This is a genomic window from Pseudomonas sp. MF6755 (genome assembly GCF_016405635.1).
Classification (GTDB): Bacteria; Pseudomonadota; Gammaproteobacteria; order Pseudomonadales; family Pseudomonadaceae; genus Aquipseudomonas; species Aquipseudomonas haemolytica.
The window spans coordinates 1-57,294 of record NZ_JAEKDA010000015.1; the positions used below are offsets into that span (position 1 = coordinate 1).

The 57,294-nt window shown below is 59.9% G+C and carries 51 protein-coding genes and 3 pseudogenes (1 of these 54 only partly in view); 37 read left to right on the forward strand and 17 right to left on the reverse strand.

The window, feature by feature from the left end:
* From JFT66_RS29850 to JFT66_RS20040, 15 genes and pseudogenes are all read left to right on the forward strand, one after another.
* Positions 1 to 219: hypothetical protein (locus JFT66_RS29850; protein ID WP_233097153.1), on the forward strand; the 219-nt coding region annotated here is incomplete at its 5' end.
* A 300-nt stretch (positions 220 to 519) separates the two neighbouring features.
* Entirely contained in the window at positions 520 to 933 is a 414-nt protein-coding gene (locus tag JFT66_RS19975; protein WP_003219575.1) for an NADH-quinone oxidoreductase subunit A, read from the forward strand.
* Between the two features lie 10 nt (positions 934 to 943).
* Positions 944 to 1,618, forward strand: coding sequence for a NuoB/complex I 20 kDa subunit family protein (locus JFT66_RS19980; RefSeq protein WP_003174719.1), 675 nt, complete (start codon positions 944 to 946; stop codon positions 1,616 to 1,618).
* Positions 1,619 to 1,690: 72 nt separating this feature from the next.
* Positions 1,691 to 3,475: an NADH-quinone oxidoreductase subunit C/D gene (nuoC, locus tag JFT66_RS19985; protein WP_198859948.1), complete on the forward strand. Its 1,785-nt coding sequence runs from the start codon at positions 1,691 to 1,693 to the stop codon at positions 3,473 to 3,475.
* Between the two features lie 2 nt (positions 3,476 to 3,477).
* Complete coding sequence (gene nuoE, locus JFT66_RS19990) at positions 3,478 to 3,975, forward strand: NADH-quinone oxidoreductase subunit NuoE (RefSeq protein WP_003174721.1); 498 nt, start codon at positions 3,478 to 3,480, stop codon at positions 3,973 to 3,975.
* Complete coding sequence (nuoF, locus tag JFT66_RS19995) at positions 3,972 to 5,327, forward strand: NADH-quinone oxidoreductase subunit NuoF (protein WP_153839299.1); 1,356 nt, start codon at positions 3,972 to 3,974, stop codon at positions 5,325 to 5,327. The genes nuoE and nuoF overlap by 4 nt, the downstream gene beginning before the upstream one ends.
* 135 nt (positions 5,328 to 5,462) lie before the next feature.
* Entirely contained in the window at positions 5,463 to 8,177 is a 2,715-nt protein-coding gene (gene nuoG, locus JFT66_RS20000; RefSeq protein WP_198859949.1) for an NADH-quinone oxidoreductase subunit NuoG, read from the forward strand.
* Positions 8,174 to 9,181 (forward strand): NADH-quinone oxidoreductase subunit NuoH, encoded by a 1,008-nt coding sequence (nuoH, locus tag JFT66_RS20005; protein WP_017737147.1) that lies wholly within the window; start codon positions 8,174 to 8,176, stop codon positions 9,179 to 9,181. The genes nuoG and nuoH overlap by 4 nt, the downstream gene beginning before the upstream one ends.
* Before the next feature lie 11 nt (positions 9,182 to 9,192).
* Positions 9,193 to 9,741: an NADH-quinone oxidoreductase subunit NuoI gene (nuoI, locus tag JFT66_RS20010; RefSeq protein ID WP_003174725.1), complete on the forward strand. Its 549-nt coding sequence runs from the start codon at positions 9,193 to 9,195 to the stop codon at positions 9,739 to 9,741.
* 9 nt (positions 9,742 to 9,750) lie between these two features.
* Positions 9,751 to 10,254 (forward strand): NADH-quinone oxidoreductase subunit J, encoded by a 504-nt coding sequence (gene nuoJ, locus JFT66_RS20015; protein ID WP_003219561.1) that lies wholly within the window; start codon positions 9,751 to 9,753, stop codon positions 10,252 to 10,254.
* A gap of 2 nt (positions 10,255 to 10,256) precedes the next feature.
* On the forward strand, positions 10,257 to 10,565 hold the full coding sequence (gene nuoK / locus JFT66_RS20020; RefSeq protein WP_003174727.1) for an NADH-quinone oxidoreductase subunit NuoK: 309 nt from the start codon (positions 10,257 to 10,259) through the stop codon (positions 10,563 to 10,565).
* Positions 10,562 to 12,415 (forward strand): NADH-quinone oxidoreductase subunit L, encoded by a 1,854-nt coding sequence (gene nuoL / locus JFT66_RS20025; RefSeq protein ID WP_034120259.1) that lies wholly within the window; start codon positions 10,562 to 10,564, stop codon positions 12,413 to 12,415. Before nuoK ends, nuoL begins: the two co-directional genes overlap by 4 nt.
* 64 nt (positions 12,416 to 12,479) lie before the next feature.
* Positions 12,480 to 14,012 carry an NADH-quinone oxidoreductase subunit M gene (nuoM, locus tag JFT66_RS20030; protein ID WP_198859950.1) on the forward strand — a complete coding sequence of 511 codons (1,533 nt, stop codon included), beginning with the start codon at positions 12,480 to 12,482 and terminating at the stop codon, positions 14,010 to 14,012.
* A 7-nt stretch (positions 14,013 to 14,019) separates the two neighbouring features.
* Positions 14,020 to 15,483 carry an NADH-quinone oxidoreductase subunit NuoN gene (nuoN, locus tag JFT66_RS20035; RefSeq protein ID WP_034120263.1) on the forward strand — a complete coding sequence of 488 codons (1,464 nt, stop codon included), beginning with the start codon at positions 14,020 to 14,022 and terminating at the stop codon, positions 15,481 to 15,483.
* Positions 15,484 to 15,659: 176 nt separating this feature from the next.
* Positions 15,660 to 15,799: pseudogene (locus JFT66_RS20040) on the forward strand (transcriptional regulator); the annotation flags it as partial.
* 82 nt (positions 15,800 to 15,881) lie between these two features.
* Here JFT66_RS20040 and JFT66_RS29855 read toward each other — a convergent pair.
* A pseudogene (locus tag JFT66_RS29855) lies at positions 15,882 to 16,253 on the reverse strand (hypothetical protein); the annotation flags it as partial.
* A 567-nt stretch (positions 16,254 to 16,820) separates the two neighbouring features.
* Here JFT66_RS29855 and JFT66_RS20045 point away from each other — a divergent pair.
* Both JFT66_RS20045 and JFT66_RS20050 read left to right on the forward strand, forming a co-directional pair.
* Positions 16,821 to 17,255: pseudogene (locus JFT66_RS20045) on the forward strand (carbamoyltransferase C-terminal domain-containing protein); the annotation flags it as partial.
* Positions 17,239 to 18,456 carry an MFS transporter gene (locus JFT66_RS20050; protein WP_233097155.1) on the forward strand — a complete coding sequence of 406 codons (1,218 nt, stop codon included), beginning with the start codon at positions 17,239 to 17,241 and terminating at the stop codon, positions 18,454 to 18,456. The pseudogene JFT66_RS20045 and the gene JFT66_RS20050, both read left to right, overlap by 17 nt.
* Positions 18,457 to 18,607: 151 nt before the next feature.
* Here JFT66_RS20050 and JFT66_RS20055 read toward each other — a convergent pair whose 3' ends face one another.
* Both JFT66_RS20055 and JFT66_RS20060 read right to left on the reverse strand, forming a co-directional pair.
* A complete protein-coding gene (locus tag JFT66_RS20055) occupies positions 18,608 to 19,360 on the reverse strand; it encodes an outer membrane beta-barrel protein (RefSeq protein ID WP_198859952.1) in 753 nt (250 codons plus the stop codon).
* A gap of 125 nt (positions 19,361 to 19,485) precedes the next feature.
* The gene (locus tag JFT66_RS20060; RefSeq protein WP_198859953.1) at positions 19,486 to 20,319 is read right to left on the reverse strand and encodes an arylamine N-acetyltransferase family protein; all 834 of its coding nucleotides are present in this window, start codon (positions 20,317 to 20,319) and stop codon (positions 19,486 to 19,488) included.
* 120 nt (positions 20,320 to 20,439) lie between these two features.
* Between JFT66_RS20060 and JFT66_RS20065 the strand changes: the two genes are divergently transcribed.
* The gene (locus tag JFT66_RS20065; RefSeq protein ID WP_005789137.1) at positions 20,440 to 20,676 is read left to right on the forward strand and encodes a DUF6555 family protein; all 237 of its coding nucleotides are present in this window, start codon (positions 20,440 to 20,442) and stop codon (positions 20,674 to 20,676) included.
* Between the two features lie 29 nt (positions 20,677 to 20,705).
* Here JFT66_RS20065 and JFT66_RS20070 read toward each other — a convergent pair whose 3' ends face one another.
* Entirely contained in the window at positions 20,706 to 20,906 is a 201-nt protein-coding gene (locus tag JFT66_RS20070; protein WP_153839294.1) for a DUF6021 family protein, read from the reverse strand.
* 12 nt (positions 20,907 to 20,918) lie between these two features.
* The gene (locus JFT66_RS20075) at positions 20,919 to 21,098 is read right to left on the reverse strand and encodes a hypothetical protein (protein WP_153839293.1); all 180 of its coding nucleotides are present in this window, start codon (positions 21,096 to 21,098) and stop codon (positions 20,919 to 20,921) included.
* A gap of 114 nt (positions 21,099 to 21,212) precedes the next feature.
* Here JFT66_RS20075 and JFT66_RS20080 point away from each other — a divergent pair, with 114 nt between their 5' ends.
* Positions 21,213 to 21,734, forward strand: coding sequence for a DUF3087 family protein (locus JFT66_RS20080; RefSeq protein ID WP_034120272.1), 522 nt, complete (start codon positions 21,213 to 21,215; stop codon positions 21,732 to 21,734).
* Between the two features lie 15 nt (positions 21,735 to 21,749).
* Here JFT66_RS20080 and JFT66_RS20085 read toward each other — a convergent pair whose 3' ends face one another.
* The 3 genes from JFT66_RS20085 to JFT66_RS20095 form a co-directional block, all read right to left on the reverse strand.
* Positions 21,750 to 22,880, reverse strand: coding sequence for an MFS transporter (locus JFT66_RS20085; protein ID WP_153839292.1), 1,131 nt, complete (start codon positions 22,878 to 22,880; stop codon positions 21,750 to 21,752).
* Positions 22,881 to 22,946: 66 nt separating this feature from the next.
* On the reverse strand, positions 22,947 to 24,311 hold the full coding sequence (locus JFT66_RS20090) for an MFS transporter (RefSeq protein ID WP_198859954.1): 1,365 nt from the start codon (positions 24,309 to 24,311) through the stop codon (positions 22,947 to 22,949).
* A 120-nt stretch (positions 24,312 to 24,431) separates the two neighbouring features.
* Entirely contained in the window at positions 24,432 to 25,307 is an 876-nt protein-coding gene (locus JFT66_RS20095; protein ID WP_153839290.1) for a Dyp-type peroxidase, read from the reverse strand.
* Between the two features lie 138 nt (positions 25,308 to 25,445).
* On the opposite strand from JFT66_RS20095, the gene JFT66_RS20100 reads away from it, so the two are divergent.
* Both JFT66_RS20100 and JFT66_RS20105 read left to right on the forward strand, forming a co-directional pair.
* Positions 25,446 to 27,062, forward strand: a complete 1,617-nt coding sequence (locus JFT66_RS20100; RefSeq protein WP_034120277.1) for an NADP-dependent glyceraldehyde-3-phosphate dehydrogenase — start codon at positions 25,446 to 25,448, stop codon at positions 27,060 to 27,062.
* Positions 27,063 to 27,149: 87 nt separating this feature from the next.
* A complete protein-coding gene (locus tag JFT66_RS20105; protein WP_198859955.1) occupies positions 27,150 to 28,211 on the forward strand; it encodes an FUSC family protein in 1,062 nt (353 codons plus the stop codon).
* A gap of 126 nt (positions 28,212 to 28,337) precedes the next feature.
* Here JFT66_RS20105 and JFT66_RS29860 read toward each other — a convergent pair whose 3' ends face one another.
* The 3 genes from JFT66_RS29860 to JFT66_RS20115 form a co-directional block, all read right to left on the reverse strand.
* The gene (locus JFT66_RS29860; protein WP_233097156.1) at positions 28,338 to 29,717 is read right to left on the reverse strand and encodes a hypothetical protein; all 1,380 of its coding nucleotides are present in this window, start codon (positions 29,715 to 29,717) and stop codon (positions 28,338 to 28,340) included.
* 30 nt (positions 29,718 to 29,747) lie between these two features.
* Positions 29,748 to 32,141, reverse strand: coding sequence for a hypothetical protein (locus JFT66_RS29865; RefSeq protein WP_233097157.1), 2,394 nt, complete (start codon positions 32,139 to 32,141; stop codon positions 29,748 to 29,750).
* A 420-nt stretch (positions 32,142 to 32,561) separates the two neighbouring features.
* Positions 32,562 to 33,293 (reverse strand): TetR/AcrR family transcriptional regulator, encoded by a 732-nt coding sequence (locus JFT66_RS20115; protein WP_034120280.1) that lies wholly within the window; start codon positions 33,291 to 33,293, stop codon positions 32,562 to 32,564.
* A gap of 355 nt (positions 33,294 to 33,648) precedes the next feature.
* Between JFT66_RS20115 and JFT66_RS20120 the strand changes: the two genes are divergently transcribed.
* The 4 genes from JFT66_RS20120 to JFT66_RS20135 are packed head-to-tail and all read left to right on the forward strand — an operon-like array spanning position 33,649 to position 38,266.
* On the forward strand, positions 33,649 to 34,356 hold the full coding sequence (locus tag JFT66_RS20120; RefSeq protein WP_153839287.1) for an ABC transporter ATP-binding protein: 708 nt from the start codon (positions 33,649 to 33,651) through the stop codon (positions 34,354 to 34,356).
* Positions 34,353 to 35,552 (forward strand): ABC transporter permease, encoded by a 1,200-nt coding sequence (locus tag JFT66_RS20125; protein ID WP_153839286.1) that lies wholly within the window; start codon positions 34,353 to 34,355, stop codon positions 35,550 to 35,552. The genes JFT66_RS20120 and JFT66_RS20125 overlap by 4 nt, the downstream gene beginning before the upstream one ends.
* Entirely contained in the window at positions 35,545 to 37,023 is a 1,479-nt protein-coding gene (locus JFT66_RS20130; RefSeq protein WP_153839285.1) for a TolC family protein, read from the forward strand. Before JFT66_RS20125 ends, JFT66_RS20130 begins: the two co-directional genes overlap by 8 nt.
* Entirely contained in the window at positions 37,013 to 38,266 is a 1,254-nt protein-coding gene (locus JFT66_RS20135; protein ID WP_198859956.1) for an efflux RND transporter periplasmic adaptor subunit, read from the forward strand. The genes JFT66_RS20130 and JFT66_RS20135 overlap by 11 nt, the downstream gene beginning before the upstream one ends.
* 103 nt (positions 38,267 to 38,369) lie before the next feature.
* Here the strand turns inward: JFT66_RS20135 and JFT66_RS20140 are convergent, their stop codons facing one another.
* Both JFT66_RS20140 and JFT66_RS20145 read right to left on the reverse strand, forming a co-directional pair.
* A complete protein-coding gene (locus JFT66_RS20140; RefSeq protein WP_198859957.1) occupies positions 38,370 to 39,764 on the reverse strand; it encodes an FAD/NAD(P)-binding protein in 1,395 nt (464 codons plus the stop codon).
* 19 nt (positions 39,765 to 39,783) lie between these two features.
* Positions 39,784 to 40,347: a helix-turn-helix domain-containing protein gene (locus JFT66_RS20145; RefSeq protein WP_034120286.1), complete on the reverse strand. Its 564-nt coding sequence runs from the start codon at positions 40,345 to 40,347 to the stop codon at positions 39,784 to 39,786.
* Positions 40,348 to 40,440: 93 nt separating this feature from the next.
* On the opposite strand from JFT66_RS20145, the gene JFT66_RS20150 reads away from it, so the two are divergent.
* From JFT66_RS20150 to JFT66_RS20195, 10 genes are all read left to right on the forward strand, one after another.
* On the forward strand, positions 40,441 to 41,370 hold the full coding sequence (locus JFT66_RS20150) for a DMT family transporter (RefSeq protein WP_034120288.1): 930 nt from the start codon (positions 40,441 to 40,443) through the stop codon (positions 41,368 to 41,370).
* 172 nt (positions 41,371 to 41,542) lie between these two features.
* Positions 41,543 to 44,464 carry a monovalent cation/H+ antiporter subunit A gene (locus JFT66_RS20155; protein ID WP_153839281.1) on the forward strand — a complete coding sequence of 974 codons (2,922 nt, stop codon included), beginning with the start codon at positions 41,543 to 41,545 and terminating at the stop codon, positions 44,462 to 44,464.
* The gene (locus JFT66_RS20160; protein WP_003192163.1) at positions 44,464 to 44,808 is read left to right on the forward strand and encodes a Na+/H+ antiporter subunit C; all 345 of its coding nucleotides are present in this window, start codon (positions 44,464 to 44,466) and stop codon (positions 44,806 to 44,808) included. The genes JFT66_RS20155 and JFT66_RS20160 overlap by 1 nt, the downstream gene beginning before the upstream one ends.
* Positions 44,805 to 46,487 (forward strand): monovalent cation/H+ antiporter subunit D, encoded by a 1,683-nt coding sequence (locus tag JFT66_RS20165; protein ID WP_034120290.1) that lies wholly within the window; start codon positions 44,805 to 44,807, stop codon positions 46,485 to 46,487. Before JFT66_RS20160 ends, JFT66_RS20165 begins: the two co-directional genes overlap by 4 nt.
* A complete protein-coding gene (locus JFT66_RS20170) occupies positions 46,484 to 46,972 on the forward strand; it encodes a Na+/H+ antiporter subunit E (protein ID WP_034120291.1) in 489 nt (162 codons plus the stop codon). Before JFT66_RS20165 ends, JFT66_RS20170 begins: the two co-directional genes overlap by 4 nt.
* The gene (locus tag JFT66_RS20175) at positions 46,969 to 47,247 is read left to right on the forward strand and encodes a K+/H+ antiporter subunit F (RefSeq protein WP_003192168.1); all 279 of its coding nucleotides are present in this window, start codon (positions 46,969 to 46,971) and stop codon (positions 47,245 to 47,247) included. The genes JFT66_RS20170 and JFT66_RS20175 overlap by 4 nt, the downstream gene beginning before the upstream one ends.
* A complete protein-coding gene (locus JFT66_RS20180; protein WP_153839280.1) occupies positions 47,244 to 47,582 on the forward strand; it encodes a Na+/H+ antiporter subunit G in 339 nt (112 codons plus the stop codon). The genes JFT66_RS20175 and JFT66_RS20180 overlap by 4 nt, the downstream gene beginning before the upstream one ends.
* A 191-nt stretch (positions 47,583 to 47,773) precedes the next feature.
* The gene (locus tag JFT66_RS20185) at positions 47,774 to 48,325 is read left to right on the forward strand and encodes a dihydrofolate reductase family protein (protein ID WP_153839279.1); all 552 of its coding nucleotides are present in this window, start codon (positions 47,774 to 47,776) and stop codon (positions 48,323 to 48,325) included.
* A gap of 44 nt (positions 48,326 to 48,369) precedes the next feature.
* On the forward strand, positions 48,370 to 49,068 hold the full coding sequence (locus tag JFT66_RS20190; protein WP_034120296.1) for a peptidase E: 699 nt from the start codon (positions 48,370 to 48,372) through the stop codon (positions 49,066 to 49,068).
* Positions 49,069 to 49,367: 299 nt separating this feature from the next.
* Positions 49,368 to 49,703, forward strand: coding sequence for a DUF6124 family protein (locus JFT66_RS20195; protein WP_034120298.1), 336 nt, complete (start codon positions 49,368 to 49,370; stop codon positions 49,701 to 49,703).
* Positions 49,704 to 49,848: 145 nt separating this feature from the next.
* On the opposite strand, the gene cysS is transcribed toward JFT66_RS20195, so the two are convergent.
* A complete protein-coding gene (gene cysS, locus JFT66_RS20200) occupies positions 49,849 to 51,237 on the reverse strand; it encodes a cysteine--tRNA ligase (RefSeq protein ID WP_034120300.1) in 1,389 nt (462 codons plus the stop codon).
* Between the two features lie 21 nt (positions 51,238 to 51,258).
* Entirely contained in the window at positions 51,259 to 52,959 is a 1,701-nt protein-coding gene (locus JFT66_RS20205) for a glutamine--tRNA ligase/YqeY domain fusion protein (protein WP_153870781.1), read from the reverse strand.
* A 261-nt stretch (positions 52,960 to 53,220) separates the two neighbouring features.
* Here JFT66_RS20205 and JFT66_RS20210 point away from each other — a divergent pair, with 261 nt between their 5' ends.
* Complete coding sequence (locus tag JFT66_RS20210; protein ID WP_153839278.1) at positions 53,221 to 53,727, forward strand: peptidylprolyl isomerase; 507 nt, start codon at positions 53,221 to 53,223, stop codon at positions 53,725 to 53,727.
* Positions 53,724 to 54,473 carry a UDP-2,3-diacylglucosamine diphosphatase gene (lpxH, locus tag JFT66_RS20215; RefSeq protein ID WP_162524949.1) on the forward strand — a complete coding sequence of 250 codons (750 nt, stop codon included), beginning with the start codon at positions 53,724 to 53,726 and terminating at the stop codon, positions 54,471 to 54,473. Before JFT66_RS20210 ends, lpxH begins: the two co-directional genes overlap by 4 nt.
* A gap of 154 nt (positions 54,474 to 54,627) precedes the next feature.
* On the opposite strand, the gene JFT66_RS20220 is transcribed toward lpxH, so the two are convergent.
* A complete protein-coding gene (locus tag JFT66_RS20220) occupies positions 54,628 to 56,157 on the reverse strand; it encodes a DHA2 family efflux MFS transporter permease subunit (RefSeq protein ID WP_153839276.1) in 1,530 nt (509 codons plus the stop codon).
* A protein-coding gene (locus tag JFT66_RS20225; RefSeq protein WP_034120307.1) for an HlyD family secretion protein crosses the window boundary here: on the reverse strand, positions 56,157 to 57,294 show its 3' portion. Its footprint extends 62 nt past the window's final position; the window shows 1,138 of its 1,200 coding nt (coding positions 63–1,200); the start codon falls outside the window, past its right edge — the gene reads right to left on this strand; its stop codon occupies positions 56,157 to 56,159. The genes JFT66_RS20220 and JFT66_RS20225 overlap by 1 nt, the downstream gene beginning before the upstream one ends.

Below are 57,294 nucleotides of genomic sequence, written 5' to 3' on the forward strand. Positions count from 1 at the left end.
TTGCGGGTTTGCTTGCGCTTGCCAGCGTACTCGGCGTCGGCGAAGGTCATCTGCTTCATCGGGAAACTCGGTGGGTGGGGTCGCGGTATTTTGCCAAATCAGAAAGTCTTTTTCAGAGTTTCCCTAGAGCGGTATTTGCTTGATTCAAATCAGTTAAAAGATCCGTTCCAGCAACTAACGACAATCGCACAAGTAACGGCAACTTCCCCCGCTGCATGAGAAACAATCGCTTAAACCTCCACGCAAACAATATTCATTATCATTTAGACCCTAAAAACTTCGTTACAGGTCAAACAAAACTTAATTGTTCAAAAGCCCGCTAATCCCCGCCCCACAAGGGCTACAGCCTCATAAAGGTGCACTATGTGCTTATTCCACCGAATAATTTCACCCCAGGAATTTTACTTGCCCGGTGTTTAGCCATAAAATCACCGCGATTGATTGCGCTGCGACATATCGTCACTGCATCGTTACTTTTTCGAGCTCAGAGACCTTTGCTCTCTGTTAAGGATTTCCAGCATGACCGAAGCGACAGGACTCATGGCCCACAACTGGGGCTTTGCCATTTTCCTCCTCGGTGTTGTCGGCCTTTGCGCCTTCATGCTCGGCGTCTCCAGCCTCCTCGGGTCAAAAGCTTGGGGCCGCAGCAAAAACGAACCGTTCGAGTCCGGCATGCTACCTACAGGTGGCGCCCGCTTGCGGCTCTCAGCCAAATTCTATCTGGTCGCGATGCTGTTCGTGATCTTCGATATCGAAGCCCTCTTTCTCTTTGCCTGGTCTGTGTCTGTTCGCGAAAGCGGCTGGACCGGATTCGTCGAAGCTCTCGTTTTCATAGCAATTCTGTTGGCAGGCCTTGTCTACCTATTCCGAGTGGGCGCCCTTGACTGGGCTCCGGAAGCTCGTCGTAAGCGGCAAGCGAAGCTGAAACAATGAGGCTTTGGCGATGCAATACAATCTCACCAGGATCGACCCGGATGCTCCTAACGAGCAGTACCCCATCGGCGAACGGGAAACCGTTTCCGACCCGTTAGAAGACCAAGTCCACAAAAACATCTACATGGGCAAGCTCGAAGACGTGCTGAGTGGCGCGGTCAACTGGGGGCGTAAAAACTCCCTGTGGCCGTACAACTTCGGTCTTTCGTGCTGCTACGTGGAAATGACGACCGCCTTCACGGCGCCCCACGACATCGCGCGCTTTGGCGCCGAAGTTATTCGGGCATCGCCGCGCCAGGCGGATTTCATGGTTATCGCCGGAACCTGCTTTATCAAGATGGCGCCGATCATTCAGCGTCTCTACGAGCAAATGCTCGAGCCGAAGTGGGTTATCTCCATGGGTTCGTGCGCCAACTCCGGTGGCATGTACGACATCTACTCCGTCGTTCAAGGGGTGGACAAGTTCCTGCCCGTGGACGTCTACGTGCCTGGCTGCCCGCCCCGCCCTGAAGCTTTTCTGCAAGGCTTGATGCTGTTGCAGGAATCGATTGGCAAGGAGCGTCGCCCGCTTTCCTGGGTCGTAGGCGATCAAGGCGTGTACCGCGCCGAGATGCCTTCGCAAAAGGAACAGCGCCGCGAACAGCGAATCGCAGTCACCAATCTGCGCAGCCCTGACGAAGTCTGATCCAGACCGCTTCTTTTATAGAACGAACACCTGGCTTCATTCTTTACGTTGACCGAAAGCGATAAAAAAACCATGACTACAGGCAGTGCTCGACGCATCCCGCCTTATAAGGCAGACGACCAGGATGTGGTCGTCGAACTCAATAACCGTTTTGGCCCTGACGCCTTCACCGCCCAGGCCACACGCACCGGTATGCCGGTGCTGTGGGTGGCGCGCGCCAAGCTCGTCGAAGTCCTGACCTTCCTGCGCAACCTGCCCAAGCCGTACGTCATGCTCTATGACCTGCATGGCGTGGACGAGCGCCTGCGCACCAAGCGCCAGGGGCTGCCGAGCGGTGCCGATTTCACCGTGTTCTACCACCTGATGTCGCTGGAACGTAACAGCGACGTGATGATCAAGGTCGCCCTGAGCGAGAGCGACCTGAGCATCCCGACCGTGACCGGCATCTGGCCAAACGCCAGCTGGTACGAACGCGAAGTCTGGGACATGTTCGGCATCGACTTCCCGGGCCACCCGCACCTGACGCGCATCATGATGCCGCCGACCTGGGAAGGTCACCCGCTGCGCAAGGACTTCCCTGCGCGCGCCACCGAATTCGACCCGTTCAGCCTCAACCTGGCCAAGCAGCAGCTTGAAGAAGAAGCGGCGCGCTTCCGTCCGGAAGACTGGGGCATGAAGCGTTCCGGCACCAACGAGGACTACATGTTTCTCAACCTGGGCCCGAACCACCCTTCGGCTCACGGTGCCTTCCGTATCATCCTGCAACTGGACGGCGAAGAAATCGTCGACTGCGTGCCGGACATCGGCTACCACCACCGTGGTGCCGAGAAGATGGCCGAGCGCCAGTCGTGGCACAGCTTCATCCCGTACACCGACCGTATCGACTACCTCGGCGGCGTGATGAACAACCTGCCGTACGTGCTCTCGGTCGAGAAGCTGGCCGGTATCAAGGTGCCGGACCGCGTCGACACCATCCGCATCATGATGGCCGAGTTCTTCCGCATAACCAGCCACCTGCTGTTCCTGGGTACCTATATCCAGGACGTCGGCGCCATGACCCCGGTGTTCTTCACCTTCACCGACCGTCAGCGCGCCTACAAGGTCATCGAAGCCATCACCGGTTTCCGCCTGCACCCGGCCTGGTACCGTATCGGCGGTGTTGCCCACGACCTGCCGAATGGCTGGGAACGTCTGGTCAAGGAATTCATCGACTGGATGCCCAAGCGTCTGGACGAGTACCAGAAGGCTGCGCTGGATAACAGCATCCTCAAAGGTCGCACCATCGGCGTCGCCGCCTACAACACCAAAGAAGCCCTGGAATGGGGCGTCACCGGTGCTGGCTTGCGTTCGACCGGTTGCGATTTCGACTTGCGTAAAGCACGCCCGTACTCAGGCTACGAGAACTTCGAATTCGAAGTCCCGCTGTCGGCCAACGGCGATGCCTACGACCGTTGCATCGTGCGCGTCGAAGAAATGCGCCAGAGCCTGAAAATCATCGAGCAGTGCATGCGCAACATGCCGGCCGGCCCGTACAAGGCAGATCACCCGCTGACCACGCCGCCGCCCAAAGAGCGCACGCTGCAGCACATCGAAACCCTGATCACGCACTTCCTGCAAGTTTCGTGGGGCCCGGTCATGCCGGCCAACGAGTCCTTCCAGATGATCGAAGCGACCAAGGGTATCAACAGTTATTACCTGACGAGCGATGGCGGCACCATGAGCTACCGCACCCGGATTCGTACCCCAAGCTTTGCCCACTTGCAGCAGATCCCTTCGGTGATCAAAGGCGAGATGGTCGCGGACTTGATTGCGTACCTGGGTAGTATCGATTTCGTTATGGCCGACGTGGACCGCTAAGCATGAACAGCACGCTTATCCAGACAGACCGTTTCACCCTCAGTGAAACCGAGCGCTCGGCCATCGAGCACGAGCTGCATCACTACGAAGACCCGCGCGCGGCGTCGATCGAAGCCTTGAAGATCGTCCAGAAGGAACGTGGCTGGGTGCCGGACGGCGCCCTCTACGCCATCGGCGAGATCCTCGGCATCCCCGCCAGCGATGTTGAAGGCGTGGCGACGTTCTACAGCCAGATCTTCCGCCAGCCGGTCGGCCGCCACATCATTCGCGTGTGCGACAGCATGGTCTGCTACATCGGCGGCCATGAATCCGTGGTCAGCGAAATCCAGAACAAACTGGGCATCGGCCTGGGCCAGACTACCCCGGACGGCCGCTTCACGCTGCTGCCGGTGTGCTGCCTGGGCAACTGTGACAAGGCGCCGGCGTTGATGATCGACGACGACACATTCGGTGACGTGCAGCCTGCTGGCGTGACCCAATTGCTCGAGGGCTACCCATGACCCTGACTTCTTTCGGCCCGGCCAACCTGATCAAGCGTTCGCCTGAGACCCACCCGCTGACCTGGCGTCTGCGCGACGACGGCGAGCCTGTATGGCTTGACGAGTACCAGGCCAAGAACGGTTACGCCGCTGCGCGTAAAGCCTTCGCCGACATGGCTCAGGACGACATCGTCCAGACCGTCAAAGATGCCGGCCTCAAAGGCCGCGGCGGTGCGGGCTTCCCCACGGGCGTGAAGTGGGGCCTGATGCCCAAGGACGAATCCATCAACATCCGCTACCTGCTGTGCAACGCGGATGAAATGGAGCCCAACACCTGGAAAGACCGCATGCTGATGGAGCAACTGCCCCATCTGCTGATCGAAGGCATGCTGATCAGCGCCCGCGCGCTGAAAACCTACCGTGGCTACATCTTCCTGCGTGGCGAATACACCACCGCCGCCAAGCACCTGACCCGTGCCGTGGAAGAAGCCAAGGCCGCCGGCCTGCTGGGCAAGAACATCCTCGGTTCCGGTTTTGACTTCGAGCTGTTCGTACACACCGGCGCCGGGCGTTACATCTGCGGTGAAGAAACCGCACTGATCAACTCCCTCGAAGGCCGCCGCGCCAACCCGCGCTCCAAGCCGCCCTTCCCTGCCGCCGTGGGCGTGTGGGGCAAGCCGACTTGCGTGAACAACGTCGAGACCCTGTGCAACGTGCCGGCGATCATTGCCGACGGCGTGGACTGGTACAAATCCTTGGCTCGCGAAGGCAGTGAAGACATGGGCACCAAGCTCATGGGCTTCTCCGGCAAGGTCAAGAACCCTGGCCTGTGGGAGCTGCCGTTCGGCGTGACCGCACGCGAGCTGTTCGAGGACTACGCCGGCGGCATGCGCGACGGCTACACCTTGAAAGCCTGGCAGCCAGGCGGCGCCGGTACCGGTTTCCTGCTCCCTGAGCACCTCGACGCACAAATGTATGCCGGCGGCATCGGCAAGGTGGGCACCCGGATGGGTACCGGCCTGGCGATGGCGGTCGACAACACCGTGAACATGGTGTCATTGCTGCGCAACATGGAGCAGTTCTTTGCCCGCGAATCCTGCGGCTTCTGCACCCCATGCCGCGACGGCCTGCCATGGAGCGTCAAGCTGCTGATGGCCCTGGAAAACGGCGAGGGCCGCGAGGGTGATATCGAGACCCTGCTGGGTCTGGTCGGTTTCCTCGGCCCGGGCAAGACCTTCTGTGCTCACGCACCGGGCGCCGTGGAGCCATTGGGCAGCGCAATCAAATACTTCCGCTCGGAGTTCGAAGCCGGCATCGCGCCTACCAGCGCCGCCGTCCCGCCTCTGGCAAGGCCGATCGTAGTCGGCGCGTAACGCTTAAACAGGCGCAGGGTCCGTGCCCTTCGCCTGCTCATGGGCTGACGCCGTAAAGGCTGTGTTGATGCCCATGAATAACAAGATTCCATTAGCCACGCCCGCTGACAACGGGCCAACGAAGAACTTTGAACCATGGCCACTATCCACGTAGACGGCAAAGCGCTCGAAGTCGATGGGGCGGACAACCTGTTACAGGCGTGTCTGTCACTCGGCCTTGATATCCCGTATTTCTGCTGGCACCCCGCTCTCGGTAGCGTCGGTGCCTGTCGCCAGTGTGCGGTCAAGCAATACACCGACGAGAACGACACCCGTGGTCGTATCGTCATGTCCTGCATGACCCCAGCCACCGACAACACCTGGATCTCCATCGAAGATGAAGAATCCAAGGCGTTCCGCGCCAGTGTTGTCGAATGGCTGATGACCAACCACCCCCACGACTGCCCGGTCTGTGAGGAAGGCGGTCACTGCCACCTGCAAGACATGACGGTGATGACCGGCCACAACGAGCGCCGTTATCGCTTCACCAAGCGTACCCACCAGAACCAGGACCTCGGCCCGTTCATCTCCCACGAGATGAACCGCTGCATCGCCTGCTACCGTTGCGTGCGCTTCTATAAAGACTATGCCGGCGGCACCGACCTGGGCGTATTCGGCGCCCACGACAACGTGTACTTCGGTCGCGTTGAAGACGGCGTGCTCGAAAGCGAGTTCTCCGGCAACCTCACCGAGGTCTGCCCGACCGGTGTGTTCACCGACAAGACCCACTCCGAGCGCTACAACCGTAAGTGGGACATGCAGTTCTCGCCGAGCATCTGCCATGGCTGCTCCAGCGGTTGCAACATTTCCCCGGGCGAGCGCTACGGCGAACTGCGTCGGATCGAAAACCGCTTCAACGGTTCGGTCAACCAGTACTTCCTGTGCGACCGTGGCCGTTTCGGCTATGGCTACGTCAACCGCGAAGACCGCCCACGCCAGCCGCTGCTGGCCGATGGCGCCAAGCTGAGCCTGGACGCGGCGCTGGATAAAGCCGCTGACCTGCTGCGCGGGCGCAACATCGTCGGTATCGGTTCGCCGCGTGCCAGCCTCGAAAGCAACTACGCGTTGCGCGAGCTGGTGGGTGCCGAGCACTTCTACTCCGGCATCGAAGCCGGTGAACTGGAGCGCATCCGCCTGGTCCTGCAAGTGCTGAACGACAGCCCGCTGCCGGTGCCGAACATGCGCGACATCGAAGACCACGACGCCATCTTCGTACTCGGTGAAGACCTGACCCAGACCGCCGCACGCATCGCGCTGTCGCTGCGCCAGTCGGTCAAAGGCAAGGCCGAAGAGATGGCCGACGCCATGCGCGTGCAGCCGTGGCTCGACGCCGCGGTGAAAAACATCGGCCAGCACGCGCTGAACCCGCTGTTTATCGCAAGCCTGGCTGAAACCAAGCTCGACGATATCGCCGAAGAATGCGTACACGCAGCGCCGGATGACCTGGCCCGTATCGGTTTCGCCGTGGCCCACGCCCTCGACGCCAGCGCGCCTGCCGTCGAAGGCCTGGACGCTGAAGCCGTTGAACTGGCCCAGCGCATCGCCGACGCTCTGCTGGCGGCCAAGCGTCCCTTGATCATTGCCGGCACCTCGTTGGGTTCCAAGGCGCTGATCGAAGCCGCCGCCAACATCGCCAAGGCCCTGAAGCTGCGCGACAAGAACGGCTCCATCAGCCTGGTGGTGCCGGAAGCCAACAGCCTTGGCCTGGCGATGCTCGGTGGCGAGTCCCTGGACGCAGCCCTGCAAGCGGTGACCGACGGCAACGCCGACGCCATCGTGGTGCTGGAAAACGACCTGTACACCCGCACCGACGCCGCCAAGGTTGACGCTGCACTGAACGCCGCCAAGGTCCTGATCGTGGCCGACCACCAGAAGACCGCCACCAGCGACCGCGCCGACCTGGTACTGCCCGCCGCCAGCTTTGCCGAAGGCGACGGTACCCTGGTCAGCCAGGAAGGTCGCGCCCAGCGCTTCTTCCAGGTGTTCGATCCGAAGTACATGGACGCCAGCATCCTGGTTCACGAAGGCTGGCGCTGGCTGCATGCCCTGCGCGCCACCCTGCTGAACCAGCCGATCGACTGGACCCAGCTCGACCACGTCACCGCAGCCACCGCCGCGAGTGCGCCGCAGCTTGCCCGGATTGTCGACGCTGCACCGTCTGCCGCGTTCCGCATCAAGGGTATGAAACTGGCCCGTGAACCGCTGCGCTACTCCGGGCGTACCGCCATGCGTGCTGACATCAGCGTGCACGAACCGCGTACCCCGCAAGACATCGACACCGCGTTCGCCTTCTCCATGGAAGGTTACTCGGGCTCGGTCGAGCCGCGTCAGCAAGTGCCATTTGCCTGGTCGCCGGGCTGGAACTCGCCGCAGGCCTGGAACAAGTTCCAGGACGAAGTCGGTGGTCACATCCGTGCTGGCGACCCGGGCACACGCCTGATCGAAAGCACCGGTGACTCGCTGAACTGGTTCGCTGCGGTACCGCGGCCGTTCAACCCGGCCCCGGGCACCTGGCAGGTCGTGCCGTTCTTCCACTTGTTCGGCAGCGAAGAGACCTCTTCCAAGGCCGCGCCGGTTCAAGAGCGCATCCCGACCGCCTACGTGTCCGTGGCCAAGTCCGAAGCCGACCGCCTGGGCGTCAACGACGGTGCCTTGCTCAGCTTGAACGTAGCCGGCCAGACCCTGCGCCTGCCGCTGCGTATCAACGAAGAGTTGGGTGCCGGCCTGGTTGCACTGCCGAAAGGCCTCGCCGGTATCCCGCCTGCGATCTTTGGCCAAACCGTTGACGGTCTGCAGGAGGCAGCGCAATGACCTGGTTCACCCCTGAAGTGATCGACGTGATCATCTCGGTCGTCAAGGCCATCGTGATCCTGTTGGCCGTGGTCGTGGCGGGCGCCCTGCTCAGCTTCGTCGAACGTCGCCTGTTGGGTTGGTGGCAGGACCGTTACGGTCCGAACCGCGTTGGCCCATTCGGTATGTTCCAGATCGCGGCCGACATGCTGAAAATGTTCTTCAAGGAAGACTGGACTCCGCCGTTTGCCGACAAGGTGATCTTCACCCTGGCACCGGTCGTGGCCATGAGCGCCTTGCTGATCGCCTTCGCGATCATCCCGATCACCCCGACCTGGGGCGTGGCGGACCTGAACATCGGCTTGCTGTTCTTCTTCGCCATGGCCGGTTTGTCGGTCTACGCGGTGCTGTTCGCTGGCTGGGCCAGTAACAACAAGTTCGCCCTGCTGGGCAGCTTGCGGGCTTCGGCCCAGACCGTGTCTTACGAAGTGTTCATGGGCCTTGCCCTGATGGGCATCGTAGTGCAGGTCGGCTCGTTCAACATGCGCGACATCGTCGAGTACCAGGCGCAGAACCTGTGGTTCATCATTCCGCAGTTCTTCGGCTTCTGTACCTTCTTCATCGCTGGCGTGGCCGTGACTCACCGTCACCCGTTCGACCAGCCGGAAGCGGAACAGGAACTGGCCGACGGTTACCACATTGAATATGCCGGCATGAAGTGGGGCATGTTCTTCGTTGGCGAATACATCGGGATCATCTTGATCTCGGCCCTGCTGGTCACGCTGTTCTTCGGCGGCTGGCACGGTCCGTTCGGCATCCTGCCGCAGTTGGCGTTCTTCTGGTTCTTCCTCAAGACCGCGTTCTTCATCATGTTGTTTATCCTGCTGCGCGCTTCCATTCCGCGTCCACGATACGACCAGGTGATGGATTTCAGCTGGCGCTTCTGCCTGCCGCTGACCCTGATCAATTTGCTGGTGACTGCTGCCGTTGTGTTGTTGAACACGCCAGCGGGCGCGGTTCAGTGAGGATTTGACCCATGTTCAAATATATTGGCGACATCGTTAAGGGTACCGGTACCCAGTTGCGAAGCCTGGTGATGGTTTTCGGCCATGGCTTTCGCAAACGCGACACCCTGCAATACCCGGAAGAAGCGGTATACCTGCCGCCGCGCTATCGCGGCCGCATCGTACTGACCCGCGACCCCGATGGCGAAGAGCGTTGCGTAGCCTGCAACCTGTGCGCCGTGGCGTGCCCGGTGGGTTGCATCTCCCTGCAGAAAGCTGAAACCGAAGACGGTCGCTGGTACCCGGACTTCTTCCGTATCAACTTCTCGCGCTGCATTTTTTGCGGCCTCTGCGAGGAAGCTTGCCCGACCACCGCGATCCAGCTGACACCGGATTTCGAGATGGCCGAGTTCAAACGTCAGGACCTGGTGTACGAGAAAGAAGATCTGCTGATCTCTGGTCCCGGTAAAAACCCTGATTACAACTTCTATCGTGTTGCAGGTATGGCCGTTGCCGGTAAGCCCAAAGGCGCCGCACAAAACGAAGCCGAGCCGATCAACGTGAAGAGCTTGCTGCCTTAAGGAAGAAAGATGGAATTCGCTTTCTATTTCGCATCGGGTATCGCTGTTGTGTCCACGCTTCGCGTGATCACCAACACCAACCCCGTGCATGCCCTGCTCTACCTGATCATTTCGCTGATCGCTGTGGCCATGACCTTTTTCAGTCTCGGCGCACCGTTCGCCGGTGTACTGGAAGTGATCGCCTACGCCGGCGCCATCATGGTGCTGTTCGTGTTTGTGGTGATGATGCTCAACCTCGGGCCGGCTTCGGTCGCCCAGGAACGCGTCTGGCTCAAGCCCGGCATCTGGCTCGGCCCGGTGATCCTGGCAGCCCTGCTGCTGGGTGAACTGCTGTATGTGCTGTTCGCTCACCAGAGCGGCCAGGCCATCGGCCACACCACCGTAGACGCGAAAGCCGTGGGCATCAGCCTGTTCGGCCCGTACCTGCTGGTGGTCGAACTGGCTTCGATGCTGCTGCTCGCCGCAGCCATCACCGCCTTCCACTTGGGCCGCAACGAAGCCAAGGAGCAATGACGATGCCTGCTATCCCTTTGGAGCATGGTCTGGCGGTCGCCGGCATCCTGTTCTGCCTTGGCCTGGTCGGCCTGATGGTGCGCCGTAACATTCTGTTCGTGTTGATGAGCCTGGAAATCATGATGAACGCTGCAGCGTTGGCGTTCATCGTTGCGGGTGCACGTTGGGGCCAGCCGGATGGACAAGTCATGTTCATCCTGGTGATCAGCCTGGCAGCCGCCGAGGCCAGTATCGGCCTGGCGATTCTGCTGCAACTGTATCGTCGCTTCCACACGCTTGATATCGACGCTGCCAGTGAGATGCGCGGATGAACATGATCTTTCTGACTTTCGTATTCCCCCTGATCGGTTTCCTGCTGCTGTCGTTCTCCCGTGGACGCTGGTCGGAAAACCTTTCTGCCCTGGTGGGTGTGGGTTCCATTGGCCTGTCGGCGATTGTTGCCGCCTACGTCATCTGGCAATTCAACGTGGCGCCGCCGGAAGGCGGTCACTACACCCTGGTGCTGTGGCAGTGGATGTCGGTGGAGGGCTTCAAGCCCAACTTCGCCCTCTACGTCGACGGCCTGTCGATCACCATGCTGGGCGTGGTTGTCGGCGTGGGCTTCCTGATCCACCTGTTCGCGTCCTGGTACATGCGCGGTGAAGCGGGCTACTCACGCTTCTTCTCGTACACCAACCTGTTTATCGCCAGCATGCTGTTCCTGGTGCTGGGCGATAACCTGTTGTTCCTGTACTTCGGCTGGGAAGGCGTGGGCCTGTGCTCGTACCTGTTGATCGGTTTCTACTACAGCAACCGCAACAACGGTAACGCGGCACTCAAGGCATTCATCGTTACCCGCATCGGCGACGTGTTCATGGCCATCGGCCTGTTCATCCTGTTCCAACAGGTGGGCACGCTGAATATCCAGGAACTGCTGGTGCTGGCACCGCAGAAATTCCAGGTCGGTGACTTCTGGATCACCCTGGCGACCCTGATGCTGCTGGGCGGCGCTGTGGGTAAATCTGCGCAACTGCCGCTGCAAACCTGGCTGGCGGACGCGATGGCCGGTCCTACCCCGGTGTCGGCACTGATCCACGCCGCCACCATGGTAACCGCCGGTGTTTACCTGATCGCCCGTACCCATGGCCTGTTCACCCTGGCGCCGGACATCCTGCACCTGGTTGGCATAGTGGGCGGCGTGACGCTGGTACTGGCCGGCTTCGCCGCGCTGGTGCAGACCGACATCAAGCGCATCCTCGCCTATTCGACCATGAGCCAGATCGGCTACATGTTCCTGGCCCTGGGCGTTGGTGCCTGGGACGCGGCGATCTTCCACCTGATGACCCACGCGTTCTTCAAGGCGCTGCTGTTCCTTGCTTCCGGTGCGGTGATCGTGGCCTGCCACCACGAGCAGAACATCTTCAAGATGGGCGGCCTGTGGAAGAAACTGCCACTGGCCTACGCCAGCTTCATCGTCGGTGGTGCCGCGCTCGCAGCCCTGCCGCTGGTGACCGCCGGTTTCTACTCCAAGGACGAGATTCTCTGGGAAGCCTTCGCCAGCGGAAACCAGAACCTGCTGTACGCAGGCCTGGTAGGTGCGTTCATGACCTCGCTGTACACCTTCCGCCTGATCTTCATCACCTTCCACGGTGAAGCCAAGACCGAAGCGCACGCAGGCCACGGCATCTCCCACTGGCTGCCACTGTCGGTGCTGATCATCCTGTCGACCTTCATCGGCGCCATGATCACCCCGCCTCTGCACGGTGTACTGCCACAAAGCGTCGGCCATGCCGGCGGCGCAGACAAGCACAGCCTGGAAATCGCCTCGGGTGCCATTGCCATCGCCGGTATCCTGCTGGCAGCCCTGCTGTTCCTCGGCAAGCGTCGCTTCGTGACCGCCGTGGCCAACAGTGGCATTGGCCGCTTCCTGTCGGCCTGGTGGTTCGCCGCCTGGGGCTTCGACTGGATCTACGACAAACTGTTCGTCAAGCCCTACCTGGCCATCAGCCATGTACTGCGCAAAGACCCGCTCGACCAGACCATCGGTTTGATCCCGCGCGCCGCCAAGGCTGGTCACACCGCCCTGAGCCGCAGCGAGACGGGCCAACTGCGTTGGTATGCAGCTTCCATGGCGGCCGGTGCGGTTCTGGTGATTGGCGCCATCGTTGTGGTAGCGGTCTGACCATGTCTATGCACATTGCGAACATTGCGATCTTTGCGAACTTGCGAAAGGAAACGAGCCTGTCATGATTCTGCCCTGGCTAATCCTGATCCCCTTCATCGGCGGCCTGCTCTGCTGGATGGGTGAACGCTTCGGCGCCACCCTCCCCCGCTGGATTGCGTTGCTGACCATGTCCCTGGAACTCGCGCTCGGCCTCTGGCTGTGGGCCCATGGCGACTATTCATTTGCTCCGGCACCGGGTGTCGACCCCACCTTCGCGCTTGAATTCAAGCACGTGTGGATCCAGCGCTTCGGCATCAACGTGCACCTGGCCCTCGACGGCCTGTCGCTGTTGATGATCCTGCTGACCGGCCTGCTGGGTATCCTCTCGGTACTCTGCTCCTGGAAAGAGATCCAGCGTCACGTGGGCTTCTTCCACCTGAACCTGATGTGGATCCTGGGCGGTGTCGTCGGCGTGTTCCTCGCCCTCGACCTGTTCATGTTCTTCTTCTTCTGGGAAATGATGCTGGTGCCGATGTACTTCCTCATCGCGCTCTGGGGTCACAGTTCTTCGGACGGCAAGAAAACCCGGATCTACGCGGCGACCAAGTTCTTCATCTTCACCCAGGCTTCCGGCCTGATCATGTTGGTGGCGATCCTGGGCCTGGTACTGGTCAACTTCAACAGCACGGGCGTGATTACCTTCAACTACGCCGACCTGTTGAAGACCAAGATGTCGCTGACCACCGAGTACATCCTGATGCTCGGTTTCTTCATCGCCTTCGCGGTGAAGCTGCCGGTGGTGCCGTTCCACTCCTGGTTGCCTGACGCTCACGCCCAGGCGCCGACTGCCGGTTCCGTGGACCTGGCCGGTATCCTGCTGAAGACGGCAGCCTACGGCCTGCTGCGTTTCGCCCTGCCGCTGTTCCCGAATGCCTCGGCCGAGTTCGCGCCGATTGCCATGACCCTGGGTCTGATCGGGATCTTCTACGGTGCGTTCCTGGCCTTTGCACAAACCGACATCAAGCGTCTGATTGCCTTCTCGTCCGTTTCCCACATGGGCTTCGTACTGATCGGCATCTACTCCGGCAGCCAGCTGGCGTTGCAAGGCGCGGTGATCCAGATGTTGGCCCACGGTGTTTCGGCTGCTGCACTCTTTATCCTGAGTGGCCAGTTGTACGAACGCCTGCACACCCGTGACATGCGGGAAATGGGTGGCGTGTGGTCGCGCATCGCGTACCTGCCGGCGATCAGCCTGTTCTTCGCCGCTGCGTCCCTGGGCTTGCCGGGTACCGGTAACTTCATCGGCGAGTTCCTGATCCTGATGGGTGCCTTCGTGCAGACGCCATGGATCAGCGCCATCGCCACTTCCGGCCTGGTGTTCGGTTCGGTCTACTCGCTGATCATGATCCACCGCGCGTATTTCGGCCCGGCCAAGTCGGACACCGTCCTGCACGGTATGGATGCTCGCGAACTGATCATGGTGCTCGGCCTTGCGGTATTGCTGATCTTCATCGGCGTGTACCCGCAACCGTTCCTGGACACTTCTACCGCAACGATGCATGGCGTGCAGCAGTGGTTCGGCACCGCCTTCTCCCAACTCGCTTCGGCCCGGTAAGAGCGCTATGGAATTCACGATCCAACACTTTATCGCGCTTGCGCCGCTGCTGATCACCAGCCTCACCATCGTGGTGGTGATGCTGGCGATCGCCTGGCGCCGCAATCACTCGCAAACGTTCCTGCTGTCCTGTGCCGGCTTGAACCTGGCCCTGTTGTCGATCATCCCGGCCCTCAAGGTCGCGCCACTGGCGGTCACGCCGCTGATGATGGTCGATGACTTCGCGCTGCTGTACATCGCCCTGATCCTGGTGGCGACCCTGGCATGCGTGACCCTCGCCCACGCCTACCTCGGCGAAGGCGGCACCGGCTACCCGGGTAACAAGGAAGAGCTGTACCTGCTGATCCTGCTGGCTGCGGCCGGTGGCATCGTGCTGGTCAGCGCACAGCACCTTGCCGGCTTGTTCATCGGCCTGGAACTGCTGTCGATTCCGACCTACGGTCTGGTGGCCTATGCCTTCTTCAGCAAGCGCTCCCTGGAAGCCGGCATCAAGTACATGGTGCTGTCGGCCGCGGGTTCCGCGTTCCTGTTGTTCGGTATGGCCCTGCTCTACGCCGAAGCCGGCAGCCTGAGCTTCAGCGGTATCGGCCACGCCCTGGCCGCCACCAACAGCCCTGCGCCGATTGCCCAACTGGGCCTGGCGATGATGCTGATCGGCCTGGCGTTCAAGTTGTCGCTGGTGCCGTTCCACCTGTGGACCCCGGACGTGTACGAAGGCGCCCCGGCGCCGGTGGCGGCGTTCCTGGCCACTGCGTCGAAAGTGGCGGTGTTTGCGGTGATGGTGCGTCTGTTCCAGATCTCCCCTGCCGCCAACACCGGCGTGCTGAGCAACGTGCTGACCGTGATCGCCATTGCGTCGATCCTGTTCGGTAACCTGCTGGCGCTGACCCAGAACAACCTCAAGCGTCTGCTGGGTTATTCGTCCATCGCCCACTTCGGCTACCTGCTGATCGCCCTGGTGGCGAGCAAAGGCCTGGCCGTGGAAGCCATCGGCGTGTACCTGGTCACCTACGTGATCACCAGCCTCGGCGCGTTCGGCGTGATCACCCTGATGTCCTCTCCTTATAAAGGCCGTGACGCCGACGCCCTGTACGAATACCGTGGCCTGTTCTGGCGCCGTCCATACCTGACCGCCGTACTTACCGTAATGATGCTGTCCCTTGCCGGTATCCCGCTGACCGCAGGCTTCATCGGCAAGTTCTACATCGTCGCTACCGGTGTCGAAGCTCATCAATGGTGGCTGGTTGCTTCCCTGGTACTGGGCAGCGCCATCGGCGTGTTCTACTACCTGCGCGTGATGGTCACCCTGTACCTGATCGAGCCAAACCTGCGCCGTGTGGATGCCGAGCTGCATTGGGAACAGAAGGCAGGCGGCGTGATGCTGCTGGCCATCGCCCTGCTCGCGTTCTTCCTGGGTGTGTACCCACAACCGTTGCTCACCCTGGTGCAGCACGCGGTGTTGGGCGTTTGATCGCTTAGATTGATGCAATAAGCAAAACGGCGCCTTTGGGCGCCGTTTTGCGTTTCAGGGGGAAGACATTAGAGATGCAGTGCAACCACTATCGCCTTCGCGAGCAAGCCCGCTCCCACATTTGGATCGAGGAGCGTCAGTGGGATACTCATGGGCTCAACACTGTCCTATGCCACGCAGACGAGGTGATCGCCGTGCGCCAGCAACTCAACCTCTCCCGGTCGGCCGGGCCAAACCCAACGCCCAGGCCGTCACCCTTATACGCCTGGTGGCGCGTTTTCCGGAAACCGTGGCACAACTTGCCGCACTGGGCTGACCTGCAAAAGCATCGAGCAGGAGGCGGATTTACATCCGCCGCCCTCTCACACCACCGTACGTACGGTTCCGCATACGACGGTTCAGGTTATGCGATTAAGCCGGTTTATCGTATCCAGTATCGAGACCAATCCCAAACGATCCCACAGTTTCTTCGGTAGCACCTGATTCATATGGCGGGCTCCCGAGTTCCACCATGGGCTACGACCATTAAAAGCCGACTTACAGGCACGTTCCTCACTGAGTTCCAAGCGCATCAGGTTGCGCGATGCTGATTCAAGAGGCGCTCGACGCCTGCCAACACTCGCTCGCCGGCCCGACGACTGCGCACACAAAATGTTCGCATTGTCGGCATAACGTACGAAGCGATGGCCCCGTCGCGCCAGCTCTTTGTCGAGTTCGTAGAGCAGGATATTCGACAGCAACCGCGAGAGCGGGCCGTCTTGCGGCGTCCCTCTTGCCGCCGGCTAGTAGCCTCGGGCTTCCTTCAAATTCGCAGTCACCCGCGGCACCCTTGCCTCTGGCTAACACTTCCCCTTGCCGGGTGTGTAGAGGACTTTCACCTCCAAGTCATTCGACTCACCACCACAGTGAGTCGAACAGCACCAGTCATGGCGCACTCGGCCGCAAGGGTAAACGCCAGATGCAGGTCAATATAAACGTAGGCATTCCATAAGCCGCGTTTGGTTTCCTCGACTAAACGCTTTTAGCATTGAGCACCTGCGAAGAAAAACATGTGAACCACAACGACAACGGAATCGTCGTCTTATATGCAACTGGATATTACAGTCTTGTATATGAATCAATACTTTTAGAAGTCAACGATGGAGCGAAATGTAGGAAATGCCAATCAGACCGATCCTATAAATGCCTGGAAAAATACACGAAGACTCAACTGAAAAAAATACAACTCAATAAATTAAAATTGACAATTACAATAGACCCTCATACGGTTTAAGCGCATCGTAAATCTGCGAAGGCAATAACCCTGAGGGACTCTATATGAAACGAGTAATTTAGCGGCGCCCTACCCTAGAGATAACCTCATTAGATTGAACAAAATCAAGAAGCGCGAAGGGTTTCGACCTATTGCGCCGATATGCTTAGAAGAATGTATGGCTGAATACTTCCGCCCGTCTACCCCCTCCCCCTTCATGCTGGAATTTCGCAAAGTTATTTCATCTAGAATCCCAGCGGTGACGCATGTTGATAACTCAGCGCGCCCTCAATCAGGCAATAAATCGCAGAATCTTCGTATGCATCAGCTACTGAGCGCCTATCGTGATATTTCAGGAGTCGGCGTACTTTGCAACACCTCCCTAAACTTCAATGGTCGCAGCTTTATAAATAGGTTGAGCGACCTGTATCAATTCGCCAATGAACATGAACTCGACGGCTTCGTATTTGAAGACAAATTTTTTCTCAATTCAGATCGGCATGATGAAAACGTCAAGTAAGCTTATTTACGTGCAAGCGCTATCCAGTCTCTCACTATGGCTTGATATTTTTTTGATCTTCACGGTTCCCGTTTATCTATGGCATGCCTCTCCTTCATCGATAGCGTTCCTGGCTTTTTGCCTGGGTGCCCCAATGTTGTTTCTTGGCCCTATCGTTGGAACGCTGATAGATCGACATGACGTAAGGAAAACACTATTATTTGGTGCCTTACTGCGTACACTATCTACTGTAGCACTAGCAGTGTCTCCAGACCTTCAGAGTTTTTTGTTTTTCATTTTATTCAAAGGCGTGTCAAACTTATTTTACTTCCCTTCGATAACCATCATGGTTCGACAACTGATACTTGCCGAAGAGCGCAAATCCTTTTTCAGTCACGTCAGTGTATTTGATCAATCCTCCAAAATTTTTGCGCCATTACTTGCAGGCGTATTAACGACAGTATTATCACCTAAGGATTTATTCTTTTTGTCGGCTGCCGCCATTGCATTAACCTTTCCACTCCTAAGGTCTATTTGCCTGGGATTCCGAACGCAAACTAATGACTCCTCTACGAAAACCCTTCCACTCTATCGCGACATAACAAGAGGACTTTCTATTTTCAATGCCTTGCCCTTTCAACTACGCATAGGCTTTTTATACTCCCTACTGACATCGCTGGCTTTAGGACTTTACGACCCGCATTTGGCGTCCTTTCTAGCCTACGAAGGTTTACCTCCAGTTAATTTTTCAGTAATCGTTTCCGCAACCGCCGGAGGCGCGATATGTGCCGCACTGTTGGTGAAGTTCAAATTGAGCAATATCGATGAGATCCTGCTTCGATCACATGCATTATTTATTTTTTCTGCAGCATTAATCCTGACCGCAATTTTAGTATTTTTCCAAATACCTGGAAGAGCCTATCTCTATCCGCTGGCTTGGTTTGTGAATGGTTTCAGTTATGAGATATTAATCATATCGTCCAATATAATACTTCAACAATTATGCCCTTCTGATAGTATCGGAAGAGTATCCATGTCCTTCAGAAGCATCCAAATGCTATGCGTTATAATTGGACCTTCTTTAGGGACAATGCTAATAATCGCAGGCGGTCGCCCGGCACCTTTTGTTGTGGCTGCATGCATGGCTTTTTTAACGGCATCAGTATCAATTGCGGTCTATCTATATTTGTACAAAAAACAAGCGCGCACACCTGTCAGTTAGTGCCAAATCAAACGATCATCCGGTGAATCTCCTACTACTTTAAGTTACCTAATCAAGTCCAAGATCGAGTAGGCTTGCGCGCAAAGCGCCATGCCTGGCGCACCCAAAAAACGCCCCGAGAATTCGGGGCGTTTTTTGCAGCACAACAGCGTCAGAACGCGATACCCACCTTGAAACCGTACTCGTCACGCTTGAGCTTGGTGTTGTCGGCTACATAGGAATCGCCGTCGAGCTTGTACTCGGTGCGGGTGTAGTACAGGCCCGCCATGACCGGTAGGTCGCCCTTCTGGTTCATCAGCAGGCTGACTTCAGCGTAAGGGTTGGTGCGGTCCTTGAGGTCCACGGTGTCGCTGCCAACACCGTCCACCTTGAGCTTGGCGCGGCCATCAATGGTGTGACGGGCACCGGCTTCAACACGCAGGGTCATGTCATCGAACTGGTGGTTGTAACCCAGGGCCGCTTTGGCGAACGGCGACTTGTTGGTGAGTTTCACGTCATAGCCATTGGTATCCGGCTCGTAGCGCGTCCAGCTGTAGCCACCGCCGACGATCACGTCGACAAAGTTGCGCGCATCCAGCGCGGCACGCCAGCCGAGGTCGAGGTCAGCCTGGCCTTCCTTGAGTTTGTTATCACTCTTTTCGCCGTACTTGGCTTCGATACCGGCCTGGTAGATAAAGCCAGACTCAGCGGTGAGCTTGTTACCGAAGTTATAGAACAGGCCTGCTTCAGGCATGTGGTCCTTGTCGCTGGAGCTGCCGCCTTCAAGCTTGAAGTCGTTATAGCTGCCGAGGATCCCGAAGGTGGAAATCGGGTCGGTGGACGGCGCTGCGAATACCACGCCAGGCGCAGTCACCAGGGCCAGCAGCGAGGAATGCTTGAGGAATTTTCCGAATAGTTTGGACATCGTTTTACATCTCCATTTTCAGGTGGGCAAAGTATTCAGGAATCGGTTCGAACCCCGGCTTGCGCCAAAGGTTCGAATTAATTTGCCCCGATCTGGAGAAAAAACGGTTCAGCGAAGGCTCTAAATCAATATTCTTCAGGATTGGCCCGTACCAGGCGCTCAACGGCCTCATAAAATTGCGGCTGCTCGGGCAGGCGAATACCGAACGTGTCGCGCAATAACGCAAGCAATTGCTCGGCACTCTCTAGCGTGCGTTTTTCACTGGGCCGATCCAGGCAATGGAGCGCATAGTGGGCGTTGGCCAAGGTATGGCGTTTACCGGGTGCCAGCAGTGCAGCTTTCAATTGCCCCACGAACGGCGAACCCGGGTGCGTGGAGACGTACCAGTTGCCGATTTCGTAGTCGATGTCTGCCTGGGTTTGCAAGTCGAACACATACAAGCCACGCCACTCTTCACCGACCTGAGCCCATAGCGTGTAGCTGCCTTGATTGAAGCTCAGGCGATAGGGCTCGTGGGCAGTGGCTTGTGGGGCGTCGGTGTCCAGTTGCAACGGGCTGCTAGGCACCATGCCGCCAAAGCCGACGTCGGTGATGTAGCGCACACCGTCCAGGGTCACCAGGCTCAGGCGGTGGGTGCGCCCGGTGTGTGCGTCGGGTGGCCCGCCGATCACCACGCGCCCAGTGATGCCGCGGGCGTCGAAACCCAGTTCCTGCAACAGAGCCAGGAACAACTGGTTCAACTCGTAGCAGTACCCGCCGCGCCCTTCGTGCAGCACCTTTCGCTCGACGCTGGGCAAGTCGATCGGCACCGGTGCATGCATCAGGGTCGACAGGCTTTCAAAGGCAAAGGTGCAGACATGGCGCAACTGCAAGTCGCGCAGGGTTTGCAGGGTCGGCGCCGGTGGCGAGTCGTACCCCAGACGTTGCAGGTACAGGCGGCGGTCGGTAAGTGTGGGCATGGCGCGATCCTCGGGCGCAGGGCAAGCGCGTCACTATGCCGCGCCCCTGCGTAAGTTGTCATTTTGAATGAACCTTTTTCAACGTCAGCCTATCCATCTATAACAAGACAGGGAGGCAACATGAGTACCGCAAAAATCTACACCATCCACTACCAGCTACACGGTAAACCCAAGTCTTTCGTGGTGCGCGCCGAAGTGATGAACAACGCCGAGGCCTGGCATTGGGCGGCCGTTGATGCCGACATTGCCCATGTCAGCCGAATCGGTCGTGTGGGTCACGAGCAGGTGAAAAAAACCACCCGGCCCTGGGCGGAAAAATATGGCATCACCGATGTCAGTTGGACCCCGCCCAAATAAACAAAGCCCCGCACATGGCGGGGCTCGGTTCACTTTTTCAAGTCGCCCAACGGATCGTAGGGCGGCTTTTTTTTCGCCTCATTCTTATTCTCTTTGTCCAACGGCGCGATAGCGGGACCTGTCGGATCGACCTGCGGGTCTGCCACATCCGGCGAGTCCGGGTCGAAGCCCAGCTCATCCTTGCCGCTGGCATGTTCGTTGGAATGAGGGCCATCGGTACGCTTGTTCATTGCATTCTCCTGTTAAAGCGGGCGCGCTTTGTCGTGGAGGTTTTCCAGGTCTTCTTCGACGCGCTCGACATCGTGCTCCGAACTACGCTCTTTCGGGTCATTGGGGCGCGACGCATCGTTGTCGCGCTCTTCTTCACCGGGTGTGCGGTTCGGATCAGGTGTACCAGGTGGTGGCTGCTTGTGTTCAGACATGACGGCTTACCTCATGGGGGCTTCACAGGTTTAGAGAAACCGCCCGCAGCCATCGTTCAACTTGATTGCTGCAACCATGAGAAGATGGGCTCCCTTTCTGGAGACCTGCCCCGGATGTTCGAGCTCAAACCCTGCGACCCCGTCACCTACCGTCAACAGACCCGCCGCAGCACGCTGATCGTCGCCGTGCTGTTCCTGGCCCTGGCCATGCTGCTGTCGAGCCTGGCGGTGATGCTGTTCGGTGAACCCGGCGGTGACAACTTTCGCTTCAATGTCGGCGGTGTATTTGCCGGGGTGTTGATCACTGTCGCACTGGTGCGTGGCCCCTTCTGGACCCAGCCCTGGCTTGCGCCGGCAGTGTACGGCTGGCGGCTCAAGCGCAGCCTGATGAGCGTGACCAATGTGATGCACAAGGTCCGGGAGCGGGTACAGGCCAACGACCCGGTCGCCATCAAGCTGTTGCGCTTCTACCACCTGGGGCTGACGCAAATGCATGAGCTGGACGCCAACTCCAGCGCCCAGGCGCAACTGGTCGGCGAGATCGAGGCCCACAAGGCAAAGATGGAGGCTTTGGGCATCGACACGGACCAACCCCGACTCGATCCCGCTTGGCTGGAAAGCCTGAAAGGCGCGTAAGACAGCAGGCCTGCGTCAGTGGGCAACCTTGGCTCGCCAGCAGAATATCGCGCTCACGGCGATCGCCGCGCCCGCCAGGCCGAACACCCACGGCGCCGCCGCCACTGGCAGCAACAGGCCCGCCAGCAGCGGCCCAAGGCCGGCGCCGATATCGCGCCATACAGCGTTGGACGCCAATGCCGACACGCGCATGGCGCCCGGGTTGCGCTCGGCCACCAGCGTGGTCACTAGGGGCAATTGCAGGGCCCGCAGTACCAGTACGGCCGCCGCGCCGGCGATCACCCAATGACTGCCGAACGCCACCAGAGCCAAGGCGCTCAGGAACGAAAACAGCAGCAACATCGACGTGGCGCCAAAACGCTGGGCCGCGCGCCCGCCCAACGGGCTCAGCAGCAATTCCGACAGGTAACGCAGGCCCATCAAGCCACCGGCGATCAGCACCGCATCACCGCCCATGATCTTCTGCGCCTGAATTGACAGGCCAAAGATAAACAAGCCGTCCAGTGCAACGCCTTCGATAAACGACCATAGCGCCACGCTGTCCGGCCACTTGAAGCGGCGCCCCGGAGTGCTGTGCAAATCATGGCCGCTGGTGGGCAAGCCGCGGGCGAGCCACAGCCCCACCAGGCAGCAAGCGGCGAGAATCAGGAAGATCGGGCGCGGCCCCGCCCATAAGGTCAGCAGCCCGCCCAACGGCAAGGCCAGCATCGGCCCGAAGGCGATCAACGCCCGCGAACGCCCTGCCCTGCGGGCGGCGCCTTGCGGCTCGGACGTCGCCAGTACCTGGGTCGAGAGGTTCAACGCGGCAAAACACAGGCCCCAGACCAACCGCAAACCCAGCAGCGCGGCAAAACCGGACAGCATCGAGTTACCCAACGCGCACACCGCTGCGGCACCGGCGGCGAGCATGCAGGTCAGGCGGTCGCCGTTGCGCGCATAGAAGTTCAGTACGTGCCGGTAGCCGAAGATCCGTACCAGGCGGTTGGCGGCCAATAACACACCGGCCTGGGCCAGGGTGATACCAAACGCCGCGGACTCCATCGGCAGCAGCAGGTAAAGCAATACGTCGCTGGGCAGGCAAAAACCAAGGGTCAAAGCAGCGCGGCGGGAATTGATATCGGCAGTGCGTTGGGCCAGGCTGGGCATAAAGCTGAAACATTCAGAAATATTCAGACCGCCACACTAGCCTTCTCGCTGCGAGTTTTACAAGGCCTAAGCCTCGTGTTGATAAGGCAATAGACGCAGGCCGCTGGCCACCGCGCCCACCAAGGCAAAGCCACACCCCAGCCACAGCGCATATTGCGGACCGCTGCCCAGGGACAGGTGAAAACACAAAGCCACCAACGACGCCCCCAGCGTCTGCCCCAGCAAGCGCGAAATCGCCACGATGCCACTGGCACCACCGCTGCGCGCAAGGGGCGCGCTGGTCATCAAGGCCTTGAGGTTGGGCGACTGGAAGAACCCGAACCCGGCACCGCATAACGCCATGCGCCAGCCGATATCAAAGGCTGAGGCGCCACTGCCCAAGCTCGCCAATGTGGCCATGCCCACACTGAGCATCAACAAGCCGATGCCGCACAGCAGGCCCAGGGACACGCGGTCGGCCAAGCGCCCCGCCACCAGCGCCATCACCGCCACCACCGCAGGCCAGGGCGTCATCAAAAAACCGGTTTCCACCTGGCTATGGCCGAGCACCGCCTGTAACAGAAACGGCAGCGACACAAAGGCCAGGCCCTGGGCGCTGAACGCACAGATCGCCGTCAGGGATGACAAGGCAAACACCGGGCGCTTGAACAAATCCACCGCCAGCATCGGCGCCGGGTGCCCCGCCTCATGCCGCAGCAGCAACACGCCACATACCAACGCCACCGCCACCAGCCCCATCGTCAGTGCCCCTTGCGCCTCATGCACGGCAGCGCCCAGCCCCAACACCAGCAAGGCGAACAAGCCGGCACACAGCAGCGCCGCCAGGCGGTCGAAGGCGTGACCGGTGATCGGCAAGGTCGGTAACGAACGCAGGCCCAGGCCCAGGGCCAACAGCCCCAGCGGTACGTTGATCAGGTACAGCCAATGCCAGGTCGCCACCGACAAAATCGCCGAGGCGACGGTGGGCCCCAGGGTGAACGCCAGCCCCACCACCAGCGAGTTATAGCCCAGGCCACGCCCAAGCATCTTCACCGGGTAGATATGCCGCAGCAGCGCGGTGTTGACACTCATCACCGCCGCCGCCCCCAGGCCCTGCGCCACCCGTGCGGCGGTGAGGGTCAATAGCGAACCGGCCAACCCGCAGAACAGTGACGAGACGATAAACAGCAGCAACCCGCCAAGGTAGACCCGCCGATGCCCCCACACATCGCTCAACGACGCGAATGGCAGCACCGTGGCGATAATCGCCAGTTGATAGGCATTGACCACCCAGATCACCGAAGCCGAATCGGTGCCAATGCCTTCGGCCAACGTCGGCAACGCGGTGTTGACGATGGCAGTGTCCAGGGTCGCCATGCCGATCCCCAGGGACAGCGCGACCACGGCCGGCAGGCGTTTATTGAGGGGCAACCCATCGGCAACAGAAGACATGGATAATCCACACAGGCAGTAAAGACGCTTAGATTACGGGCAGGCGCCGTTTTTTTCAGTGCCAGGTTGACTGGCTGTCGAATCTTTCATGTTCGCCCTGCAAGCGCCCTATCCACAGTTTTAAAGCTGTGGAGTTTTAAACACCTGGCCCAGATCCAGATGCCCATCTTTGACCGGCGGGCACCAGTAGTAACCACCAGTCAACGGCGTGCTGATGCGGTACAAGCCATCGACAATGCCATCCTCCAACCCGCTCATACGGCGCAACTGCGCTTCAAATGCATCGAAGGAATGGCCAAACGCGAGGAACATCAACCCCGCCTGGCCATTCTCGGCCCAGGGCATGGAGCGGCGCACCACGAAGGCCTCCGGGGTGAAGCTTTCCTGGGCTGTGCGCTTGGTATGCGCGGACTCGGGGGCGTCGTCGAGTTCTTCGTTGTCGCCATGGCGGCGGCCGATGATGTGGTCACGCTCCTGGGCAGGCAGCGCGGCGAAGCCGTCAAGGTCGTGCTGCCATTGCTGGATCGCGGCAAAGCTGGCGCCGCTGTCGGTCAAGGCGGCTTCCACGGCGGCATCGTCGTGGGGGTTTTCGGTGCCGTCTTCGTAATCGGTCAGGTCAAAACCGGTCTTGTAGCGGAAGCCTTCGGTCGATTGCACCAGGCGAAAACCCGGGGCCAGGACTTTTTCAAGCGCGCGGCTGCGCAGCAGTAACTCGCCACGGTCCACCCCGTGTAGCCAGACCCACAGCGCCTGTTGAGTCGACGGATTGTGCGCACCCGGGCCGCTGACAGCGGGAAATGCCCGCAACCCTTCAATCTCAGCACCCAGCGCCTTTACCAGCGGCTCACCGAAACCGACCACGGCCGTCGCGTCCGTCGACTGCACCAGCGCATCGAGCGCAGCCGGCACAGCTTGCAGGGATTCAATGGCGAAAAACAGATGGCGGGCCTGCAAAGGCACCGGTGCGGCAAGGATGCCCGGCTGGTACTGACTCATGTGAACTCCTTCTGAAAAGCCGCGCAGTTTACCCGGCGCACGCGATACTGCGAACAAGAATGCGCGCAAGCCTTGCCTTAGCGCCGCTAGTTGGGTGACTCTCTAGTCATGTTTTGCAACTATTCCAGGGGTAGCGACATGACCACCAGCAACCTGCTCGCCGAGCTGTTTCCCACCTCCGTCGCCCAGATTCCTGAGCAATTTCGCCTGACGGCACCCATTGAACAGCGTGATTACCTGGTCGACGGCCAGTTGCAGGTGTGGAACGGGGCGCTCGCCCGGGTGCAAAGCCCCGTGCAACTGGGGGATGAACGTGTGCATATCGGCAGCACACCGCTGCTGGATGCCGACACCGCCCTCACCGCCCTCGATGCTGCCGTACGCGCTTATGACCGTGGCCAGGGTGAATGGCCGACGATGCGCGTGGCCGAGCGTATCCAGCATGTCGAAGCATTCTTGCGGCGTATGCGCGAACAGCGCGACGCGGTGGTGAAGCTGCTGATGTGGGAAATCGGTAAAAACCTCAAGGACTCGCAGAAAGAATTCGACCGCACCTGTGACTACATCACCGACACCATCAATGCCCTCAAGGAACTCGATCGCCGCAGCAGCCGCTTCGAGCTGGAACAGGACACACTCGGGCAAATCCGCCGCGTGCCCCTGGGCGTGGCATTGTGTATGGGGCCTTACAACTACCCATTGAACGAGACCTTCACCACGCTGATCCCGGCATTGATCATGGGCAATACCGTGGTGTTCAAGCCGGCCAAGCTCGGTGTGCTGTTGATCCGCCCATTGCTGGAGGCATTCCGCGACAGCTTCCCGGCCGGGGTGATCAACGTGATCTATGGCAGCGGCCGCGAAACCGTGAGCGCGCTGATGGCCAGCGGCAAGATCGATATCTTTGCGTTTATCGGCACCAACAAGGCCGCCAGTGATTTGAAAAAGCTGCACCCCAAGCCACACCGTTTGCGCGCAGCGCTGGGGCTGGATGCAAAAAACCCAGGGATCGTGCTGCCCGAAGTGGACCTGGATAATGCCGTGAGCGAAGCGGTCACCGGCTCGCTGTCGTTCAACGGCCAGCGTTGCACCGCGTTGAAAATCCTGTTTGTGCATGAAGACGTGGTCGAGCGCTTTATCGAGAAATTCAACGCCAAGCTGGCCACGCTCAAGCCCGGTATGCCTTGGGACGACGGCGTAGCACTGACGCCACTGCCGGAAGTGGGCAAAGTGGATTACCTCAACGAACTGGTGGCCGATGCGGCCCGACATGGCGCCAAGGTTGTGAATGCCGAAGGTGGCAGTAGCCGTGGTTCATTCTTCTACCCGGCGGTGCTGTACCCGGTGAACCCACAGATGCGCGTGTACCACGAAGAGCAATTCGGCCCGGTGGTGCCGATCGTGCCCTACCGCGACCTGGAGACCGTGATCGACTACGTGCTGGACTCGGACTTCGGCCAGCAGTTGAGCATTTTCGGTACCAACCCCGTCGAGGTCGGGCGCCTGGTAGACACCTTCGCCAACCAGGTCGGCCGCATCAATATCAACGCGCAGTGCCAGCGCGGGCCGGACACCTTTCCGTTCAACGGCCGCAAGAACTCGGCCGAGGGCACGTTGTCGGTGCATGACGCCTTGCGTGTGTTTTCGATCCGCACCTTGGTCGCGACCAAGTTCCAGGAGAGCAACAAGGCGTTGGTCAGCGATATCCTGCGCAACCGTGACTCGAGCTTCCTGACCACCGACTACATTTTCTAAGTCCACCTCGGTTCAAACTGTGGGAGGGGAAAACCCCTCCCACATTCGACCCGGTTTGCCCTGATGAACGAGGCCCCTTTAGTACCGATGAATCTGCCCTTTTTTGCCCGGCGCCTGCTGCGCCCCCTGCTCGACCCGTACCGCCGCTTTCGCCACGCCAAGCTGATCCACGCCGCGCGCGTGTCTGTGGGTTTGCTGGCGACTATCCTGCTCACCACCGGCCTCAATCTGCCACACGGGGAATGGGCGTCAGTGACCATGCTGATCGTGATCGGCGGGTTGCAGCACCATGGCAATATCGGCAAGAAAGCCGTGGAGCGCGCCTACGGCACCTTGATCGGTGCCAGCGTCGGTTTGCTGCTGGTGGTGCAACAGGCTTACTTTGGCCTGCCGCTGTTGACCTACCTGTTGATGTCGGTGGTGTGCGGGTTCTTTTCCTATCACGCCATCGGCAAAGGCGGTTACATCGCGCTGCTGTCGGCCATCACGGTATTCATCGTCGCCGGCCACGGGGACAACCCGATCTCGGATGGCCTGTGGCGCACCGTCGACATCCTGATCGGCATCGTGCTGGCCTTGGCGTTTTCCTTCGCCCTGCCGCTGTACGCCGTGTACTCGTGGCGCTACAACCTGGCCAGCGCGTTACGCGATTGCGCGCAAATTTACAGCCGGATCATCAATGGCCAATCGGTGACCGACGATGAACACCTCAAGCTGCTCAACCGCTTGAACGCGGCGATGGTGCAACTGCGTTCATTGATGCCGTCGGTGTCCAAGGAAGTGCGTATTTCCATGACCGAACTGGACGCGATCCAGCGTCATTTGCGCATGTGCATCAGCACCCTGGAGATTCTCGGCAATACACGGCCAGACCCACGCGATGAACAGGCGACGGCACGCATGCAAGTGATGTTGAAGGCCGAGCATCGGCAGATTCGGGTGCAGTTGGTGGGGATGGCGCGGGCGTTGAAGTCGGGGGTGACGGAGCGGTTGGAGCGATCGGGTAGTGTCACACCGAACGTCACGTTGCTGGAGGCCCCGGTACACAACGGGCTGGACGGCTACCGGCTGTTGACGCTGCAACTGGCCGCGAATATTGATGGGATGCGCGAGCGGCTCTTCAGAAGTTCGGCGCGCTGGAAGATTTGATATCACAGCAAAAACGGAACAGATCTATCTTGAATAGATCTGTTCCGCTTTTAGTTAGGACTGACCCATAAATAAAATAGATCCACCCCTTTTCATTGCGCGTTACTTCTTACTCTCATTTTTCATTTAATCGAGGCGATATACGCCTATGTAGTAGACGTGAAAGTCATTGCCCCCTTGAGAGCCTGAACCGCCCCCTAGATCTTGATAGTTATGAAGCACAACGGAAGCCGGCCCGTTAGCCGCCGGTATGAAGGACAAATTTTGTTGGCCTTCAATATAGCCGGAATTTGGAACTGTAAATTTCGGTATAGCAACCTGCGAGCCCACGAGAACAGCCGTGATGGGCGGGACACCACCGGGCGGACTAACGCTCCCGATGTAATAACTGATGCTATAGCGATGCACTCTATTAAAGTTAAATGTCCTTGAGATCACTGCGCCAGCATTAGAGGGATGGGGAGTATCCACAAACAAACCAAGGACACCAAACGTAGCGCCCAGACCGCCTCTTCCTAAAGTCCATCCGCCTAAATTTCCAGTGTTAAAGTAATGGCCGGCATCTGTCCAAGGGTCTGTCTTGATATATTGAGCACTTTTAAAAATAACAGCTTTTAACTTATCATTACTGCCGTCAAACGTTACCTCACAGGTTATCGTTATTTGTCTGCCATTAGTTATGCGCTTCAGCCAACTACGCAGTACTGCCTTGTTTGCAAGCCCATTAAGAGACTCTGTTGCGGTGATTGCCACACCATTGAGAACAGTTAGCGGGGTTACGCCTGCACTGCTGCAAATCAGCCAGACCCTTTGCCCTGGGTGACTCAACGACCATTTGGGCACTGCAGCCGTGGCGTTACCCGCGAAATTGTTGACATCCAGCGTACCGCCAGAAGCAATGTTGTTGATCCGTGGCTGCGGCAAACTGGCAGCAGGAATCGTATTGACCCTCACCGTCTGCACCTGCGACGGAATAGGGTCTCCCGCGCCATCGCGCACTACCGAATACTTCAAGCACACCGTGCTGTTCACGCTGCGATGCAAGACTTTATCCGCAGTGAGGTTGAACACCACCTCACCGCCATCCAATCCATCCAGGGTGACTGAATGATGGGTGCCGTCTGCAAAAAACCATTCAAGCGTGATCTTATCTCGACCACTCATACCGGCATAGCGAGCGGTCACCGTCGTATTGTGCTCAATCCCTAGCGGGTCCACCGTCACATTCGGCCCGGTATCGGTGGTGCCATTGATAAACGGATGCGGCAAAACTCCTGGCAGGGCCTGGATGGTGTAATGACGCACACCAAACAGCACGGAGTCTCTCTGGTCCGGCGTTTCCGCCAGGCTGGCCCAGAACTTGATCGTCAAGTCTGCGCCGTCCTCAAGCAGCTTGATCTTATCCACGGGCGTGGGTGGGTTGATCCCATTGCGCTCGCCCTCGGCCGTGACCTCGTTGGCGGTGTAGGTTTCTTCGATAACCACGCCGCCACTTTCGTACGTCATCCATATCAACTGGGCGGCATGGATAAAGCTCTACACCGGGATATAGGTACGCGCGAGCGGGCTGAGTCGCGACACCTCCAGAATCGGTCCGCTGAAGCCTTCGATGGTCGGCGTCGGCAACCCCGTCAGCGGCAGCAGCCGCAGGGGGACTATCAGGGACTCATACGGGAACGTGCCACGATGGAAGTGATATTGCACATTAATGGTATTGCCGCCGTCACGAATCCCTTGAGCGATGGTGCGAGGGTCGATCAACACACTGACTTCGTTGGTCGTTGGGTCGCCGTAGACTCTTTTCTCGACGCTACCGTGACCATCGACAGTGAGCCAATCGACGGTAATCCAATCGGTGGCCAGCATCGGCCGAAACTTCACTCTCACGCGTGTGCCATTCACGGCCGCCAACGGGTTGAGTTCATCGGGAGAGATCGAGGCCCCCTCGATGATCGGCCGGTCCAACTGCACGCCCTTGCCCACGGTGAGCGCCAGCACTTCCGAGCGCAGCACCACCCGCGGTGGGCCCGCTCGTTCCAGGCTATAGGAGATGCGCAGGCTGCCGTTGTTGTTTTTATCCAGAATATCGCGGGTGACCGGATAGGGCAGTTCCTTGCCTGCGGTCACGCCGTTGATGTCGATCGTGCCGCTGATGGAACCGCCAAGGCCCGAGCCGATGCACGTCCAGTGAAGCTTGTCACCGTTCTGAGTCAACAGGTAGGGAAAGGTGATCAATACGTCGCTGCCCGGCACGTCGGCAGGGTCGACGTTGTTACCGATAGCACCCTGCAACCGTGGCGCCGGCATGTCAGCCTCGCGCTCACCGACTTGCGCGCCCAGCATCGCCGATTGACGAATCGCCAATGCACCGCCTCCCAGGATATGGACGGCACCATCGTTGGTTTCGTAGTAAATCTGGATATCACCCCGCCCGTTGAACTGTTCCATCTCGGCAGCGCTAACGGTGTAGGTGCCGCCTTGTGAGCCCGCCAGTTGTGACTGGCTATGGATGATCGCGCTCCCCCCGCCCGGCGGAATGTGGATGATATACAGCGTTTCCCACACGCCTGGATTGTGGGGTTCGTAATGAGGAATGGTGCCCGTGATGGGCTCGCCGGCCGGAATCAAACCCAATTCGATAGGGCTGACGCTGGGGGCCGGCATTGACACCTTGGTACCGACGACCGTGATCGTGATGCTGCCAGATTCCCCCAGGTACTCACCGCCAGCAGTTTCCCAAAGGAATTCAACCCGAAAAGAGCCACCGATCACTTGCTCAATAATCTCAGCGTCGACAGGAATAAGAGTAAAACCCAAGTTATTGTCGGTCACAGGCCCTAACTCGATAGGCAGGATGGTCCCGTCGTCCAGCATGCAGAGCAATAGAGCGGTGACCTGATGCCGGGGGTTAGGCGTGGGAAACTGGCGGTCGGTCAGGATGAGGATTTCGAAGGTCGAGTCACTTTGGGTGTCGAAGTCGATCTGTCGAGGATGAAGAAGCTCGTCGCCGTCCACGAGGAAAATCGGCGCTCCCAGCAGGCTGGGATCCAGCTCGGCTTCGAGAAAATAGGGTTTGGAATACTGATACTTTTCGCCGGAAAAATTCTCGACCACATCCCGCACGCGAAAGCGCAGGGTCAAGGTGCCCAGTTGCCCGCCCTGATCAATGATCGACTTACTTACAAAGACCCGGATCGGCGCCCCTCCCGCCGCTTCAGCGGGGCTCACTGTATGCAGGACAAAAATACCGTCCCAGGACAGCTCGATCACATCGTTCTGGCGGATGTCTTCATACGATTCAACGATGCACCACAAGCCGCTTACGACATCACCCGCGCCGATGCTCGCGCCTTCGGGGAACCCGTCGACATGCATGACCAACCCGGTATGCCACGGGCTGCCCGGGTCGGTATCGGTGCCACCCGGGCGAGTGATCTTGATCAGAATGGGTTGAGGGGGGGAGGTGCTTTCGGTAAGGGTCCCTGCCCGCAGTACTCGGCCATAGCTTTGCACTATCTCTTTAGGATTTTCAGGATCTCCATGCAAAAGCTCTGCAAAAAACTCTTCGGGAATCGCCAGGGTCTGGCGATCAAGGCTGGGGTCCTCGACAAGATCGTCGGCTGCCGAGTACACGAGGTCGTTAAGGTAAAAGGCAAAATAATCGTAGCTGTTTATATTCAGCCATCGTTCAAACACGAACAGCGCATAGGGGCGCACATGCCGGATGCCCAGGCCGTAGACCGCAGCTTCAGGGTAGACGGTAAGCAGAAGAATCGCAGGATATGCGGAGTAAGGATGATCCAGGTCCTCAGCGCGTGGCGTAACCGCAAGGGAAGACCGCCCTCGCTTTGGTGTGCAGGCGACGGGAAATGCAGCGTTATCAGAAGCGGGGACCCGATCACTGTCGGGATTAAGAGGATAGTCAGACATGGAGTACTCTCCTGGCGGAAGAAACGCAGGGTGGCTGGGTGCGTGGGGGGCCAGGTAGGTCAAACAGCTGTCTGAGAGGGTGCGTCTAGCTGTGAAAATTGACAGTGGCGACGAGTGGTAACGCATCAAGCAAAATTGCCGTGAATACAACCGCCGCACATTCACACTTCTTCTTACATATTTTTCACGTTTTATTCACATCCTGGGACGTAGGGTGAAGCCTCATCCGTTACAAACGTTGCACATCAAGCCCGCCGCCCCAGCGGGCTTTTTTTTGTGTGCGTTTTGACAAAGGCAAAGCCCCGCCTTTGTAGGAGCGAGCTTGCTCGCGAAGAACGCAATCACACCGCGGTGAACCAAAATGCCCGCGTTATCGTTGACGTTTTGTGCGAGCAAGCTCGCTCCTACAAGGGCTTGGCTTCAGCGCGTGGCCTGTTCGCGAATCGCCCGTTGGGTATCCAACACCCTGGCCAACGCGGTTTCCGCTTCCGGGCTTTGCTGCGGCACGCGAATCGCCGCCGACACCAACGTGATCAACTTGGCCATCACCTCGGCGTCCGTGGCCGGGCGGCCCAGGCTCATGGAGTTCATCAGCAGGCGCAGTTCGGTGCCGGCCATCACCCCGGAAATCGCCTTGAGGGCAAATTGCAGGCGCACGCCCAGTTCATTGCGCGGTAGATCCGGCAAGGCCAGGGCGAAGGCTTCAAAGAAACGCTGGAACACCGGCTGGTAATGCACCTTGAGGTATTCCTGGATAAACGGCGAGGTGTCGCTGTAGACCCGGCCGAGGAAGCGAATGAACGAGCGCCCTTCCCCACTGGCCGGGTCGCTGCGTTCCAGGCCCATGGCCGGGGCAAACAGCACGCCGAGCAAGGTATCGCAATCCAGCGGGCCGTCGGATTCGGCCTCACAACGGGCGAGCAACTCCAGGCGCTGCTCGTTGAGCGGCTCCAGGCGTTGCATCAGCAGGGTTTTCATCAGGGAATCCTTGTCCCCGAAGTGATAGTTCACCGCCGCCAGGTTGACCTGGGCACGTTCGGTAATCTGCCGTAGCAATACGGCGTCATAGCCGTACTTGATGAAGAGAGCCTCTGTCGCATCCAGCAGTCGAGTCTTGGTAACGTTTGGAGCGCTGAGTTTCTTCGCGACCATATGGGTTCCACGGCGGAAATAATGTTTTAAAAAATAATTTGATTTTTTATACCGGTGCGGCCCGTCGAAAGCAAGTGGTGACACTCCTCCATATCACTAAAAGCCTGTATAACCGGGCCATCGACGTCTATCGAAAGCATTTTTACCCGTCCGAAACCTGCGTTCGGAAAATCGTTTCAAAGGGTAAAACCGCTCTAAATCCATGGCTGGCGAAGCAGATTGAACGCAGGTACTATTCAAACAATATTTTAAAAACAAGAAATAAAACCAGTCCGTGACGCGTACAGGCAGCTCCCGAACTTGTTACAAAGATTTTCAGGGGCATGGCGGTACCGTCGAGACTGCAGGCGTAGTCATGATGACAGACACCCCCACGCACCCAGGCTTGATCTCCCTGCAAGGCATCGGCAAGCGTTATCAGCTCGCCGGGCAAGAGCTGAGCATTCTCAATGACGTGTGCCTGTCCATCGCCCGCGGTGACAGCTGCGGCATTCTCGGCGCTTCCGGCTCCGGCAAAAGCACCCTGTTGAATATCCTCGGCCTGCTGGATTTGCCCAACTGCGGCCAGTACCACTTTGCCGGCCACGATATTTTCAGTGCAACCCCCGATGAACTGGCAGCGATTCGCAACCAGCAGATCGGTTTCGTATTCCAGAGCTTCAACCTGCTGCCACGCCTGAGTGCCCAGGACAATGTCGCGCTGCCCTTGAGTTATCGCGGTATGTCGCGGCATGAATCGGTGGAACACGCACAATGCATGCTCGAGCAAGTCGGCCTGGCCGATCGCGCCCACCATCGCCCTGCTGACCTCTCCGGCGGTCAGCGCCAGCGCGTCGCCATTGCCCGCGCCTTGGTCGGCAAGCCTTCGGTAATCCTGGCCGACGAACCCACCGGCAACCTTGACAGCACCACCGCCCAGGAGATCATGGACCTGCTGCTGGCCCTCAACCGCGAGCAGCAGGTCACGCTGATCATCGTCACCCACGATGCCCACATTGCCGAGCGCCTGAAGCGCAAGATCCTGGTGCGCAATGGCGTGGTGCATGAGGCCGGGCGCCTATGAGCCTGCGGGTCGAGCAGAGCCTCAGCCAACTGCTGCATGAAGCGTTTATCAGCCTGCGCACCCTGGGCAAACGTTCGATCCTGGCACTGCTGGGCATCGTGATCGGCAGCTCCTCGGTGGTCGCGCTGATCAATATCGGCCACAACGCGGCGGTAGATGCGGCGATGATTTTCAAGGACATGGGCACCGATACCCTCATCGCCCAGTTCCCGCCCAAGGGCAGCAGCAGCGTGCCCATGCACGCCCGGCTCGACCTTGACGCCGTGCGCCTGGCGGTGCCGGGCATCGCCGATATCGGCGCGCTCAGCCTGTTCAGCGGGCCCATCGTGTTCCATGGGCGTACCACCAATGCCAACTTTGTCGGCAGCACGCCGCAGATCCACGCGGCCATGCGCCTGATCGTGCGCGAGGGACGTTTCCTGTCAACGTTCGACGCCAACGAAACCTACGGGGTAATTGGTGACCAACTCGCCCAGGCCCTCGGCGCACCGGGCGACCCGCTGAAACTGGGCGACCGTGTGCGCATCAACGACTACCTGTTTCTGATCGTGGGCATCCTGCATGACCAACCCCGGGCCATGCTGATGCCGGTGCAGGCCAACGAATCGTTGTTTATCCCGGCCGAGGGCATGCGCCGCATCTATGCCAGCCCGCAGATCAGCAACGTGATCATCCGCGCAGCACCGGGGCAGGACATGGAGCGTATCGCCCGCGACGCCGCCGCCGCGCTGCAACCGCAACTCAGCGACCACGACGTCAACATCACCGTGCCCCAGCAAATGATCGATGGCATGACCCGCCAGAGTCGTACCTTCGCCTACCTGCTGCTGGCGCTCGGCGCGATCTCCCTGGTCGGCGGCGGCGTCGGGGTGATGAACGTGATGTTGATGAACGTCTCGGAACGCCGTCGCGAGATCGGCATCCGCATGGCCTTGGGCGCGCGCCAGCGGGATATCCGCAACCTGTTCCTGCTCGAAGCCGTCACGCTCACCGCCGTGGGTGCGCTGTGCGGCGCAGTACTGGGCATGACCGCCGCATGGCTGTATGCATGGCTGTCAGGCTGGGCATTTGCCCTGGCGGTCGCCGCCCTGCCCTTGGGGGTTGGCAGTACGTTGCTGGTCGGTTTGTTCTTTGGCATTTACCCGGCAGTGTCGGCCTCGCGGTTGCAGCCGGTTGAGGCCCTGCGCGATGAATAAATGCCTGCTGCTCCTTATGCTGATCTGCCTGCCGTGCATGGCCGCAGACGTGGTGGTCAACCCGCAAGCGCCGAGTACCACCCGCAGCGGCTACGAGCGCGGCGTGTCACTGAATGCCCAGGCAACTACCATGACCCTGGGCGACGCCGTGTACCTGGGCCTGCGCAACAACCCGGCGATCCGCAGCGCTTACCTGCAACGGGTGGCGCAGAAGTTCGACCTGCGCGTTGCCGAAGATGTGTTCAACCCCAAGCTCACCCTCAACAGTTATTACCGCACCACCCGGGGTTCCCAGGACAATGCGCGCAACGCCAACGTGGCGCCGACCAGCAGCCTGCTCGGCGAATACGGCACGCGCTTGAGCATGGCCTGGACCCAGCAATTGAACACTGCCAACCGGGCCGGCCGCTACCGCAGCGACGGCCTTGACCTGGCGATCATCCAACCGCTGATGCGCGGGGCCGGCTGGGACGCCACCACCGCACCGCTACGCCTGTCGCGCCTGGCCGAGCAGGCCAATCGCTTGAACCTCAAGGCCACCGTGGCACAGACCATCAGCCAGATCATCGCCACCTACCGCCAATTGCTGCGCGCCCAGGAGCAACTGGTGATCGTGCAGGAAGCGCTCAAGCGCTCCAATACACTGCTGGACGTGAACAAGGCGCTGATCAGCGCCGGGCGCATGGCTGAGTTCGAGATCGTGCAGACCGAAGCCGACATCGCTACCCAGCAACTGGGCGTGGAAGAAGCCCAGAACCAACTGGACACCAGCCGCCTGGCCTTGCTGCGCCTGCTGGCCCTGGACCTGTCGACGCCGGTGCGCGCCACCGAGGCCCTGGAAGCCAACCCCATGGAGATCGACAAACGCCAAGCCTTCAACCTGGCGCAGAACCAGCAACCGGAATACCTCGCCGCGCTGCTGGGCAGCCAGCAGGCCGACCTCAACCTGGTGATCGCCAAGGACTCCGGGCGCTGGCAGGTGGACTTGGTCGCCGGCGCCAATCAGGTGCGCGCTGCCACCGACAACGACAACGGCCACAACAACAACCGCACCTGGGACAGCTACGCTGGCGTGCAGGTGCAGATCCCCATCGGCGATATCAGCACTCGCCAGGCCGAAGTGCGTGCGCGGGTGAATGTGGAGGACCAGGAAATCCGCATTACCGACGCTCGCCAGGAGCTGGAACGTAACGTCAACAATGTGGTGCGTGACCTTGGCACGCGTTGGCGCCAATATGAAATTTCCAAGCGCGCCGTGGAGTTGTCGCGGCGCAAGATCGAGATCGAGCGGGAAAAACTCAGTGCCGGGCGTTCCACCAACTTCCAGGTCTTGAGCTTCGAGACCGACCTGCGCAACGCCGAAAATGCCCAGCTCAATGCGCTGATCGCTTATTTGAACGCCCAGACCCAGCTCGATCTGACCCTGGGCATGACGCTGGAAAGTTGGGAAATCGCCCTCAATGACTACTAATAAAAAACGCCTGCTCGCCGTTGCCTTGATCCTGCTGTTGGCCGGTGCGGCCATCGGCCTGCTCAGCCAACGCAGCGGCGCCGAACAGGCGGGCACGGCCGAGCAGTGGCTGGCGGTGAAGCCTGACCCGCTGGTGCACCAGATCGGCCTGGTGGGCAAGATCGAGCCCGACACCACTGTCACGCTGACCGCACCGTTTGACGGCAACGTGCTGGCCAACCTGGTCGAACAAGGCCAGCGAGTCGAGGCCGGCCAGGTGCTGTTGCGCATGGACCCGGCCACTCTTGAAGTGCAACTGCGCGATGCCCTCTCTGCCCAACTCAAGGCCCGGCGCACCGTGCAGGAAATGCAGGACTGGGACAGCAGCCCCGCCGTCAGCCGCGCCCGCCGCAGCTTGCGCACTGCTGAAATGACCGCTGGCAACACCCAGCGCAAACTCACAGAAAGCGAAAACCTGTTCAAACGCGGCATCATTCCGCGCAACGAACTGGACGATCTCAAGCAGCAAACCCAGCAGCAGCAACTGGACCTGGTGGCGGCACGCAGTGAGCTGCAACAGGCCCAGGACCAAGGCAAGGGCGAATACCGACAGATCGCCGAGATGGAATTGACCAATGCCACGGTGAAGTACGAAGCCTTGCAAAAACTGCTCGAAGGCAAAGAGGTCAAGGCACCCTTCTCAGGCATCGTGGTGCCTGCACCCGGCAGCACCAGCTCCGCCCAAAGTGGCGGCAACAGCAATGCGCCGGTACAGGCCGGCAGCAAGGTCAGCCAGGGCCAGGTGCTGTTCGGGCTGGCCAATATCGAACGGCTGAAAATCGTCGCCAAGGTCTCAGAGTTGGATATCAACCAGTTACATCAGGGCCAGGCGGTAGAAGTGATGGGCGATGGGTTTGATGGCGAACGGCTGACGGGCTCGGTCAGTGTGGTCAGTGGCTTGGCCATCGCCAGCGACAGCCAGGGCAGCGCGCAGTTTCCGGTGACCTTGTCGATCCCCAGGCTGACGCCGCAGCAGTTGCAGCGGGTGCGCCTGGGCATGAGCGCGCGATTGACCATCGTCACCTATAACAATGACCAGGCGATCGTGATTCCCAGCCAGGCGATCCAGCCGGATATGACGGTGGAGTATCGGGCGGCGATGGACAAGCCGGTGGAGCGAGTAAAGGTCACTACCGGGCAATCGACGCCCCAGGGCGTTGAGGTATTCGGACTCGAGCCAGGCTTTGTGAAAACCTCCAGCTAACCGCAGATCAACATGTGGGAGGGGGCTTGCTCCCGATAGCGGTGCATCAGCCACGAATGTATCTACTGACACGCCCTCATCGGGAGCAAGCCCCCTCCCACATTCAGTTCTGTGTCAGCTTGGCGGCCAGCGCCTTGGCCTGGAGCGCCACATCTGTCACCGCCGTGCTCTCCCACCACATCCCGCGCAACGGCGGCCCCATGGCAAACAGTCGCGGGCTGACCTGGCCGTGGGCATTCAGCACCGCACCGCACGCATCCGCCGCAATCCCCAACGCCAACGGCCCGGGCTGGATCAACCCACGCTTGAGCAGTTGCTGCGGCAACGGCCGGGCCACGCGGCGCCAGTCGTATTCGATGCCGCTGGAGTTGATCAGCGCCGCGCCCGAAATATGGGTGAGCCCTTGCTCGCCACGAAGGCGCACCGCAATGGCAACTCCATCATCCGACGGCACCAAGCCTTTGAACGACGCTGCGCGAATCCGCAACCGCCCTTCTCTCTGCAACCGCGCCACCAACTGCGCGCTCAACGGCGGTGAACGGTGGTGATGGCTTTCCCACCACGGCCGTACATGCCGCACGAATTGGCGTTTGTGTGCCTCACTGGCCTGGCTCCATAAACGCGCGATATGACTGCGCACCGTGTCCAGCGGCGCTTGCCAGTCGATGCCCTGCTCAAGCGCTAGCCGGCATTGGCGCCGCACCTCACGCAGCAATTGCCGTGGGCTACGCAGGCGGTGGTTTGCGGCCAGGAAGTCTTCCCAACTCGGCGGTTGCCGGCGCACATGGGGCAACAGGCCGTGGCGCGAAAAAACCTCGATGGGCCCGCGATGCCCGACCTGTTCCAGGGAGACTACGGCATCGACCATGGTCAGCCCGGAGCCGATGATCAGCACCGTTGAATGCGCGTCGAGCTGGGTCATCGCTTGCACGTCCCACGGGTCCAGCGCTGCGGCGTTCAAGCCGGTGGATTCGGTTTGCGGTGTGCGCGCTGCCGGGAACATGCCGGTGGCCAATACCGCGCAGGTGCCACGCAGTTGCTCACCCTTATCAAGGGTCAACAGCGCGGAGGTGGCATCGACTTGCAGGTCGACTGCTTCGGCGCGGATATGCTCGACGGTCGACGTGGACAGCGCCTTGGCCTGCGCCAAGCGCTGCTGGGCATACAAACCAAAAATCCCCCGTGGCGGGAATAGTTCACTGATGGGCACATGCTGTTGGTCCGACTCTGGCCAACCACCGGCGCCGATGTAGTCGGTGAGCCATTGGGTCAGGTCGTCGGCATTGTCAGGGTCGACACTCATGCGCGCCGCGTTGCCGTTCAAGGTGTGGCCCAGCTCGACGGCGCTATAAGCCTCACCCCGCCCCAGTTCAGCACGCGGCTCGATCACCAGGATGCGCCGTGCGCCTGGCAAACGCAGCAGTTGAACCGCCAGCATCGTGCCGCTCAGGCCGCCGCCGATGATCAGGACATCGGCGTTGCGCGTGGATTCACTCATGCAGGTTGGCCCTCACTGTCTAGATCACCACCGTACGCACGAAGCACACCGCCACGTCGCCATCATTGCGATAGCCGTGGGATTGGCGGCTGGCGAACATATAGAACTCACCGGCGGCGACGGTTTTCTCTTCGCCGTCCAGAACCAGGGTCAGTGCACCTTCATACACAAACAGTTGCACGCTCCAACCGTCCGGATCCGGCTCGGGGCTGTAGCGATCACCGGGTTCCAGGCGCATCTCCCACAGTTCCACTTCGCGCCGGGCGTTGGCTTTGGCCAGCAACACCGCCTTACTACCGGGAACATCACCGGCCCAGGCCAGCTCATTGATGCGGCTGTGGTCAGGCGCATCTGGCGCCTGGATCAGGTCGCTGAACGCCACCTCCAACGCTTCGGCCACACGGTCTAGAGTGGACAAACTGACGTTCTTCTCCCCCGCCTCAATCGCCACCAGCATGCGCCGGCTGACCCCGGACTTTTCCGAGAGCGCGGTCTGGCTCAGGTCGGCGGCGTGACGCAGGCGACGGACGTTCTGGCTGACGTGCTGCAGGACCGAAGCCCGTTGCGGATTTTCTTTGTGCACTATATTGCTCAATAGGTGGGTGTGCGCAGTATACTGCCCAGCAGTGCGGCGCATTGTGCGGTCCGTGCTTTCCCCTTGCAAGACCGAGCCGCCATGACCGCCCCGAACTCCCCTTCGCGTTTCAACCGTTTCAGTAAAGCCGAATGCATCCTGGTGGTGATCACCATGATCTGGGGGGGCACCTTTTTGCTGGTGCAACACGCCATGACTGTCAGCGGGCCGATGTTTTTTGTCGGCCTGCGGTTTGCGGCGGCAACCCTTGTGGTGGGTTTCTTTACCTTGCGTACCCTGCGCGACCTGACTGTGCTGGAACTGAAGGCCGGCGTCTTCATTGGTGTGTCGATCATGTTTGGCTACGGGTTGCAGACCATTGGGCTGCAGAGCATCCCGAGCAGCCAATCGGCCTTTATCACCGCCTTGTATGTGCCATTCGTGCCGTTGTTGCAGTGGCTGGTCCTGGGACGGCGTCCGGCACTGATGCCAAGCATTGGCATTATGTTGGCGTTTACCGGGTTGATGCTGTTGACCGGGCCGGCGGGGGCCTCGTTTAACTTCAGCCCCGGTGAAATAGCCACGTTGATCTGTGCGATGGCGGTCGCGGCCGAGATCATTCTGATCAGCGCCTATGCGGGCCAGGTGGATGTACGCCGGGTAACCGTGGTGCAACTGGCCACGGCGTCGTTGTTGTCTTTCCTGATGGTAGTACCGATGGGTGAGGCATTGCCGGGGTTTTCCTGGTTGCTGCTGTTCAGTGCGGTAGGCCTGGGCTTGACCAGTGCGGTGATCCAGGTAGCGATGAACTGGGCGCAACGCAGCGTATCGCCAACGCGGGCTACCTTGATTTACGCGGGTGAGCCGGTGTGGGCCGGTGTGATCGGGCGGATAGCTGGCGAGCGTTTTGCACCCATCGCGATGGTGGGGGCGGCTTTGATTGTGGTGGCCGTGATTGTGAGTGAGTGGAAGAGGAGCAGCTCGACAGCTGTCGATACTCAACGCGCTGTAGAGCCTGAAAATCAAGGTTGATACTGTGAGCGGCAAGCTACAAGCTGCAAGAAATACACACGGCTATTCTCTTGTAGCTTGCCGCTTGTAACTGTTTTCTACTGCTCCTGTAGGATCCTGCCACATCTTGCCGTTTGGTGATCGTGAAAGCGGCACGTATGATGCATCCCAAACTTCCGCAGATTAGAAGCCTATGTCCCTGATAGTTCTACTGCTTCTGCCTTTTATCGGCAGCTGTCTGGCGGCCTTGCTGCCGCACAATGCACGTAACACCGAATCCCTGTTGGCCGGCCTTGTGGCCCTGGTCGGCACTATTCAAGTCGCCCTGCTCTACCCCCAGATCGCCCATGGTGGCGTGATCCGCGAAGAATTCATGTGGTTGCCCAGCCTCGGGCTGAACTTCGTGCTGCGCATGGATGGGTTTGCCTGGCTGTTCTCGATGCTGGTGCTGGGCATCGGCTCACTGGTGGCGTTGTATGCGCGTTATTACATGTCGCCGGACGATCCGGTGCCGCGTTTTTTCGCGTTCTTCCTCGCGTTCATGGGCGCCATGCTTGGCCTCGTGATCTCCGGCAACCTGATCCAGATCGTATTCTTCTGGGAACTGACCAGCCTGTTCTCGTTCCTGTTGATCGGCTATTGGCATCACCGCGCCGATGCGCGACGCGGTGCCTATATGGCGCTGATGGTCACCGGCGCCGGCGGCCTGTGCCTGCTGGCGGGGGTGATGTTGCTGGGGCATATCGTCGGCAGCTACGACCTGGACCTGGTACTGGCGGCGGGCGATCAGATTCGCGCGCACTCCCTCTACCCAGTCATGCTGGCCCTGGTGCTGATCGGTGCCTTGAGCAAAAGCGCGCAGTTCCCGTTCCACTTCTGGCTGCCCCACGCCATGGCGGCGCCGACTCCGGTCTCAGCCTACCTGCACTCGGCGACGATGGTGAAGGCCGGCGTGTTCCTGCTGGCCCGCCTGTGGCCGTCGCTGTCCGGCAGCGAAGAATGGTTCTGGATCGTCGGCGGTGCCGGCGCCCTCACCCTCCTCCTCGGCGCTTACTGCGCCATGTTTCAAAACGATCTCAAGGGCCTGCTGGCCTACTCCACCATCAGCCACCTCGGGCTGATCACCCTGCTGCTGGGCCTCAACAGCCCGTTGGCCGCCGTCGCTGCGGTGTTCCATATTCTCAACCACGCCACCTTCAAGGCTTCGCTGTTCATGGCGGCGGGCATCATCGACCACGAAAGCGGCACGCGGGATATCCGCAAGCTCAGTGGCCTGGTGCGCCTGATCCCGTTTACCGCGACCCTGGCGATGGTAGCCAGTGCGTCCATGGCCGGGGTGCCGTTGCTCAACGGTTTCCTGTCCAAAGAGATGTTCTTCGCTGAAACCGTGTTTATCTCGTCGACCCAATGGGTAGAAATCGCCCTGCCGGTGATCGCGACCATCGCCGGTACCTTCAGCGTCGCCTATGCCCTGCGCTTTACCGTGGATGTGTTCTTCGGCCCGCCTGCCACCGACTTGCCGCACACACCCCACGAGCCACCGCGCTGGATGCGCGCGCCGGTCGAGTTGCTGGTGTTTACCTGCCTGCTGGTGGGGATCTTCCCGGCCCAGGTGGTCGGCTCGATCCTCGCCGCCGCGGCGCTGCCGGTGGTCGGTGGCGTGCTACCGGAATATAGCCTGGCGATCTGGCATGGCTGGAACGCGCCGATGATCATGAGCCTGGTGGCCATGTCCGGCGGTGTGGTGCTGTACCTGTTGCTGCGCAAGCAGCTCAAGCGCGGGCGCTTCAAGTACCCGCCGCTGATCAGCTACTTCAACGGCAAGCGCGGCTTCGAGCGCTGCCTGGTGGTGATGATGCGCGGCGTGCGCCGAATCGAGAAACGCATCAGCACCAAGCGCCTGCAAACCCAGTTGTTCCTGCTGGTGCTGCTGGCGGTGGTCGGCGCCATGATCCCCATGATCAACAGTGGCCTCAGTTGGGGCGACCGACCGAAGATCCCTGGCTCCATCGTGTTTGTCACCCTGTGGCTGCTGGCGATTGCCTGCGCCCTCGGCGCCGCCTGGCAAGCCAAGTATCACCGGCTCGCGGCCCTGACCATGGTCAGCGTGTGCGGCCTGATGACCTGCGTGACCTTCGTGTGGTTCTCGGCGCCGGACCTGGCCCTGACCCAATTGGTAGTGGAAGTGGTGACTACCGTGCTGATCCTGCTCGGCCTGCGCTGGCTGCCGCGGCGGATCGAAGAAGTTTGGCCACTGCCCAACACCCTGCGCAAGGCGCGGATTCGCCGGGTGCGCGACTTCCTGCTGTCCACCGTGGTGGGTGGCGGAATGGCGTTGTTGTCCTACGCGATGCTGACCCGCCAGACGCCCAACGATATCTCCTCGTTCTACCTGAGCCGCGCCCTGCCCGAAGGCGGCGGCAGCAATGTGGTGAACGTGATGCTCGTGGACTTCCGGGGCTTCGACACCCTGGGCGAGATCACCGTGCTCGGCGCCGTGGCATTGACCGTGTACGCCCTGCTGCGACGCTTCCGTCCGTCTAAAGAAAGCATGGAGTTGCCGCCACAACAGCGCCAATTGGCACCCGACGTGGCCACCGACCTGGTCAACCCACGCCAGGCCAGCGATACCGCCCTGGGTTTCATGATGGTGCCGGCGGTGCTGGTGCGCCTGCTGCTGCCGATTGCGCTGGTGGTGTCGTTCTACCTGTTCATGCGCGGCCACAACCAACCGGGCGGCGGCTTCGTTGCCGGCTTGGTGATGTCGGTGGCGTTTATCCTGCAATACATGGTGGCTGGCACGCAGTGGGTCGAGGCGCAGATGAGCCTGCGGCCAATGCGCTGGATGGGCTTCGGCCTGCTTTCGGCGACTTTGACCGGGCTCGGCGCGCTGTTCGTCGGCTACCCGTTCCTCACCACTCATACCTGGCATTTCAGCGTGCCGCTGCTGGGTGACATCCATATTGCCAGTGCATTGTTCTTCGACGTCGGCGTGTACGCCACGGTCGTAGGTTCCACACTGCTGATATTGACCGCTCTCGGCCACCAATCCGTGCGAGCGCATAAACCGAGCAACCAGCCCAAAGTGGTTGCCGCAACTGAAGGAGCCGCCTGATGGAAGAAGTCATCGCAATCGCCATTGGGGTCCTGGCGGCCTCCGGCGTCTGGTTGATCCTGCGGCCACGGACGTTCCAGGTGGTGATGGGTTTGTGCCTGCTGTCCTACGGGGTCAACCTGTTCATTTTCAGCATGGGCAGCCTGTTTATTGGCAAGGAACCGATCATCAAGGACGGCGTGCCCCAAGACCTGCTCAACTACACCGACCCGTTGCCCCAGGCCCTGGTGCTGACGGCGATCGTGATCAGCTTCGCCATGACCGCTTTGTTCCTGGTGGTGCTGCTGGCGTCCCGGGGCCTGACCGGCACTGACCATGTGGACGGCCGGGAGCCCAAGGAATGACGTGGATGAATCAACTGATCGTCGCGCCGATCCTGCTGCCGCTGCTCACCGCCGGGTTGATGCTGATGCTGGGCGAGAAACGCCGCCCGCTGAAGGCCCGGATCAATCTGTGCTCCAGTGTGATCGGCCTGGGCATCGCTATCCTGCTGCTGTACTGGACGCAACAAGGCGGCCCCGGCTCGATTGGTGTGTATCTGCCGGGCAACTGGCAGGTGCCGTTTGGCATCGTCTTGGTGGTCGACCAACTGTCGGCGATGATGCTGGTGCTGACCGGCATTATCGGCGTGAGCGCGCTGCTGTTTGCCATGGCCCGTTGGGACCGTGCGGGCACCAGTTTCCACGCACTGTTCCAGATCCAGCTGATGGGTTTGTATGGCGCGTTCCTCACCGCAGACCTATTCAACCTGTTCGTGTTCTTCGAGGTGCTGCTGGCGGCGTCCTACGGCCTGATGCTGCACGGTTCCGGCCGCGCGCGGGTGTCGTCGGGGCTGCATTACATTGCAATCAACCTGCTGGCGTCGTCGCTGTTCCTGATTGGCGCGGCGATGATCTACGGTGTTACCGGCACACTGAACTTCGCTGACCTGGCGTTGAAAATCCCGTTGGTGCCGGAGGCTGATCGTGGCCTGTTGCATGCCGGTGCGGCGATCCTCGCCACGGCGTTCCTGGCCAAGGCCGGGATGTGGCCATTGAACTTCTGGCTGGCGCCCGCCTACTCTTCGGCCAGCGCGCCGGTGGCGGCGATGTTTGCGATCATGACCAAGGTCGGCGTGTACACCGTGCTGCGCCTGTGGACCTTGCTGTTCTCCGGCCAGGCCGGCGCTTCGGCGCTGTTTGGCGGCGACTGGCTGGTGTACGGCGGCATGGCGACGATCATCTGCGCGGCGCTGGCGATGGTAGCGGCGCAGCGCCTGGAGCGCATGGCTAGCCTGAGCATTCTGGTCTCGGCCGGGATCCTGCTGTCGGCAGTGGGGTTTGCCCAGCCGAGCCTGACCGCTGGGGCGTTGTTCTATCTGGTCAGCTCCACCCTGGCGTTGAGTGCGTTGTTCCTGCTGGCGGAGTTGATCGAGCGTTCGCGTTCAGCCAACGACCTGCCGCTGGATGAAGAGATCGATGCGCTGCCCAAGGCCATGGAATCGCTGCATCCGCGCCCTGGCGTGAACCTGGACGATGAGCAGAAAGCCGTGGTCGGCCAGGTCATCCCCTGGACCATGGCCTTTCTCGGCTTGAGCTTTATCGCCTGCGCGCTGCTGATTATCGGCATGCCACCCTTGTCCGGGTTCATCGGCAAGCTCAGCCTGTTGAGTGCGCTGATCAACCCACTGGGCCTGGGCAACGCCGTGGACGAATCGATCCGCCCTGCGGCCTGGGGCCTGGTGGCGCTGCTGATTCTGTCTGGCCTGGCCTCGCTGATCGCCTTCGCCCGCCTCGGCATCCAGCGCTTCTGGACCCCGGAAGAGCGCCCCTCGCCGTTGCTGCGTCGCTACGAATGTGTGCCAATCTTCTTCCTGCTCGGTCTCAGCATCCTGCTGACCTTCAAGGCCGAGCCGCTGATGCGCTACACCCAGGCCGCCGCCGAAAGCCTGAACAACCCGGAACACTACGTGATGGCGGTGCTGGCCACGCGTCCGGTGCCAAGCCCCGAAGCCAAGGCCGCCGCGCTGGGGGTGCAGCCATGAAGCGCCTGTTCCCTGCCCCGTGGCTATCAGTGGCGTTATGGGTCTTGTGGCTGGTGCTGAACCTGTCGATCAGCCCCGGCAACCTGCTGCTGGGCGCATTGCTGGGCGTTCTTGCACCCTTGTTGATGGCGCCACTGCGCCCGTTGCCGATCCGTATCCGCCGCCCTGGCGTAATAGTCCGCCTGTTTTTCCGGGTTGGCCGCGACGTGATCATCTCCAACCTGCAGGTGGCCTGGGGTGTACTCACCTGCGGCTCACGCCCACCGCGCTCGCGCTTTATCAAGATCCCCCTGGACCTGCGCGACGCCAATGGCCTGGCCGTGCTGGCGATGATCACCAGCGTGACGCCCGGCACCGTCTGGTCGGAGCTGGCGCTAGACCGCAGCATCCTGCTGTTGCACGTCTTCGACCTGGATGACGACGCGCTATTCATCCAGCACTTCAAACACGACTACGAACGGCCCCTGATGGAGATCTTCGAATGAGCGCCCTGCTCGCCAATGCGATCCTGTTCAGCCTGTTCCTGTTCTCCCTGGCGATGGTGCTGACCCTGGTGCGCCTGTTCAAAGGCCCGTCGGCCCAGGACCGGGTACTGGCGCTGGACTACCTGTACATCCTGGCGATGCTGATGATGCTGACCCTGGGTATTCGCTATGCCAGTGACACTTACTTTGAAGCGGCGCTGTTGATTGCGTTGTTCGGCTTCGTCGGCTCGTTTGCCCTGGCGAAATTCCTGCTGCGTGGGGAGGTGATTGAATGATGCCGTTATGGGTTGAAATCATAGTGGCGGCGCTGCTGGTATTGAGCGGCCTGTTTGCGTTAATCGGAGCGGTGGGATTGCTGCGGATGAAGGACTTCTTCCAGCGCATGCATCCGCCGGCGCTGGCCTCGACGTTGGGCGCCTGGAGTGTGGCGTTGGCGTCGATCATCTACTTTTCGGTGCTCAAATCCGGGCCGGTGTTGCACGGGTGGTTGATTCCGATTTTGTTGTCGATCACGGTGCCGGTGACTACCTTGCTGCTGGCGCGTACCGCGTTGTTCCGCAAGCGCATGGCTGGTGATGACGTCCCTGCCGAGGTCAGCAGCCGCCGCTGATTACTTGAATGAACACGGTCAAAAATGTGGGAGCGGGCTTGCTCGCGAAAGCGATGTATCAGTCGCCACTATCATCAACTGACAGACCGCATTCGCGAGCAAGCCCGCTCCCACATTTGAATCGGTGCCAGGTGCAAGATCGGATGTGTGCCGGGGACGTCTTTCGGACATCAGGAAAAGGAATTCCCATCATGGATATCAAGTCTTCCGTTTTTATCGCCGCAAGCATTGACGGTTTCATCGCCCGGCCAGATGGCGATATCGAGTGGCTGCATCGGCCGGAATATGAGCTGGCAGAACTGAACGGTGTGACATATGAAAGCTTCATTGCGACAGTTGATGCGCTGGTAATGGGCCGCAAAACCCTGGAGAAAGTCCTGTCGTTTCCGGCGTGGCCCTATGACGGTATGCCGCTCATCGCCCTTTCTCACCAAGCCGTAGGAATCCCGACGTATTTGCAGGGCAAGGTCGAGGTGATGTCCCTGGAGCCAATCGCGCTGGTGGCACAGTTAGCCGAGCGCGGCATGAAGCATCTCTATATCGACGGTGGCCAAACGATCCAGGCGTTTCTTGAAGCGGGCCTGATCGATGAGCTGATCATTACGCGGATCCCGGTTTTACTCGGGCAAGGGATCCCACTCTTCAGCCAGATCGGTCGAGAACTTGAGCTTCGCCATGTCGGCACGCATGAGTCGGACAATGGTTTTGTTCAGAGTCGGTATCAAGTGATGCAATCTTCATAGCGGCGGCAGGCACTCATATCGCGCAAGACGGACAGGAGGTCAGGATGACTAAGCACATTATTGTGATTGGCGGCGAGGCCACCGAAGACATGCAGCGTATGACGCGTATCGATAAACACATCGTCGCGTCATCAGGCAAAACGCACCCTACTGTGCTCTATATCTCCACCGCCAATGGCGATGACCGAATCAAGATTTCCGATTTCACCGCCAAATATGAAAGCGCTGGCTGCCGCGTAACCACGCTGGCATTTTTCATTTCACCCTTCCCCAACGCCAACCATGTTTCATCACTCTTTGAGCAAGCCGACATCATTTACGTGCCAGGCGGAAATACCCGCGCCATGTTGGCGGTCTGGCGCGAATTTGCTGTAGTGGACCGTCTGAAGAGGGCCTGGGAAAACGGCAAAGTCCTGTGTGGTGTCAGTGCAGGCGCCATTTGCTGGTTTGAGCATGGGCATTCCGATTCAGGGGGAGCGTTTGCGCTGGTTCACGGCCTGGGATTGCTGCCAGGAGCACTGTGTCCGCATTTCAGCTCAGAAGCAGGAAGGGAAACCTCGTTTGTCGAGCTTGTTCAGCGTGAGGGGATACAACCCGCCTACGCGGTCGATGATGGCGTCGCTTTGCATTTCAAGGACGGCAAGTACCACGAGACGATCTATAACGACGCCGCTAGTAACGCCTATAAAGTCAGTACAAGGCCCCCCTACCTAGCACAGGTATTGCAAACTTCAGGCGGGTAAACGCCGCAAGGAAATTTCCGACAGCGTTTTAGGGTTGTCGCTCGGAAGATGGCTGCCTAATCTTCGGTGGTCGCTGAAAACTCAGCGACCGGGTTTCGCAGCCCGGTTAAACTCTAGACGCACAGCGTCCACCTCAGATAGCGGGCGCTTTTTAATGCCTGATGTTATGGCGGCTGTGCGCGGGATACCTTCGGGTATGCCGGGTGCTAGAGTCCCGGTCTGCGAACCTGCGTACAGCTGCCACCCAAATATCGTTTCGCAGCGATGGGTGGTGACTCCAATACTCTAGGAGCTACGCCATGATTAAAGACAGTCCGAATCCACCGTCAGATTCAACCGCATTTCACACTGCCGCTCATCGAGCGATAAATCACTACCTGAACCCGTCTGAAAAACCAGAGCCATCTGCTGAGGATCATGGTTTGTTTACCGTACGTGAAGGATTAGACGTCGAGACGCTGCTGGCCAACGCCTCGGAGGATCTTGCGTCGGTTCAAGCGCTGGCAAGCCATTTGGCTTTTGAGATCGAAGGCACCCCGCGTAGCGTAGCTCTGGGAATTTGCCGGATGCTGGAGGGGATTCAGCTGATGGTGGATAAAACGCTAAAACTCAAAGACAAACCAATTCACGGATAGATCTGATCCGAAGACCGAGCAAAGTGAGCACGGTCAAAAGTGGGAGGGGGCTTGCTCCCGATGGCGGTGGGTCAGTTGCAGACGAACTGACTGACCTACCGCCATCGGGAGCAAGCCCCCTCCCACATCTGGATCAGGCTACCGATCAGGCCTGATCAGCCAACCGCCACGTCGTCCCGCCCTTCCCATCTTCCAACACCACACCCATCGCGGTCAGTTGGTCACGGATACGGTCGGATTCCGCCCAGTCTTTACCAACCCGAGCAGCCAGACGCGCCTGGATCAGTGCATCTACCTCTGCGGCATCCACACGCCCTTCAGCACCGGCTTGCAGGAACTCATCGGCTTCCATCTGCAACACGCCGAGCACGCTGGCCAGCTCTTTCAGGCGCGCCGCCAGACCCGCCGCCGCGTCAAGATCGCTCTCACGCAGGCGGTTGATCTCACGCACCATTTCAAACAGCACCGCGCAGGCTTCCGGAGTACCAAAGTCATCGTTCATGACTTCGGTAAACCGCGCCACGAAGGCTTCACCGCCAGCCGGAGCAACGGCGGGCAAGCCTTTCAACGCGTGGTAGAACCGTTCCAGAGCGCCTTTGGCGTCTTTGAGGTTGTCTTCCGAGTAGTTGATGGCGCTGCGGTAGTGGCTGGACACCAGCAGGTAACGCACCACTTCCGGATGGTACTTTTCCAGCACGTCGCGGATGGTGAAGAAGTTGTTCAAGGACTTGGACATCTTCTCGCCATTGATGCGGATCATGCCGCAGTGCATCCAGGCGTTGGCGTAGGTCTTGCCGGTGGCGGCTTCGCTTTGCGCGATTTCGTTTTCGTGGTGCGGGAACTCCAGGTCGCTGCCGCCGCCATGAATGTCGAAAGTCTCGCCCAGGCAGCAGGTGGACATCACCGAGCATTCGATGTGCCAACCCGGACGCCCGGCGCCCCATGGCGATTCCCAGCTCGGCTCGCCGGGCTTGGTGCCTTTCCATAGCACGAAGTCGAGCGGGTCTTGCTTGGCCTCGTCGACTTCGATGCGGGCGCCGATGCGCAGGTCTTCGATTTTCTTGCGCGACAGCTTGCCGTAGCCCATGAACTTGGCGACGCGGTAGTACACGTCACCATTGCCTGGGGCGTAGGCGTAACCCTTGTCGATCAGGGTCTGGATCATCGCGTGCATGCCGGGGATGTGGTCCGTGGCACGCGGTTCCATGTCCGGCTTGAGGATGTTGAGGCGCGCCTCGTCCTCGTGCATGGCGGCGATCATGCGCTCGGTCAGCGCGTCGAACGACTCGCCGTTTTCATTGGCGCGGTTGATGATCTTGTCGTCGATGTCGGTGATGTTGCGCACGTACGTCAAGTCATAGCCACTGAAACGCAGCCAGCGGGTCACCAGGTCGAAGGCAACCATACTGCGGCCGTGGCCGATGTGGCAGTAGTCGTACACGGTCATGCCGCACACGTACATGCGCACCTTGTTGCCATCCAGCGGCTTGAAGACTTCTTTGGTCTTGCTGAGCGTGTTGTAGATCGTTAGCACGATGAATCCCTTAAGACTTGATCACTGGCCCCACGAATCTCGCAAGGTCACGGTACGGTTGAATACCGGAGCACCGGGTTTCGAGTCCTTGATATCCGCGCAGAAGTAACCTTCGCGCTCGAACTGGAAACGGTCTTCCGGCTGTGCGTCGCCAAGTGATGGCTCGGCACGACAACCCGTGAGTACTTGCAGGGAATCAGGATTGATGTTGTCCAGGAAGCTCGCGCTGTCTTCGGCCTTCTCAGGGTTCGGCGAACGGAACAGGCGATCGTACAGACGCACTTCACACTCGATGCTGGCGGCAGCCGGAACCCAGTGGACCACGCCCTTGACCTTGCGGCCTTCAGGGTTCTTGCCCAGGGTATCCGGATCGTACGAGCAACGCAGTTCGACGATGTTGCCATCGGCGTCCTTGATCGCTTCGTCAGCGCGGATCACGTAGCTGCCGCGCAGGCGCACTTCGCCGTTCGGCTCCAGGCGCTTGTAGCCCTTGGGCGGCTCTTCCATGAAGTCGTCACGGTCGATGTAGATTTCGCGGGCAAACGGCAATTTGCGCACGCCCAGCTCTTCTTTCTGCGGATGACGCGGCAGTTCGAGGTTCTCGACCTGGCCTTCCGGGTAGTTGGTGATCACGACTTTCAACGGTCGCAGCACGCACATGGCGCGCGGGGCGTTCGCGTCGAGGTCCTGGCGGATGCTGAACTCGAGCATGCCGTAGTCGACCACGCCGTCGGAACGGTTGGTGCCGACCATCTCGCAGAAATTACGGATCGATGCCGGAGTGTAGCCACGGCGGCGGAAACCCGACAGCGTCGACATGCGTGGGTCGTCCCAGCCATGCACGTGCTTTTCATCCACCAGTTGCTTGAGTTTGCGCTTGCTGGTGATGGTGTAGTTCAGGTTCAGGCGGCTGAACTCGTACTGACGCGGGTGCGCCGGTACTGGCAGGCTGTCCAGAAACCACTCGTACAGCGGGCGATGGCTTTCGAACTCCAGGGTGCAGATGGAGTGGGTGATGCCTTCGATGGCGTCCGACTGGCCGTGGGTAAAGTCGTAGTTGGGGTAGATGCACCACTTGTCACCGGTCTGGTGATGGTGGGCATGGCGGATGCGGTACATGATCGGGTCGCGCAGGTTCATGTTCGGCGAGGCCATGTCGATCTTGGCGCGCAGTACGCGGGCGCCGTCCGGGAACTCACCGGCGCGCATGCGGGCGAACCAGTCGAGGTTCTCTTCCACCGAACGGTCGCGGAACGGGCTGTTCTTGCCGGGTTCGGTCAGGGTGCCACGGTATTCCTTGGCCTGCTCCGGGGTCAGGTCGTCGACGTAGGCCTTGCCGGCCTTGATCAGCTCGACGGCCCAGTCGAACAACTGGTCGAAATACTTGGAGGCATAGCGCACTTCACCGGACCATTCGAAGCCCAGCCACTTGATGTCGCTTTCGATGGCGTCGATGTATTCCTGGTCTTCCTTGGCCGGGTTGGTGTCGTCGAAACGCAGGTGCGTGACGCCACCGAACTCCTGGGCCAGGCCGAAGTTCACACAGATCGACTTGGCGTGACCGATGTGCAGGTAGCCGTTGGGCTCTGGCGGGAAGCGGGTAACGATCTGCGTATGCTTGCCCGAATCCAGGTCCGCCTGGATGATCGGGCGCAGGAAATTGACCGGGACGGCAGGTCCGGCCTTGGAATTCGAGGTAGGGTCGACAGTGGGCTTGCTCATAGGATCCTTGAACAGACAGGTTCGTGGCCAGGTGGGGCCAGATAAAACAAAGGGCTTATCATAGCCGATGCTGTCAACCACCTGACAGGGCACGGTCAAAAACTGCTGCTTTAATTGCTGCTTTAATGACAGGCGCGGTAAAAAACCACCTCGAAATTCCTGCAAGGCACGCTAAACTGCGCACCTTGGCCGCTGATAGGCCAAACCGGTCGAGGCGCCCAGGCGTCCACACCCACGAATTCCCTGAAAAGAGTAGTGAACATGACTCAAGTCAAACTGACCACCAACCACGGTGACATCGTCATCGAGCTGAACGCCGAGAAAGCGCCGATCACCGTCAAGAACTTCATCGAATACGTTGAAGCCGGCCACTACGAAAACACCGTTTTCCACCGTGTCATCGGCAACTTCATGATCCAGGGCGGCGGTTTCGAGCCTGGCATGAAAGAAAAGAAAGACAAGCGCCCAAGCATCCAGAACGAAGCGGACAACGGCCTTTCCAACGACAAGTACACCGTCGCCATGGCCCGTACCATGGAGCCGCATTCGGCCTCCGCGCAGTTCTTCATCAACGTCGCCGAAAACACCTTCCTCAACCACAGCGGCAAGAACGTGCAAGGCTGGGGCTACGCGGTATTCGGTAAAGTCACCGCCGGCACTGACGTTGTCGACAAGATCAAAGGCGTGTCCACCACGTCCAAGGCCGGTCACCAGGACGTTCCAGCAGAAGACGTGATCGTCGAGAAAGCCGAGATCATCGAAGCGTGATATTGCTGATTTCAGATTTGCATCTGGAAGAGGAGCGCCCGGATATTACCCGGGCGTTTCTGGATTTACTCCACGGTCGCGCCCGTGGTGCCCAGGCGTTGTACATTCTGGGGGACTTCTTTGAAGCCTGGATCGGCGACGATGGGATGACGCCCTTCCAGCGTTCCATCTGTGAAGCGCTGCGTGAACTGAGCGACAGCGGCACCCCGATTTTCATCATGCATGGCAACCGCGATTTCCTGATCGGCAAGGCGTTCTGCAAAGCGGCAGGCGCAACCTTGCTCAAGGACCCGAGTGTCGTGCAATTCTATGGCGAGCCTGTGCTGTTGATGCACGGCGACAGCCTCTGCACCCGCGACCTTGGCTATATGAAGCTGCGGCGTATCCTGCGTAACCCGATTGTGTTGTTTATCCTGCGCCACCTGCCGTTGAGCACGCGCCATAAACTGGCGCGCAAGTTGCGCAGTGAAAGTTCTGCCCAAGTGCGCATGAAAGCCAACGACATTGTCGATGTAACCCCCGAAGAAGTCCCGCGGGTGATGCAGCAGTTCGGCGTGCACACCCTGGTGCACGGCCATACGCACCGCCCGGCCATCCATAAGTTGCAGATTGGTGACCAAGCGGCCAAACGGATTGTGCTGGGGGATTGGGACAAACAAGGCTGGGCGTTGCAGGTGGATGAGCAAGGGTTTCAATTGGCGGCGTTTGACTTCGTCAATCCGCAATTGGCACTGCCAGGGGCATGATCCTCAAACACCACAGCTACCTTGTGAATGAAGCTCCAAATGTGGGAGCGGGCTTGCTCGCGAAGGCGGTGTGTCAGTCAACTTATATATCGACTGAACCACCGCATTCGCGAGCAAGCCCGCTCCCACATTTTGGGCCGCGTACAGCCTCGGGTTAGTGGCCTGAGGCCGCAGGCCCCGCCTTTGCGGTGAATGGCGGCTTGGCCAGCCACACCAGCAACATCAAGCCCATGAACATCCACCCCAGCAACGTGAAGTAATCCACGGTGGACATCATGTATGCCTGGCTGGTGAGCACCTGGTCCAGCTGCGTATAGGCCTTCTGCCCCGCTCCACCGAGCGCCTGCAAGGCGTCACGGGTGGCCGAGTCATAGGGCGTCATGCTCTCGCTCATATAGGCATGGTGCTGGTCGGCCCGGCGGATCCAGATCCAGGTGGTCAGCGAAGCCGCGAAGCTGCCGCCCAATGTGCGCAGGAAGGTCGCAAGCCCGGCGCCGTCGGCAATCTGGTGCGGCGGCAGGTCGGACATCAGGATGCTCAGGGTCGGCATGAAGAACAGCGCCACGCCGATGCCCATGAACAGCTGCACCAGGGCGATGTGGGTGAAGTCCACTTCGTTGGTGAAACCGGCGCGCATAAAGCAGCTCAAGCCAATCGCCAGGAACGCCAGGCCCGCCAGCAGGCGCAAGTCGAACTTGTGCGCGTACTTGCCCACGAACGGCGACATCAGCACCGGCAGGATACCGATCGGTGCCACCGCCAGCCCGGCCCAGGTGGCGGTATAGCCCATCTGGGTCTGCAGCCATTGCGGCAGGATCAGGTTGATGCCGAAGAAGCCCGCATAACCGAGGATCAACACGATAGTGCCGATCCGGAAGTTACGGTGAGCGAACAGCCGCAGGTTCACCACCGGATGCTTGTCGGTCATTTCCCAGATGATGAACACCGCCAGCGCCACCACCGAGATCGCCGCACCGATGATGATGAAGTTGGATTCGAACCAGTCCAGGTCATTGCCCTTGTCGAGGATGATCTGCAAGGCGCCGACACCGACGATCAGGCTCAGCAGCCCGACGTAGTCCATCGGCTGGTAGCTGGTGACCACCGGGCGTTTCTTTAACTGCGAACGCACCACCATCACCGCAAAGATACCGATGGGTACGTTGATGAAGAAGATCCACGGCCAACTGTAGCTGTCAGTGATCCAGCCGCCGAGGATCGGCCCCGCAATGGGCGCCACCACGGTGACCATCGCCAGTAACGCCAGGGCCATGCCGCGCCTGGCGGGTGGGTAGACCGCGATCAATAGCGTCTGCGTCATCGGGTACAACGGCCCGGCGACCAAGCCTTGCAGCACCCGAAAGCCGATCAGCTCGGGCATTGAGGTGGAAATCCCACAGAGGAACGACGCCAGCACAAACAGGATGGTCGCCCACAAAAACAGCTTCACCTCGCCAAAGCGCCGGCTCAACCAGCCGGTAAGCGGCAAGGCGATGGCGTTGCTCACCGCAAACGAGGTGATCACCCAGGTGCCCTGCTCGGAACTCACCCCGAGGTTGCCAGAGATAGTCGGCAACGCCACGTTGGCGATGGTGGTATCGAGCACCTGCATAAAAGTCGCCAGCGACAGGCCAATAGTGGCCATCAGCAGGCTGGGTGGCGTGAACGAGGCGTTATTGCTCATCAGCGTTGCGCAGCCTTGGGAGCGGCGACGCTGTTGTCATGGATCAACTGGTTGATCATGGCATCGGCCTCGGCCAATTGGCGGTCATACACATTGGTGCTGAACGACGCCTTCTGCGGCGCCTGTTGCGCCAGCACCGGGCCGCTCTGGTCGTGCAGGTTCACGTTGACCACCGTACTCAGGCCCACGCGCAGCGGGTGCTTGGCCAACTCTTCGGCGTTGATATGGATGCGCACCGGCACCCGTTGCACGATCTTGATCCAGTTACCGGTGGCGTTCTGGGCCGGCAGCAAGGCGAACGCACTGCCGGTACCAGCGCCGAGGCTGTCGACGGTGCCGCTGTACTTCACGTCGCTGCCGTAGATGTCCGATTCGATATCCACTGGCTGGCCGATGCGCATATCACGCAGCTGGGTTTCCTTGAAGTTGGCGTCGATCCACAGCTGGTCCAGCGGAATCACCGCCATCAACGCGGTGCCAGGCTGTACGCGCTGGCCCAATTGCACGGTGCGCTTGGCCACGTAACCTGTGACCGGCGCGATCAAGGTGCTGCGCGCATTGGCCAGGTAGGCCTGGCGCAACTGCGCGGCGGCAGCTTGCACGTCGGGGTGGGACGAAATCACCGTGTCATCCACCAAGGCATTGCTGGTTTTCAGTTGCTGCTCGAGGTTGGTCAAGGCGTTCTTGGCGGCGGTCAGGCTGTCGCGGGCGTGGGACAGTTCTTCCTGGGAAATCGCGCCGCCCTGGGCCAGGGTCTTACGACGGTTGTAGTTGTCCTGGGCGGTTTGCACATCGGCTTTCTGCGCATTGACCTGGGCTTTCATGCCATCGACGTTGCTGTACAAGCCGCGCACCTGGCGCACGGTGCGGGCCAGGTTGGCCTGGGCACTCTGCAGGCCGACGGCAGCGTCGTTGGGGTCGAAGTTGATCAGCACCTGGCCTTCGTGGACCAGGTCGCCATCGTCGGCGCCGATGCTGACCACGGTGCCGGTGACCAGCGGGGTGATTTCCACCACGTTGCCGTTCACATAGGCGTCGTCGGTACTTTCATTGAAGCGGCCGTAGAACTCATACCAGCCCCACACGCCGACCACACCGAGAATAACGATCAGCGCCAGGCCGATCAGCATCACTTTG

Coding starts and splice junctions, on each gene's coding strand:
- nuoG (WP_198859949.1), top strand. CDS start 5,463: ATGGCCACTATCCACGTAGACGGCAAAGCGCTCGAAGTCGATGGGGCG.
- nuoL (WP_034120259.1), top strand. CDS start 10,562: ATGAACATGATCTTTCTGACTTTCGTATTCCCCCTGATCGGTTTCCTG.
- JFT66_RS20090 (WP_198859954.1), bottom strand. CDS start 24,311: ATGTCTTCTGTTGCCGATGGGTTGCCCCTCAATAAACGCCTGCCGGCC.
- JFT66_RS20175 (WP_003192168.1), top strand. CDS start 46,969: ATGAGCGCCCTGCTCGCCAATGCGATCCTGTTCAGCCTGTTCCTGTTC.
- nuoJ (WP_003219561.1), top strand. CDS start 9,751: ATGGAATTCGCTTTCTATTTCGCATCGGGTATCGCTGTTGTGTCCACG.
- nuoI (WP_003174725.1), top strand. CDS start 9,193: ATGTTCAAATATATTGGCGACATCGTTAAGGGTACCGGTACCCAGTTG.
- JFT66_RS20060 (WP_198859953.1), bottom strand. CDS start 20,319: ATGCCCACACTTACCGACCGCCGCCTGTACCTGCAACGTCTGGGGTAC.
- JFT66_RS20055 (WP_198859952.1), bottom strand. CDS start 19,360: ATGTCCAAACTATTCGGAAAATTCCTCAAGCATTCCTCGCTGCTGGCC.
- JFT66_RS20115 (WP_034120280.1), bottom strand. CDS start 33,293: ATGGTCGCGAAGAAACTCAGCGCTCCAAACGTTACCAAGACTCGACTG.
- JFT66_RS29860 (WP_233097156.1), bottom strand. CDS start 29,717: ATGACGTACGAAAGTGGCGGCGTGGTTATCGAAGAAACCTACACCGCC.
- JFT66_RS20185 (WP_153839279.1), top strand. CDS start 47,774: ATGGATATCAAGTCTTCCGTTTTTATCGCCGCAAGCATTGACGGTTTC.
- JFT66_RS20210 (WP_153839278.1), top strand. CDS start 53,221: ATGACTCAAGTCAAACTGACCACCAACCACGGTGACATCGTCATCGAG.
- nuoN (WP_034120263.1), top strand. CDS start 14,020: ATGGAATTCACGATCCAACACTTTATCGCGCTTGCGCCGCTGCTGATC.
- JFT66_RS29865 (WP_233097157.1), bottom strand. CDS start 32,141: ATGTCTGACTATCCTCTTAATCCCGACAGTGATCGGGTCCCCGCTTCT.
- nuoM (WP_198859950.1), top strand. CDS start 12,480: ATGATTCTGCCCTGGCTAATCCTGATCCCCTTCATCGGCGGCCTGCTC.
- nuoH (WP_017737147.1), top strand. CDS start 8,174: ATGACCTGGTTCACCCCTGAAGTGATCGACGTGATCATCTCGGTCGTC.
- JFT66_RS20205 (WP_153870781.1), bottom strand. CDS start 52,959: ATGAGCAAGCCCACTGTCGACCCTACCTCGAATTCCAAGGCCGGACCT.
- JFT66_RS20070 (WP_153839294.1), bottom strand. CDS start 20,906: ATGAACAAGCGTACCGATGGCCCTCATTCCAACGAACATGCCAGCGGC.
- nuoF (WP_153839299.1), top strand. CDS start 3,972: ATGACCCTGACTTCTTTCGGCCCGGCCAACCTGATCAAGCGTTCGCCT.
- JFT66_RS20190 (WP_034120296.1), top strand. CDS start 48,370: ATGACTAAGCACATTATTGTGATTGGCGGCGAGGCCACCGAAGACATG.
- JFT66_RS20170 (WP_034120291.1), top strand. CDS start 46,484: ATGAAGCGCCTGTTCCCTGCCCCGTGGCTATCAGTGGCGTTATGGGTC.
- JFT66_RS20150 (WP_034120288.1), top strand. CDS start 40,441: ATGACCGCCCCGAACTCCCCTTCGCGTTTCAACCGTTTCAGTAAAGCC.
- nuoK (WP_003174727.1), top strand. CDS start 10,257: ATGCCTGCTATCCCTTTGGAGCATGGTCTGGCGGTCGCCGGCATCCTG.
- JFT66_RS20220 (WP_153839276.1), bottom strand. CDS start 56,157: ATGAGCAATAACGCCTCGTTCACGCCACCCAGCCTGCTGATGGCCACT.
- JFT66_RS19980 (WP_003174719.1), top strand. CDS start 944: ATGCAATACAATCTCACCAGGATCGACCCGGATGCTCCTAACGAGCAG.
- nuoC (WP_198859948.1), top strand. CDS start 1,691: ATGACTACAGGCAGTGCTCGACGCATCCCGCCTTATAAGGCAGACGAC.
- JFT66_RS20085 (WP_153839292.1), bottom strand. CDS start 22,880: ATGCCCAGCCTGGCCCAACGCACTGCCGATATCAATTCCCGCCGCGCT.
- JFT66_RS20155 (WP_153839281.1), top strand. CDS start 41,543: ATGTCCCTGATAGTTCTACTGCTTCTGCCTTTTATCGGCAGCTGTCTG.
- JFT66_RS20050 (WP_233097155.1), top strand. CDS start 17,239: ATGAAAACGTCAAGTAAGCTTATTTACGTGCAAGCGCTATCCAGTCTC.
- JFT66_RS20105 (WP_198859955.1), top strand. CDS start 27,150: ATGAATCTGCCCTTTTTTGCCCGGCGCCTGCTGCGCCCCCTGCTCGAC.
- JFT66_RS20080 (WP_034120272.1), top strand. CDS start 21,213: ATGTTCGAGCTCAAACCCTGCGACCCCGTCACCTACCGTCAACAGACC.
- JFT66_RS20075 (WP_153839293.1), bottom strand. CDS start 21,098: ATGTCTGAACACAAGCAGCCACCACCTGGTACACCTGATCCGAACCGC.
- JFT66_RS20125 (WP_153839286.1), top strand. CDS start 34,353: ATGAGCCTGCGGGTCGAGCAGAGCCTCAGCCAACTGCTGCATGAAGCG.
- JFT66_RS20195 (WP_034120298.1), top strand. CDS start 49,368: ATGATTAAAGACAGTCCGAATCCACCGTCAGATTCAACCGCATTTCAC.
- JFT66_RS20140 (WP_198859957.1), bottom strand. CDS start 39,764: ATGAGTGAATCCACGCGCAACGCCGATGTCCTGATCATCGGCGGCGGC.
- JFT66_RS20135 (WP_198859956.1), top strand. CDS start 37,013: ATGACTACTAATAAAAAACGCCTGCTCGCCGTTGCCTTGATCCTGCTG.
- JFT66_RS20065 (WP_005789137.1), top strand. CDS start 20,440: ATGAGTACCGCAAAAATCTACACCATCCACTACCAGCTACACGGTAAA.
- JFT66_RS20180 (WP_153839280.1), top strand. CDS start 47,244: ATGATGCCGTTATGGGTTGAAATCATAGTGGCGGCGCTGCTGGTATTG.
- JFT66_RS19975 (WP_003219575.1), top strand. CDS start 520: ATGACCGAAGCGACAGGACTCATGGCCCACAACTGGGGCTTTGCCATT.
- JFT66_RS20095 (WP_153839290.1), bottom strand. CDS start 25,307: ATGAGTCAGTACCAGCCGGGCATCCTTGCCGCACCGGTGCCTTTGCAG.
- JFT66_RS20130 (WP_153839285.1), top strand. CDS start 35,545: ATGAATAAATGCCTGCTGCTCCTTATGCTGATCTGCCTGCCGTGCATG.
- JFT66_RS20160 (WP_003192163.1), top strand. CDS start 44,464: ATGGAAGAAGTCATCGCAATCGCCATTGGGGTCCTGGCGGCCTCCGGC.
- JFT66_RS20100 (WP_034120277.1), top strand. CDS start 25,446: ATGACCACCAGCAACCTGCTCGCCGAGCTGTTTCCCACCTCCGTCGCC.
- JFT66_RS20120 (WP_153839287.1), top strand. CDS start 33,649: ATGATGACAGACACCCCCACGCACCCAGGCTTGATCTCCCTGCAAGGC.
- JFT66_RS20165 (WP_034120290.1), top strand. CDS start 44,805: ATGACGTGGATGAATCAACTGATCGTCGCGCCGATCCTGCTGCCGCTG.
- nuoE (WP_003174721.1), top strand. CDS start 3,478: ATGAACAGCACGCTTATCCAGACAGACCGTTTCACCCTCAGTGAAACC.